Source organism: Bacteroides sp. OM05-12 (genome assembly GCF_003438995.1).
Lineage (GTDB): Bacteria > Bacteroidota > Bacteroidia > Bacteroidales > Bacteroidaceae > Bacteroides.
The window spans coordinates 461,370-515,448 of the sequence record NZ_QSUN01000001.1 but is presented as its reverse complement, the minus strand read 5'-3'; the positions used below and the strand labels follow the sequence as shown (position 1 = coordinate 515,448).

Below are 54,079 nucleotides of genomic sequence, written 5' to 3'. Positions count from 1 at the left end.
CAGATTAACTAAGTTATATGCATAATAGGAAAAGCCCTCAGGTTTTTACGTTGGTCCGTATTCATATCCAACAGGTAACGGAGATAAAAAGAAAGAGACGAACCATGGAAAACACGATTCGTCCCTTAGAGTACTCGAAGGGGGACTTGAACCCCCACAACCGCAATGGTCAAGGGATTTTAAGTCCCTCGTGTCTACCGATTCCACCATTCGAGCATCCTGTCAAAGAAGAGCGGAAAACGAGACTCGAACTCGCGACCCTAACCTTGGCAAGGTTATGCTCTACCAACTGAGCTATTTCCGCATTTTTAACGGGTGCAAAGATAGAAAGTTTTATTGTTTCTGCAAAATATTCAGAAGAAATTTACTCCATAATTTTCATTTAATTACTTACGGCAATATTCTCAACGCCATTTTCCATGAATAGAGTTACTTTATAGGGTTTTAACCGTTCTTTACTATCACCCTCTTTGGGTATACCTCCATTATTTAAATCATATTTGGTTTGACATACCGGACAAATCGCAGTACCAATTCCATCTGTTTGTAATTCAACAGAAACCTTCTTATTATATTCTTTATATTCATAAGGACAAGCTAAGTCAAAAGCACAATATCCATTAAAAGCAGAATTGCCTACAAGAATACCTCCGTATCCGAAATAAAAACCATACTTATTTCCTGATATTTTTTGTCCTGCAGTATTAATACCAGAAAAACCAGAGCTTGTTTTTTGCACTGTGAAAAATTGATTTGTTGTTGTAATTATCACATATGGTGATTGAGCCAAACTACAAATGAAGTTCACAGGTGCATTCGGAATGCTTGAATAGAATGTATCATTACATCCCGGCAAAAAAAATATGACTAAAAAGAAAAAAAAGAATTTATACATCTACATCGCTTTTTAAGAATTTACTTGCAACAATACATTTTCTATTACTTGTAATTCATCAAACGTAAAACTAAGATTATTTATTGTATGAATATTATCTTCCAACTGTTTCACAGAGCTGGCACCAACAATCACAGAAGTAACTCGTTCATCTTTCAGCACCCATGCCAAAGCCATCTGAGCGAGAGTCTGACCGCGACGAGCTGCAATCTCATTCAAAAGTCGAGCCACATTGATTTTATCATTTGTTACCTGTTCTACCTTTAAGAAACCCGAAGACTTTGCAGCACGAGAATTCTCCGGGATACCATGCAAATACTTGTTCGTCAATAGGCCTTGCGCCAACGGAGAAAAAGCAATAAAGCCAACTCCGTATTCTGAAGCGAGACCAAGTGTTTCATCTTCCACCTTACGTACGAACATACTATACTTATCTTGATTAATCAAACATGGCACTCCATTCCGTTTCAGCATTTCATAAGCAAATTTTGCCTTTTCAGGAGGATATTTAGACAATCCTACATATAGAGCTTTCCCCTGCTTTACTATATCGATCAATGCTTGCATTGTTTCCTCTACCGGCGTAACCCCATCATAACGATGACTGTAAAAAATATCAAAGTATTCCAACCCCGTACGACGCAAACTTTGATCAATGCTCGCCATGATACTTTTCCGGGAACTGCCATCTCCATAGGGACCTTCCCACATCAGATGCCCGGCTTTGGAAGAGATAATCATTTCATCCCGATATCCTGCAAAGTTATCTTTCAAGATTTTACCAAAGTTACGTTCCGCACTTCCCGGAGTCGGTCCATAGTTATTCGCTAAATCAAAATGCGTAATACCGTTATCAAATGCGCATTTAATCATATCCGTAGCCACAGTGAAGTCATCGACATCACCAAAGTTATGCCACAAACCCAGAGATATACGAGGTAGCATCAAACCACTTTTACCGCAATACTTATACTGCATCCGATCATAACGACTATTTGCAAGAACAGAATTTTCCATGATATTCTATTTTAAGAGATTACTCTCTGCATTTAACATCCCATCGAAACCAAAGCCATCCATAACCTGCTGCATTAACAGACTAATCTTATCATTGCAAAGATTACCGATACTTCCTTCATGTGTATGCCGTACTTTTTTCTCATGCATAAACTTTCCGGCTTCTATATCAAGTCCAACCTTCTTATAAGCATCACGGAAAGGCATACCTTCAGATGCTAGACGATTCACTTCCTCTACACTGAAAATCAAAAGATACTTATCATCATCCAAAATATGTTCATTTACTTTTATTTCGTTCATGATATACGTTGTCATCCGTAAACAGTCTTTCAGTTCCTGAAAAGCAGGAAGGAATATTTCTTTTATAATCTGGAGATCGCGAAAATAGCCCGAAGGCAAGTTATTGGCAATCATCATTATCTGCTGTGGAAGCGATTGTATCTTATTACATTTTGCACGAGTCAGTTCAAATACATCCGGATTCTTCTTATGTGGCATGATACTCGAACCGGTAGTACACTCATCCGGCAGTTTCACAAAGCCAAAATTCTGGCTATTAAATAAACACGCATCATAAGCCAATTTAGAAATAGTTCCGGCAATAGAGGCAAGTGCAAAAGCAACATTACGCTCCATCTTTCCACGTCCCATCTGTGCATATACTACATTATAATTCAAAGAATCGAATCCTAACAAACTTGTAGTCATAGTACGGTTTAACGGAAAAGAAGAGCCATAACCGGCAGCAGATCCCAAAGGATTACGATTGCACATCTTAAATGCAGCCTGCAAAAACATCATATCATCCACCAGGCTTTCCGCATAAGCACCAAACCACAAACCAAACGAAGAAGGCATAGCAATTTGCAAATGGGTATAACCCGGCATCAGCACCTCTTTATAACGCTCACTCTGCGAGATTAATATTTCGAAGAGCTGATTGACTGCTGCTGCTATTTCATATATTTGCGAACGGGTAAAAAGCTTCAAGTCCAACAATACCTGATCATTGCGGGAACGACCACTATGAATCTTCTTTCCCACATCCCCTAATTTACGGGTAAGCATCAACTCAACCTGTGAATGGACATCTTCTACGCCATCCTCTATCACAAATTCCCCCTTCTCTGCCGACGCATATATATTTTTAAGCTCGGCCAGTAAAAGATCAAGTTCTTCCGGTGTAAGCAGACTAATACTTTCCAACATGGTTATATGTGCCATTGAACCAAGCACATCATGTTTGGCAAGATATAAATCCATTTCACGGTCACGCCCGACAGTAAACTTCTCTATATCTTTATTTACCTGAATATTCTTTTCCCAAAGTTTTTGTGACATATTAAAATCTCCTTCGTTCTTATATATTAATAAGGAATATGCGCAAGCATTTCTGCCATTTTCTCTAGCCCCTCTTGTAAAGGCTTTTGGATCATACCTTTTATAAAAGGATTTATTTCAGCTTTAATTGTTAGTTTCATCTTGCATTCCGTATCGGATACAGGTACTACTTGAATCCAAAGGTTGAAAGGCAGGGGAGATTTCTCCGTTTCAAACTTCACACACTTATACGGTTCACGGTCTACAATACGCAGACAGACATTTCCTGCAGGAGCTATACTAAAGCTCAATGAATCCGAATCAAAACTCAAGTCGGACACTTTTCCTTCAGGTATCTTATCTTTCACACTTTCCAGATTTGATAAATCCGAAATCTTGTTATATACACATTCCTGGCTATAAGGTATTATCTTAACGCCACTTTCAAATTGAGTCATTCTTTTAAATATTAAAAACGCAAAAGAGCTAAGTTATGCCACACGATTTATGAAGCACACCCAGCTCAATAACAATATTTTCAGTTTAATAGTTATCTCGGTTTTATCTATGTCGTTACTTGCCGGCATCCCAATGTGCAGGATCTTGTCTCCATGTTTTCAACACCTCCACATCGTCTTCGTCAATATATCCTGTTTTCAATGCAACTTCAAGTACAGCTTCATAGTTTGTTAACGTGAGCAGATTCACCTTTGACTCTCTGAATGCCTGAACAGCAACGTCGAAACCATAAGTGAAAGAAGCAATCATTCCGATAACTTCACATCCGTCACGACGGATAGCTTCAACCGCCTTAAGACTACTACCGCCCGTAGAAACCAAATCCTCAACAACAACAACCTTCATACCCGGACGAAGTTCACCTTCAATCAGGTTTTCTAATCCATGGTCTTTCGGAGTAGAACGCACGTAAACAAACGGAAGATTCAACTCATCAGCAACCAAAGCTCCTTGTGGTATAGCTCCGGTAGCTACACCGGCAATAGCATCTACCTGTCCGAAGTTCTCCAAAATCAAACGCGCAATCTCAATCTTGACAAAATTACGTAAAGAAGGATACGAAAGAGTCTTGCGGTTATCGCAATAAAAAGGAGATTTCCAGCCGGAAGCCCATGTAAAAGGATTTGCCGGTTGAAGTTTAATAGCCTTAATCTTAAGTAATTTCTCTGCGAACAGTCTCTCTAAAGTTTTCATAACGTAACTAAGTATGATAAATATGATGCAAAAATACGGAAATGCATTGAATAAGTGAAACTCAATCCAAATATTTTTTAAATAAATAATGTTAGAAGCATAAAAAAATAATAACTCACTCAGGAAAATGCATAAACCTTACGCCGCAGCCAATGTCAGGACGCTTATGCGAACACCTCGCACCTCCATGATTTTAGATGCACAGGAAACAATTGTAGCTCCCGTCGTCAGTACATCGTCAACCAACAGGATATGTTTCCCCTGAAGTTCTGAAGAGGAAACCACAGCAAAAAGATTTTGAACATTCTCCCACCTGTCCCATACGCTTTTACGGGTTTGAGTCGAATTTGCCTCTACTCGCTTTATAGAATTGGTATTAACAGGAATGCCTGTAATCTTAGATATACCGGAAGCAATCCATTCGCTTTGATTATATCCTCTCTCCTTCTCCCGCTTTTTATGCAATGGCACAGGAACGATAATATCTATTTCATTAAAAAAGCCGGAAACCAATAAATCATTCGCCATATATCTTCCCATATACTCCCCTACTTCTTTCTGCCCGTGATATTTGAGTTCAAAAAGAATTTTATCGAAATCACTACCTTTTACATAATGAAAATAAGCCGAAGCCCGCTCTATCGGAAACTTCCCCCAGAAGCGTTTTTCCAGTTCATTATCCGCAACCAAATGATAATTCGTTTTAGGCATATTGAGCAGGCATTTTAAACAAAGACATTCCTCGCCTATGGACAAAGCATCTTCACAAACCACGCAGCATGGAGGAAAGAGCAATCGGATAAAATCCGTCAGCCAACTATTCTTCATCATCGGTACAGTTAATACAACGTTTTATCATCTCCATCTCGAATCCTCTGCCCAATGCAAAACGAATCAACTTCCCATTCAATTCATAACTGCTTTTTGCTTTTATACTTTTCTTCTTTGCTGCTATCAGCTCTTTTAAAACATCTATGTATTCCTGTTCGTCAATCTCATTCAACCAAACGTCAAAAACATCTTTGGATATCTTCTTTTGCCAAAGAGCTTGGGCAATTTTGTTCTTCCCCCACTTATTATACCGGAACTTATCACTGACAAAGCAACGACAGTAACGGTTTTCATCAATATATTTCTCTTTCAGCAGATACTGCAAAATAGACTCTTTTACTGCCGGAGATACTCCCCAACCGTCCAATTTATCGGCAACCTCCGACAAGCAGTGTTCTGACGACGAGCAATATGCCGCCGCTTTATATAAAGCTTCCTTTTCGCTCAGTTCTTTCATTTCACAGCTTTTACAATTCTATCCTTACCTGACAGATCTTTCAACACTTCTATTTGGTGATAACCCAAGTCGGACATCATTCTATACGTATCTTCGCCAAATGCCTGATTAATTTCAAAATAAACCTTTCCGTTATCTTTTAATGCTATTTTGCCAAGGGTTGCAATCGCACGATAAAACAATAACGGATCTTCATCCGGAACAAAAAGAGCAGAAGCCGGCTCCCAGTCCAAAACATTTGCTTCCATATCCGCTTTCTCTTTCTCTGTAATATAAGGAGGATTACTTACGATTATGTCCAAACTTTCACTTTCAACAGTTGCGTGCAAAGCATCTTTACATTCAAAATTCACCTTCGCTTGTAAAGTCCGGGCATTTGCTGTCGCTATCCTCAAAGCCCCTTCGGATATATCCCAAGCCTTGACCCTCGCTTTTGGCAAGTTCAAGGCCAACGATATAGCAATACAGCCACTACCGGTACCAATATCCAAAATCGTTAAAGCCTTATCACCATTTTCTTTGATAATCAAATCTACCAGTTCTGCCGTTTCGGGGCGGGGAATCAAAGTATCTTCATTCACTTGCAAAGTCAATCCGTAAAACTGTGTACTACCTATAATATACTGTATCGGCTCCTGCTTGCGCAATCTGACGAGAACATCCTCTAACAAAGTAAGCTCTTCTTCCGATAATTTAATATTTCTACCCAGATAAATATCCAGCATATTGAGATGAAAAACATCACAAAACAGTATCTTTGTGAAAGCTTTTATCTCCGTTTCAGGATAATATCCGGACAAGGAATGCTTGATGTGCTGAATAATCTTTTGCATAGCGCAAAGGTAGAAATAAAACTTTAGAAAAGGATAATGATGACAGAAGAAGAAAAATATATAAGCCGTTGTATCCAGTTGGCAAGAAATGGCGAAGGGCATGTTGCCCCCAATCCTATGGTAGGTGCAGTTATCGTATATAAAGGAAGAATCATCGGAGAAGGATATCATGCGCGGTATGGCGAAGCACATGCCGAAGTCAATGCTATCCGTTCGATCAAAGATAAATCTTTATTAAAAGACTCCACCATTTATGTAAGTCTGGAACCTTGTGCACATTATGGCAAGACACCTCCCTGTGCCAAACTCATCATAGAGAAACAAATTCCCCGTGTCGTCATCGGTTGTCAAGACCCTTTCTCCAAAGTAGCCGGGCGAGGAATACAAATGCTTCGAGAAGCCGGCGTGGAAGTAAAAGTCGGTGTAATGGAGCAAGCGTGCAAAGATCTAATAAAGAAGTTCATTTTGTTCAACACAAAGAAACGTCCTTATATCACTTTAAAATGGGCGGAATCAGCAGACGGTTATTTAGACATCAACCGCACCGATGGGAAACCGGTTATACTCTCTACCGCCCTAACTACTATGCTGGTACATAAAAAAAGAGCCGAAGCAGACGGCATTATAGTAGGAACAAGAACCGCACTATTGGACAATCCGTCATTGACCGTACGTAATTGGTATGGTAAGAATCCGACAAGAATTGTTATCGACAAAGATTTATCTCTCCCATCAAGCCTGCACCTTTTTCAAGATAATATCCCTACTCTCTGTTTTACTCAAAAGGAAGCATCAGGTAATAATGATGTAGAATATATCCAACTGGATTTCCAATCGGATATACTACCGCAAATGATGACCATACTCTATAAAAAAGACATACAAAGTATTCTGATAGAAGGGGGCAGTATATTATTAGAATCATTTATCAAAGATAATCTTTGGGATGAAGCATATGTTGAAAAATCTGCCGTATGCTTACAGGACGGAGTAAAAGCGCCCTATATAGACAGGAAAAGCATCTGCGAAAACGAGAGACATTTCGGTGTTACCATTTGCCATTATTGTCAATAATCAGTCCCAAGTATCGCTCAATCCATTCGCCCTTACATTTGAATCGTTTAACCATGCCCATCCTGTCGTTCAACCATGGGAAGCCTGTCGTTTGCCCTAGGTGAAACGACAGGCTTCCCCACACGAAACGATTCAAACACCTGCACTTTCATTACAAAACACGCCGTATTTATATCTCCAACTACGTGATTGGCAGACAAAATAAGAAGTTTTATCTATAATTTTATATAAAACTTATTCTGAATGTTCGATTTAGACAAAATTGTTCCTATTTTTGCAGCTTATAATAAAATAACAAGCATTTTTCAATGAAGATAAAGTTATTACCTATACTTGCAAGCCTTTTTATCGCATCGTTGACCATTACATCTTGCCTGGATAGCGACGACAAAGTTGAATATAGTAATGATGCCAATATTTACGGCTTTTCTATCAACAATATAAAGACAGTCCTTATTGAAGGCAATGATACAACGACTTTTACGATTAAGGGCTCTGACTATCGGTTTACGATAGATCAAACCGGAAAGCAAGTTTACAACACCGACTCATTGCCTTATCTTACAGATGTAAAAAAGGTATCCATAAATATGTCACTTACAAGTTCAGCCACGGCAACTTACCAAGTAAAAGACAAGAATGGGCAAGACTCACTCTGTTATTGGGCTTCCACTGACTCTTTAGACTTCACCCACCCGATTATGTTCACGGTATATGCACCGGACAGGCTTATTTCTAAAATATATGAAGTAAAAGTCAACGTGCACCAAGTAGATCCGGATTTATTGGTGTGGAGCGAAATCAAAGAAAGCGGCTTCCCTGTTACATCAGCAGCTACAAAACAAAAAGCAATATGGTTCAACAATAAAGCTTACGTATTTGTAGACAATGCTCAAGTACAGGTAACGACCTCAGAAAACGGTACTTCATGGAGCCCACTGACAGATCTTAACGGACTAACGTCAAAGGCGAACTATTCCTCTGTTATGGCCTTCAATAATAAACTGCTTATCTTAGCAGATGGTAAACTTTATTCTTCAAGCAACGGAGTAGACTGGCAGGACGAAACAGTGCAGGCAACAGGTCTTATCGCCCTTGTTCAAGATAAGCTAATTGGTACCTATAACGGTAAATTCATAGAAATCATACCATCATCCAATGATAGTTTTACTTCAATCGAGTTAGGAGATATACCGGAAAACTTCCCGGGAACGGATTATATATCCACAACAAAACCTCTTCCGACCAATCCTTCGATAGAACAAACAATCATGATAAGCGGTGAAGAAAATACTTCGGAAGACTTTACTCCGGTTTGGACATCCTATTCTGATACGAACAGATGGGACAGAATTATTAATTCAACAGGATATAATTGTCCGAAGTTGGAAAATATAGCCATGATCAATTACAATAGTCAACTATATGTTTTTGGAGGAAAAGGTAAAGATAACGAAGGAAACGTAGATGGTTTTAAATACCTTTATTCATCAAAAGACAACGGATTAGTATGGAAACCGATAACGGAAAAAGCTATGCTGCCAACAGCACTTGCAGGTAAAAACATGCCATTCTCTTATCTGGTAGACAATTCAGATTATATTTGGATTATGCCCAGTGGAAGCGATGCTATTTGGAAAGGAAGAATAAACCGCTTAGGGTTTAAGAATGAATAAAAGTAAAGGAGAAAAATAATTTTCAGGTTAAATTAGCGTTTTGTTAATGGAATATACTAACTTATAAAAGATGTAGGTATGACATTTATTAATAAAACGCTTATTATATTTGTGCTGTTGATTTGCTCCGTTTTACAACTTCGTGCCCAACAAGACACGGAATATAAAATGGAAATAGGAGGAATGCTCGGAGGTAGTTTCTATATGGGAGATGCAAACTTTACAACTCCTTTTAAAAACATGGGAATAGCAGCCGGAGCCGTTTGGAGGTATAATTTCAATCCCCACATGGCTTTAAAAGCAGACCTTGCGATGGGAAGGATTTCAGGGAGCACTAAAAGTGCGAAAACCGTTTTCCCCGACAACCAACAAGTTAGCTTCAAACGAAGTGTATTCGATTTAGGCGCACAGTTTGAATACAACTTTTGGGGATATAGCTGGGGAGAAAGATTCAGGGGCAACAGGCGCTTTACTCCTTATATTCTAGGAGGAATGGGATTCACCTATGCACCTGCGCCCGCAGAAGGAGTATTTACAGTGAACTTCCCAATTGGAGTGGGAGTTAAATATAAAATATCAAGACGATTGAACATCGGATGTGAATTTACGATGCGATTTAGTTTGTCTGATAAATTGGATGTAACAAACAAAGAAGGATTACAATTGAAGGATCCATACGGAATAAAAGGAAGCGGTTTCAAGAACAAGGATAGTTACTCCTTTACAACCATCTTCATAACCTATGATTTCTTCAGTAAATGCAGAGGATGCAATCCTGAAATGTAGAAAAATGAAATAATTTATAGTACGACATGCTATATAAAGAGCAATTGGATTTAAGCCGGATACCTGAGCATATAGCCATTATTATGGATGGCAACGGCAGATGGGCAAAACAACTCGGTCATGAAAGAAGCTACGGACACCAAGTCGGAGCCGAGACTGTTCATGTCATTGCGGAAGAAGCTGCCAGGTTGGGCGTTAAATATCTAACCTTATATACATTCTCTACAGAGAACTGGAGCAGACCGGCAGATGAAGTAACAGCTTTGATGAATCTCCTCATCGATTCCATCGAAGAGGAAACCTTCATGAAGAACAATATAAGCTTTCGTGTAATCGGTGAAATAGAGAAATTGCCGTTAAAAGTACAACAACGGTTAGACGAGTGTATTCTACGCACCTCTCACAATACCGGAATGTGTTTAATATTGGCTTTGAGTTATTCCTCTAAATGGGAAATAACGGAAGCTACCAAGCAAATAGCCCAAGAAGTAAAAGAAGGCAAAATCGGAATAGAAGACATTACAGATAGTTATATAGCTTCTCATCTGACCACGAATTTTATGCCTGATCCCGATTTACTAATCCGGACAGGAGGAGAAATTCGTTTAAGCAACTATCTGTTATGGCAATGCGCTTATTCAGAACTCTATTTTTGTAATACTTTCTGGCCCGACTTCCGAGCAGAAGAGTTTTATAAAGCTATTTATGACTATCAGAAAAGAGAACGCCGCTTTGGCAAAACAAGTGAACAAATATAAATTATATAAGATGTATTATCGTTTTTCTCCCATATTATTAGCGTTTGTCTGTTTATTCGGTTTCGTGTGTTCCGCGTTTGCCCAGGAGGCAACGACAGCAGACGAAACTCCTGTTATCCTTTACTCAGGCACTCCAAAGAAATATGAGATTGGAGGAATTGAAGTAACCGGAGTTAAGAACTATGAAGACTATGTTCTTATAGGATTATCCGGATTATCTGTTGGACAGACTATTACAGTACCGGGAGATGAAATTACTCAGGCAATAAAACGTTACTGGAGACACGGACTCTTCTCCAACGTAAGTATAACGGCAACCAAGATAGAAGGCAACAAAATCTATCTGAAAATAGCATTAACCCAACGTCCCCGTATCTCACAGATCAATTATCACGGGATAAAGAAATCCGAACGTGAAGATTTGGAAGCAAAATTGGGACTGGTTAAAGGAAACCAAATCACCCCGAATCTGATAGACCGTGCCAAAATATTAATTAAAAAACATTTTGACGATAAGGGCTTTAAGAATGCCGAGGTCAATATCGTACAGCGGGACGATGTATCTGCCGAGAATCAGGTTATTGTAGATATCTACATCGACAAAAAAGAAAAAGTTAAGGTTCATAAGATTACAATCGAGGGTAACCATGCCGTTACGGAAAAGAAACTGAAACGTGTAATGAAGAAGACCAACGAGAAAGGAAAACTCCTTAACCTCTTCCGTGCAAAGAAGTTCATTGATGAGAAATACGAAGAAGACAAGCAGCATATCATTGATAAATACAATGAATTGGGGTATCGTGATGCCCGTATCGTTGTGGACAGTGTTACCCCATTCTCAGAAAAAACCGTTGATATATATATAAAGGTAGAAGAAGGAGATAAATATTATCTAAGAAATGTGACTTGGGTAGGAAATACATTGTATCCTGCCGAAGAATTGAATTTCTGGTTACGTATGAAAAAAGGAGATGTCTACAACCAAAAACTTTTAAATCAACGTCTTTCAAGCGATGAAGATGCTATCGGAAACCAATACTACAACAATGGTTATGTATTCTACAATCTCGATCCGGTAGAAGTCAATATAGAGAATGACTCTATCGACCTTGAAATGAGAATAGTAGAAGGTCCTCAAGCGACAATTAACCGGGTGAAGATCACAGGAAACGACCGTTTATATGAAAATGTCGTACGTCGTGAACTCCGTACACGTCCGGGTGATTTATTCAGTAAAGACGCATTGGAACGTTCTTACCGTGAAATTGCTCAAATGGGACACTTTAACCCGGAAACAATCAATCCCAAAGTAGAACCGGACCCCAACAACGGAACTGTTGATATTAATTATATTTTGGAATCAAAAGCCAATGACCAGATTGAATTCTCTCTTGGATGGGGACAAACTGGTCTTATAGGAAAAATAGCATTAAAGTTCACGAACTTCTCAATGGCTAATTTGTTCCATAAGAGTGATAACTATAGAGGTATCTTACCGCAGGGAGACGGACAAACCCTCACCGTCAGCGGACAAACGAACGGTAGATATTACCAATCTTACAGCGTTTCGTTCTTTGATCCATGGTTTGGTGGAAAGCGTCCTAACTCATTCTCTGTGACCGGATTCTTCTCTTATCAGACAGATATTAGCGACCGTTATTATAATAGTGCTTATTATAATAATTACAACTATTTGTATAGCGGATATGGCGGTTATAATTATGGAAATTACAATAATTACGAAAACTTCCTAGACCCTGATAAATCAGTTAAAATGTATGGTTTATCTGTAGGTTGGGGTAAACGTTTAAGATGGCCGGATGATTACTTTACATTATCTGCAGAGCTGTCTTATCAGAGATATGCACTGAAGAATTGGAGATATTTCCCGGTAACAAACGGAAAATGTAACAATCTTAGCATTAACCTGACTTTAGCACGTAATTCAACGGATAACCCAATTTATCCGCGTCGTGGTTCTGATTTCTCATTGTCGGCACAGATAACTCCGCCATACTCATTATTTGATGGCAAAGATTATTCAAAATACGACTTGACCAATCAGAATGACGTAAACAAGATGCACAAATGGGTTGAATATCATAAATGGAAATTCAAATCCAAAACATATACGGCATTTACAGGAGGCAAAAAATGTCCGGTATTGATGACCCGTGTTGAATTCGGTATCGTAGGGCACTACAACAAATATAAACGTTCACCGTTTGAAACATTTGAAGTCGGCGGTGACGGTATGACAGGATATTCATCCGGATATGCTACTGAAACAATCGGTCTTCGCGGATACGAAAACGGTTCTCTAACCTATGGTAGTGGTAGCTATTCAGGACAAAGCTATGCTTATTCCCGTTTAGGATTAGAGCTTAGATATCCACTTATGCTCGAGACATCTACCAGTATTTATGTATTGGGATTTGTTGAAGGAGGTAATGCTTGGAACCAAGTCAAGAATTTCAATCCGTTTGACATGAAACGTTCTGCCGGTGTCGGTGTCCGGATCTTCTTGCCTATGGTGGGTATGATGGGTATTGACTGGGCATACGGTTTCGACAAAGTATGGGGAAGCAAGAGCAGTGGCGGAAGTCATTTCCACTTTATCCTCGGACAAGAGTTTTAACTATAACGGAAACTTAATATAAACAATTAAAACCTGACGTTATGAAAAAAGTGATTATTTTATCAATCGTATTTCTCGCTTGCGCTTTTACTGCAAGTGCACAGAAATTTGCCTTGGTTGACATGGAGTATATCTTAAAAAATATCCCTGCTTACGAACGTGCAAACGAGCAGTTGAACCAAGTATCCAAAAGATGGCAGAGTGAAGTGGATGCAATCGCTCAAGAAGCTCAAACACTTTACAAAAACTATCAATCAGAAGCTGTATTCCTTTCTGAAGAACAGAAAAGTAAGAAAGAAGAAGAAATAGTGGCAAAAGAAAAAGAAGCCGGAGAACTGAAACGTAAATATTTTGGCCCGGAAGGCGAGCTTTTCAAAAAGAGAGAAAGTTTGATGAAACCTATACAAGATGAGATATATAATGCCGTAAAAGATATTGCAGACAATAAAGGATATTCGGTTGTATGGGATAGAGCCTCAGCAACAAGTATGATTTATGCTTCACCTAAGATAGATATCAGCAATGATATCCTCTCAAAATTAGGATATTCAAATTAATTTCATACATTTGCACTTTATATTTAACTACGTAAAATTATTAACGAAAAATAGAATTATGCTTAAGAAGATTGCATTATTAGCTTTGCTTATCATTCCGATGAGTATTTTTGCTCAAACCTTAAAATTTGGTCACGTAAGATCATATGAAGTTATACAAATCATGCCTGAATACGAAAAGGCAATGGCAGACTTGCAAGATCTGCAAAAGAAGTATACGGACGAAATTAAAAGAGCAAACGATGAATTCAACCGTAAATACCAAGAATTCATTCAACAACAAGATTCTCTTCCAAGAAATATTGCAGAAAGAAGACAAAAAGAACTGCAAGACTTAATGGAAAGAGGTCAGCAATTCGAACAGGAAGTTCAAGAAAATATGCAAAAAGCACAACAGGATTTAACGGCCCCTATCTTTAAGAAAGTGGAAGATGCTATTATCGCTGTTGGACAAGAAGGACAATATACTTATATATTCGACCTAAGCAGAACATCTATTCCTTATGTAAATGACAAACAAAGTACTGATGTAACTACTGCTTTGAAAGCAAAGCTCGGTATTAAATAAGAACTTGATTTTATTATAAATAATAGGAAAAAGGATGATTCAAATCATCCTTTTTCTGTTTAACAAGATAACATCATGAACAAAAGGCTTCCCCAAACACCCGGTCCGATTGGAATCTTCGATTCCGGTTACGGTGGACTTACCATCCTCAACCAAATTCGTCAGCATTTGCCACAATATGATTATCTCTATTTGGGTGATAATGCACGAACCCCTTATGGAAGCCGTTCATTCGAAATTGTCTACGAGTTTACACTTCAAGCAGTGAGTAAACTGTTTGAGATGGGCTGTCATTTAGTAATACTTGCTTGCAATACAGCTTCTGCCAAAGCATTGAGAAGTATTCAAATGAACAACCTTCCCGTGATGGATGCAGAACGCAGAGTTCTCGGTGTAATCCGACCTACGGCAGAATGCATAGGTTCGATAACCAAGAGCCGACATATCGGAATATTAGCTACGGCAGGAACTATAAAATCAGATTCTTATCCACTTGAAATACATAAGCTTTTCCCGGATATAACAGTAAATGGAGAAGCCTGTCCTATGTGGGTACCATTGGTTGAGAACAATGAATACGCAGAAAATGGCGCCGACTACTTTGTTCAAAAACATATTAGCAAACTACTGGAAAAAGACAAAGACATTGACACAATCATATTAGGTTGTACGCATTACCCCCTATTATTACCTAAAATAAAACAATATACCCCTAAAGAAATCACAATCGTCTCGCAAGGAGAATACGTAGCAGAAAGTTTAAAAGATTATCTTAAAAGACATCCGGAAATCGAAACAAAATGTACTAAAAATGCAACATGCCACTTTCTCACCACAGAAGCAGAAAACAAATTCTCAGAATCGGCATCAACCTTCCTAAATCAAATAATAAAGGTAGAACGGGTTTCTATTGAAAATGAATAAAGTAGATTCATCTATTAAAAAAGAAATCGCCGATAAAAGGAGGTGAGGTGTCTATCTATTACCAAATTTAACACAACACTTTATTCCAAATCGTAAAATGATTGTAAGTGTAATCAAAATATAAAAAACAAACACCGCAATGATTAAAGTAATCATCGCAGTGCCCATATTTATCTATATTTGTTATACTTACTACATCAATACTTTATGTCCTTTAACCAAATAAATCCCGTGAGATAATCCGCCGACCTCATTTCTTCCCGTAACAGTGTGAATACTACGTACCTTAGTACCATCTATGCCATAAATATCAATTACTTCAGGGATAAGTGTTTCAATAATCAACTTATCATTTTCTCTATAAATAATCAATTCATTCACCAAAGTATTTCGTACATCCGATGCATCACTAATTCCGTCAATACCAAGTGATGTAATCAGGGTATTGTAACTTACAGCCGTTGTGAAATACGCCCGAAAAGGATCTGTTTTAGCATTGTTTCTTTTAGTAAATGCCGAACCTTCGGAATTCAATACATAAGCACCTGTAAGAGTAGCCTCTCTCATTTCTCCTATAAATTTATATGTATTACTTGCAACAGCAGATTGGTCTGTTACGGTCACAACTGCATCCGCTGCACTAAAAGCTATAGATTTATTAATCAGATTCTGTTTATTCTGCGGAATCGATATAATATAAGGAGTATTAGCCTGTATTTCTTTTGCATAGTCAAAATAAATAGCATCATTGTTTCCTGTTCCACAGAATTCTTTCAAGCATACATCTCCCGAGTTATCATCATCGGAGACCAAAGTCAACCAAGCATTGTCTGTAGCATTCCGTATAGAAGTAGCGTCGAATGGCAATACGATTGTTTCCCATCCTTTCTTACCGTCGCTCGTTCGCGATATCGTTCTGCTATAACTTATTTCATCAGCAACAAACTCCTTCGGACAATAGAAATATTGATTATCCGTCAGCACAATCTTAGCCGCAGAACTTCCCAAAATAAGATTCTTTCCTTGCAAATTAGCAGGTATAGATGCTGCCGTATCCAGGAAATACAAACAATTAGGATTATTATTCGTAACAATATTATCATAAGTCAGCCCTGATAAATCTACAGCAACAGCATCATCCGGTACTGTGATAGTGTTTTCCGGTTTGACAGCCCGTTTTGTTCCATCCGCCTTCCAAGTAGTCAAAGCAGGACGAGTTGTAAAACCGACCCTAGAACCTCCTATCTGTTCCGGGGCAAAAATGTAAACATCGTATTTCTTGCCTATTTCCATGTTGTCAAACAAGAACTCACAAGTTACCGTTTCCTCACTTCCTATACTCCTGAACATTGTCGCTTGGCCTGCATTCTGATTATTGCTCCACAATAAAGCCGTAACATTATCCGCAAAAACGCTTCCTTTATTCTCCAAGGTAACATTCAATTTTATTGTATTACCATACAATACATTAGTAAACCTTTCAGTATTCAATCCTTCAACTTCACAAGATGTCACAGATATTTCCGGAGACCCGCTCGCCTCCATAATTTCTACATTTCCTTCTGCCAGGACATCTCTACCTCTATAATCAGTCGTAATCCATACATAATAAGTACCTGCTACTGACGGGGTAAAGCTTAATGAAACATCTTGAGTCGCATTGCCCGGTATAGTTACACCCATAAGACTTGTATATCTATTGGGCTTTGTATTTTGTTGACTCACCCATAGATATAAAGGTCCATAAAACTCAGCCTGTCCACTATTGGTAATATTAGCCGTAACATTCTGAGAGTAACCTGCTAACCTTACTCCTGGGAAAGCAACTGAATTAGCAGCTAAATCAGGTGAGACTACCGATAACTTCAGTTCTGTTTCCGTCACACTTGCAAGGATGTAATTAAGGCCCGATGCCTGCGCCGGACTCCATTCTTCCGCATTTGCTTCTTTGCAAATAGGCACTAATTTATACTCTCCAACAGGAAAGTTCAGACTGAATTCCCACTTATAAGGAAACCAACCTGTTCCTGGTCCAAATTCCACAGCTTCCTCTGTCCTTAATAAAGGATAAACTGTTTCTCCATCTTGAATCCCTATTCCATAACAGAAACTATAAGTGTCTGATGCCTCATTATAAAAATTATGAGTAAATGAAATATCAACGAATTTATCATTTATGGAAGAACGGGTATAGACACCATCTCCTACAAGAGCCATATCGCTTACGGTTAATCTTGGTGCTTCATCGTCAGCAACACCCGTATTCCGTTGAATGCCGATAATTGCGCCTTGAGCAAAAGAATATCCATCCGAACTGGAACTTGAGCCTATACTTGTATTATTATCAGGATTCAAAACCGATAGTTCAAAATATCCGTCAGAAGTACCTCCCCAGCCCCAATTAATATGGAATAATCCATCACCGTCACAACCGTCGCACACAAAAGCATGGCCTCCACCACTTGACTGACCATGATAAAGCACAATACGTTTCTCTTTCAGTTCTTTATAAATCAAGTCCTTCCATTCAGACAAAGTATAATTCCCTCTATCCACATGCTTTGTTCGCGCATCATAGTCAAAATATTCTTTAAGAGCATCGGCAATATCTGCAGAAACAGCTCCTGAAGCCCTATCATAATCCATATGTATAGACACCCCACAATAATACATCAATTCAGCCACAGCATTAGTTTGCACATCGGTTTCACTACCGGAATAAGTATTATTCATATTATTCCAATCCAAAACGACAGATGGCAACGATGGTATATTAATTTCCTGAGTACGAGTAGTGTATCCCGGAAGAGAAGTCGTAGCACTTTTTGGCCATTCATAGTATTTCATAACCTGTGCCATAGCTGTCGCAGCACAACCTGTTGCAGCAGCTTCTCCCGTAGACTGTAATATAGGGCACTTATTGTTATAAGGCGAACCCTGATTCCATTTGGTTTTCACCAAAGGAGCAATTGCAGAAATCACCCCACTTGTAATGGCAGGATTAGCCTTCTGTTTTACATCTTTTTTATCCAAATATTCAATCGCATCCGCATAGCCTTGCATCCACGCACGGAAGTTATCCGGAAGATTATCCGGATCATAACTTCCACTATCCGTGTAACCTAAAACAGGAACTGTACGGTCATCCCCCGAAACAATGACAAATCCCTGATCATCATTTATATTAAAGATATAATAATAGGCATTCTCTGCTGCCTTGCTCAGTTTAGGAGCAGAATAAACCAACTTCATACCGGAAGGGCTTTTCCGCATCATTTTTTGCTTCATGAATGAAGAAGCCTTCTCCAGTGCCTCTTCTTTTGATATAGGTTCTGCAATCAAAAAGGCACTGATAAACAAACCTATATACAAGAAAAACAATCGTTTAATCATAATATTATCTATCAAATAATCAATCCATCAAGAATTTGAATATACAGTCCTATCGCTTCCTCTATTTCTTCTATCATAATGTACTCATCAGCCGTATGAGAACGGGAAGATTTTCCCGGACCAATCTTTACGGAAGGGAATGACATTAATGCCTGATCTGAAAGCGTAGGAGAGCCAAAAGGTATCTTACCCAACTCTATGGCACGACGCACAAACGGATGACTTTCCTCAACACGTGACGAATTAAGTCTGAATGAGCGTGCCTGTACTTCACATTTTACATGATTCCGAATTGTTTCGTACAACTCTTCATTTGTATAAAACTCATTACTTCGTACATCAACTACAAAAGTACATTTATCCGGTATGACATTATGTTGTGTACCTGCATTGATTTGGGTAACACTCATTTTAACGGGTCCCAACAAAGAAGACTCTTTCTCAAAACGATAATTGCGAAACCAATTTATATCATCTAAGACCTTATAAATAGCGTTTTCACCCACTTCACGTGCAGCATGCCCTGCCACTCCATAGGCCGTAGCATCAAGTACCATAAGCCCTTTCTCTGCTATTGCCGGATGCATCTCGGTCGGTTCACCCACAATACCCAAATGAATAGGCGGAAGCATGGGAAGAACACTCTCTATACCATCCTTTCCGGATACTTCTTCTTCGCAAGAAGCCAAATAAATCAAATTATAACTTTGTTCTTTTGCAGACAACTCCCGGAAAGCTTGAAACAGAGACACTACGCTACCACCGGCATCATTACTGCCAAGTCCATATAGTTTTCCATTCTCTTCCTTAGCCGTAAACGGATGTTTTCTCCAACCTGTTACGGGTTTAACGGTATCAATATGGGAATTTAATAAAATAGTCGGTTTATTTAAATCAAACATAGGACTTACACACCAAATATTATTTGCTTTCCTGTTGGCTGTAATGCCTATGGATTCAATATAATTCTGCAAGAAATCGGCCACAGCCTCTTCTTCCCTGCTCACGGAAGGAATGCCTATCAATGACTTCAACAAGCTGATAGCCTCAGGCACAAGATATGTTTCACTCATTGTTTCTCTTTTTTGAATTGACAAAGATACGCATATTTCGGGAGATTTATAATCAATAATTGCAAATTAAACCCTACCTTTGCCTTTACATATAAAATTTATAATATGGCTTATCATCATTTATCTGTTCTGGTTCACCGTCAGGCAGAAAAATATGGCGAACGTATTGCCTTAAAATACAGGGATTACGAGAAATCGCAATGGATTCCTATTACTTGGAACCAATTTTCGCACACTGTAAAAATAGCAGCTAATGCTATGGTGGAACTTGGTGTAACTGAAGAAGAAAACATAGGAATATTCTCCCAAAATAAGCCCGAATGTCTTTTTACGGACTTTGCCGCATTTGCAAACCGGGCTGTTACCATTCCATTATATGCAACAAGTTCACCGGCTCAAGTGCAATATATCGTAAATGACGCCGGTATCCGTTTTTTATTTGTCGGAGAACAATATCAATACGATGCGGCTTTCGGCATATTCGGCCTGTGCCACTCATTAACGCAGCTCATTATTTTTGATCGTTCCGTTCGGCTTGATCCACGGGATATGACTTCGATTTACTTTGATGACTTCCTGAAAAAAGGAGAAGAAGAACAGCATAAAGCATTAATTGCAGAAAGGACATCACGTGCTACGGAAGACGATTTAGCAAATATCCTTTATACATCCGGTACAACAGGAGAGCCCAAAGGTGTCATGCTGCATCATTCCTGCTACCTGGAAGCATTTAAAATACATGATATACGTTTAACAAAAATGTCAGATCAGGATGTTTCCATGAACTTCCTGCCAATGACGCACGTATTTGAGAAAGCGTGGGTATATCTTTGTGTTCATAAAGGGGTACAGGTCTGTATAAATCTCCGTCCTGCCGATATTCAAACGACCATTAAAGAAATCCGCCCAACCCTAATGTGCAGTGTTCCCCGTTTCTGGGAAAAAGTATATGCAGGAGTACAGGAGAAAATAGCGGAAACAACCGGACTGAAAAAGAAACTAATGCTGGATGCAATCCGAATCGGTAGAATTCATAATATAGACTATTTGCGTGTAGGTAAAACTCCTCCGTTAAGTATTCAAATCCGTTATAAATTCTACGAAAAGACCATATACAATCTTCTGAAAAAGACGATCGGGATCGAAAATGGCAACTTCTTCCCAACAGCAGGTGCGGCTGTGCCGGATGAGATTTGTGAATTTGTTCATTCCGTTGGCATTGATATGCTTGTGGGATACGGTCTGACCGAATCTACAGCAACCGTTTCTTGTACTTCACAAACAGGTTATACCATTGGTTCCGTAGGACAGCCTATGCCCAATGTTGAAGTGAAAATCGGAGAAAACAATGAAATTCTTCTTCGTGGGAAAACAATTACAAAAGGATATTATAAGAAAGCAGAAGCCACTGCCGAAGCGATTGATGAAGACGGTTGGTTCCACACCGGTGATGCCGGATATATGAAAGATGGAGAATTATATCTAACCGAACGTATCAAAGATTTATTCAAAACATCTAATGGAAAATATATTGCGCCACAAGCCATTGAGACTAAGTTGGTTATTGACCGTTATATAGACCAAATTGCAATCATCGCCGATCAACGTAAGTTTGTATCCGCGCTGATAGTACCGGTTTATCCTTTTGTTGAAGACTATGCCCAGAAAAAAGGAATTGCATATTCCTCTTTAGAGGAGTTATTGCAGCATCCTAAAATAATAGGATTATTCAAAGCGCGTATCGATACATTGCAACAAGCATTTGCACACTACGAACAGATCAAACGTTTCACATTACTTCCTCATCCATTCAGTTTGGAAAAAGGAGAACTGACCAATACTTTGAAAGTAAAGCGTAATGTTTTAAATGCAAACTATGCAAAAGAAATAGAGAGAATGTACGAAGAGTAATAGACAAGAATTTAGTCTACTTTATAAGTTTAAAGATGCCCTAGAAATCGGGGTTATTATTATGCTATTCAACATACGGTCGATTGTCTGCAAACTCCTATCGTTTGCAAACAATCGACCGTATCTTTGTTTGTAATCGTCCTTATGTTTTTTTCAATCAACCCGATGATTGTAAAAAACATCAAGGTGTTTGAAAAAAACATCGAGGTGTTTGTTGATGAAAACAGTATAAAAAACAAATTGCTTCCATTTAACCTTCAGTCTTTCAGCTTGCAAATTTATATTTGATTATCAGCGCATTATCCTGAACTTTCTTCAGAGAAAAGATTCAGCCGATGATGAGCGATAATAAGCATTGAGTAAACTTGCTGAAGGATTCCATCTTTCAGGATAACTCATTCAGTATCAATATAAAACAAGTAGACTGAAGGATGAAAGTTATAGGTTATTGTTGCTCTGAGAATATACGAAGAAAGAGATATTTAAGCTATCTTTTATAAACACCAAGTAAGACAAAAAAGCCGGACTATATTCACATATAATCCGACCTAAGGGTAAAAGTATTAACAATCAAAACAAGCTCCAAGCAACGGTGAGTCCTGCCATAACAATGGCAACCATACTCATCAACTTAATAAGTATATTAAGACTCGGGCCGGAGGTATCTTTAAACGGGTCACCTACGGTATCCCCTACAACAGTAGCTTTGTGAACCTTGCTACCTTTACCTCCGAAATTTCCTTCTTCCACATATTTTTTGGCATTATCCCAAGCACCTCCGGCATTAGCCATGAAGATAGCCAGTACAAAACCTGAACTCAAACCTCCTATCAATAATCCCAAAACTCCCGGTACACCAAATATCAATCCCGTAAAGATCGGGGCAACTATTGCCAATAAAGACGGTATCACCATTTCCCGTTGCGCACCTTTTGTAGAAATAGCTACACAACGTTCATAATCCGGCTCCCTTTCACCGGTCAGGATTCCCTTTATTTCGTGAAACTGGCGACGCACTTCATCTACCATGTGCGCAGCAGCACGACCTACCGCATTCATGGTCAGTCCGCAGAATAGGAATGCCATCATACTACCCATGAACATACCCGAAAGCACTTTAGGATTCATTAAAGTAACATCATAATAGTTCATGAAATCAACGAAAGAAGCTTTGGCTGTCTCTATAACGTCTCCATTCGGGAGAATCATTTCAGATATGTCTATACGGGTAAGTCCGATACGTATCTCTTCGATGTAAGAAGCAAGCAATGCCAAACCTGTCAACGCCGCCGAACCAATGGCAAAACCTTTTCCGGTAGCAGCTGTTGTATTACCTAAAGAATCAAGCGCATCCGTGCGTTTACGTACTTCCTCTCCCAATCCACTCATTTCTGCATTACCTCCGGCATTATCGGCAATCGGACCATAAGCATCGGTAGCCAAAGTTATTCCTAAGGTAGAAAGCATCCCGACAGCAGCGATACCGATACCATACAAGCCCATGCCCACATTGGCAAAGTCGAAGCCCGAAGCCAACATATAAGAGGCAATGATACCTACTACAACTGCCAAAACCGGAATAGCAGTTGACAACATGCCCAAACCTATACCCGAAATAATCACAGTAGCCGGACCAGTCTTACCGCTCTCGGCAAGTTTCTTTGTCGGTTTATAAGATTGCGATGTATAATACTCTGTGGAACGACCTATCACGATACCAACCAACAAACCAACAACAACCGCACAGGATATATATACCCAATTATCCAACTGTAATATCCAAAGAATAAAGAATGTAGCAATCACAATCAAGACTGAACTCAAGTTTGTTCCGAAAGCCAAAGAGTTAAGTAAATCCTTCATTTTCGCATTTTCTTTCGTACGTACCGAGAAAATACCTATAATAGACAAGATGATACCTACCGCAGCAATCAACATCGGAGCGATAACCGCCTTAAATTGCATGGCAACGTCGGAAGTATGAATAAACGCCGCAGCACCCAAGGCCGCTGTAGCTAAAATAGAGCCGCAATACGATTCATATAAGTCGGCTCCCATACCGGCAACATCACCCACATTATCACCCACATTATCGGCAATAGTCGCCGGATTGCGAGGATCATCTTCCGGAATTCCGGCTTCTACTTTACCCACAAGATCTGCACCGACATCGGCAGCCTTTGTATAAATACCGCCACCCACACGGGCAAACAATGCTTGTGTACTAGCTCCCATACCGAAAGTAAGCATCGTTGTCGTTATCATACAAAGTTTATGAGTAGGAGTCAATACATCTTCGGGGATAGCCCAATTCAATAGCAAATACCAGAAAGATATGTCAAGCAGACCAAGTCCTACAACCACTAAGCCCATCACCGCACCACTGCGAAAAGCGATACGAAGTCCGGCATTCAGCGAATCACGTGCCGCATTAGCAGTACGTGCCGAAGCGTAAGTTGCCGTCTTCATCCCTAGGAATCCGGAAAGCCCGGAGAAGAAACCTCCGGTAAGGAAAGCGATGGGAACCCAACCGTTTTGCACTCCAAAACCGTAAGCCATGATAGAAAACAGAATAACCAATCCCAGAAAAACAAAACCGACAATCTTATACTGTTGTCTCAGATAAGACATAGCCCCCTTACGCACTGCCGCCGCTATCTTTATCATTTGAGGAGTTCCTTCACTCTCTTTCATCATCTGTTTATGAAAATAGTAGGCGAAACAAAGCGCCAGAACGGAGGCTACGGGTACAAGCCAGAACAGAATACTTTCCATAGTGTTATATTTATTAAGGATTACAATGTGCTAAAGATATTCATTCTACATGAAAAAGACAAGAAAAAAGAAAAGAATGTGCCAAAAGCTATATTTATTTTAAGGCAGAATTGCTATTTTTGCATCGAAATACAAGAAAATAAAATAGTATTCACGATTTATCCTTTCTTAGTTAAACGACCAATTTAAACCAAGCGTAAAGGAATAGATTCGATGAATACGTCTGCATAGGCGTATTCCTAAAATTTGTTCAATTGCGCAACGGTGCTTGGTCGTACCTTCTAAGAGTTGAACTAAATTGAAGGGATACGCTTTTATTATTAGAAACCAATAAACATGACAGCCTATGTAACAAAACACATCGATAAAATAATGCTTCGCCTGCATTTCTCTCTTAGATAAACGACCAATTTAATCCTAACAGCGCAGAGAAAGATTAATGGGTGAATGGTTACCGTTTCTAATTTATTGTGATACGGCACTTTTCGCTTTCCTATTTCTCTCCAGAGAATGCAAAGGAAGTGCACAACTTTTTAGTCAATCACAATAAATTAAAACATTTTCTAATGAAAACACGTATTCCGGCATTTGATGCAGTTAAATCATTTGCCATTTTCCTTGTTGTATGGGGACATTCCATTCAATACTTAATGCCACATGATTTTTTCCACAACCCTATGTTTGAACTTATCTACGCCTTCCACATGCCACTGTTCATGATGGTTTCCGGTTTCTTCGCATTCTCTTCGACAAAGTCTACATTCATCAAAATGATTAAGCATAAGTTCATACAGTTGATTCTGCCCTGTATCTCATGGGGAATTCTCTCTATACTTCTGCACACGGTCAAAATAGTGTTCAAAGGAAAGGCCTTGAATATAAACACATTGGCAGCTAGTATCTATCATACATTAAACGGAAACTACTGGTTTCTAAAATCCTTATTCTGCTGTTATCTCATTTTCAATATTCTGTTTAGGTTATCCCACAGAAACACAATCTTTCTTGTTATCGCTTGTTTGCTCACAACTATTAGTACCGGAAAATACAGCATCTCTTTCATGTTCCCATTCTTTTGCATAGGAATCTTACTTAATCATTATTCGGATTGGTTACAATCACACTTGAAACCGATCGCTTATATAAGTGCTGTCCTATTTATCGGTATGTATCTGTTTTGGGACGGTAATTATACCGTTTATCAAAGTCCTTCTTTTACATTCAACTATTTTCTGAAAGGAGATGCCTTATCAGTGGCAGTTATCACTACTTTCCGGTTTCTGATTGGGTTGGCAGGAAGTCTGTGCTCTATCAGTCTATTCATGTTGTGGGGAAGAAGAGAACGACAGCATAGGCTTTGGAATATCCTATGCCGTTACGGAAGATATACGTTAGGTATCTATATCTTGCAATCACTTATTTTGGAAGGACAACTTTCGAAAATCGGTTTAAGGAATATGAATATGGCTTTATATGATTTCGTTGCCACTCCGGTCATCGCATTGATTACAATTATTCTATGTATTCTTTTAATTCGTTGCATCGAGAGATACCGGTTACCCTCTTTGTGGCTGCTGGGGAAGGAGAAATAGCCTCTAAATTTCTCCAACCGCAGCTTAAAACATTTTACGTACCCGTTCGATACCTGCTACCAAGGCATCCACTTCTTCTTTCGTATTATACAAAGCGAAAGAAGCCCTGACCGTACCTTCTATACCTAACCGTTGCATCAGTGGTTGGGCACAATGGTGTCCGGTACGAACGGCTATACCCAAACGGTCAAGCAAAGTACCCATATCCAAATGGTGAATATTACCTACAAGGAAGGAGATGACAGCGTCTTTATTTTCCGCCTCGCCAAAGATACGCATATCGGGGATTCGTTTCAACTGTTGCATGGCATAGACGGTCAGTTCTCTTTCATGAGCATTAATATGATCCATTTCGATTGCCGAAACATAGTCGAGTGCACGGGCAAGGGCAGTGGTACCGATATAATCAGGTGTACCGGCCTCGAATTTAAAAGGTAGTTCGTTGAAGACGGTCTTCTCGAAGCTGACCGTCTGAATCATCTCACCTCCTCCCTGATAGGGTGGCAACTTATCAAGCCATTCTTCTTTTCCGTAAAGCACTCCGACACCTGTCGGTCCATATATCTTATGACCGGAGAAAGCATAGAAGTCGGCATCCAAATCACGGACATCGACCTTCATGTGAGGCACGGATTGCGCTCCGTCCACCATAACAGGGACACCATGTGCGTGTGCCACAGCTATCATTTCTTTGACGGGATTGACCGTGCCGAGCACATTGGATACGTGGGTTACAGCAACAATCTTTGTCCGGTCGGAGAACAGCTTCGCATACTCATCCTGCAAAAGCTCCCCCTTGTCATTCATCGGGATTACCTTGATGCTGATGCCTTTGCGGGCGGCAAGCATCTGCCAGGGTACGATATTGCTGTGATGTTCCATGACGGAAACGATTACTTCGTCACCTTCACTCATAAACTCCTCTCCGAAAGAAGTCACTAATAGGTTGATGCTCTCCGTCGTGCCTCGTGTGAAGATGATCTCATTGGAACTCTTTGCGTTAAGGAACTTACGGACAGTCTCACGGGAAGCTTCATGCAGCTCCGTTGCCTGTTGAGAGAGGAAATGAACGCCACGATGGACATTGGCATTTACCGAATAATACTCTTCCGTGATGGCATCTACCACACAACGGGGTTTCTGGGTAGTAGCTCCGTTATCCAAATAAATCAGAGGCTTTCCGTACACCTCACGTTGGAGTATGGGGAAGTCTTCACGTATCTTTTGTATATCGTACATAATCTAAAGGTCTTATTTACAGATGGCACATCCCTGACATTTATTCAGCTCCCCACGGAAACGTTTCTCCACCAACAGATGCAGACGGTCTTTCAAGGCATCCAGACGGATATTGTCGATTACTTCATTCACGAAGGCGAACATCAGCAGCAGGCGTGCTTCTTTTTCGGCAATGCCACGAGCACGCATATAGAACAGTGCATTTTCATCCAACTGACCAACGGTTGCACCATGCGAACATTTCACGTCGTCGGCATAGATTTCCAACTGAGGTTGGGTGTACATACGGGCTTCGCGGGTGGCACACAGGTTGCGGTTCGTCTGCTGTGAATTGGTATGTTGTGCGTCAGGACGAACTAATACTAATCCGGCAAATGCTCCGGTGGATTGGTCATCGAGCACATACTTGAACAGTTCATTACTGTTGCAGTCGGGCACAGCATGGTCAATGAACGTGTTGTTGTCCACATGTTGGTTCTTATCGGTTATCGCCATTCCGCAGAGGTTGATTTCAGCATGCGGTCCGGCAAGGGTGACTTCGGTCGTGTTGCGTGTCGTACCGTTGTGAAGGGTCATGCCGTTAAGAAGTACATTACTGTTAGCTTCTTGCTTCACATACATATTGCTGATGCGTATGGATGAAGTATGGGTTTCCTCCAATTCGTACAAGTCGAATACACTATCTTGTCCGGCAAATACTTCAATGACTTGTGTGGCAAGGAAGTTCACATTATCCATTGCATGGTCGCAAATAAGCAGGCGTGCCTGTGCAGCCTCCTCAAGAATGATAAGCACACGACGGTTCACCATGAAATCGACGTCGGCACGAAGGACATTCACTAACTGTATGGGCTTGTCCACCACCACTCCTTTAGGAACGTAGAGCAACACGCCATCTTGTGCAAAAGTTGTATTGAAAGCGGTCACGCCGTCTTTAGAGGTATCGGCGAGCTTACCGTAATACTTCTTCACCAACTCGGGATACTGTGCCGCCATTTCTTTCAGGCTACCCATCAGGACACCTTCCGGAAGATGCGACTTTGGCAGTATGTCATTGTAAAAGGTATCGTTGACCACAAAGTAGAGTTGCGTGCTCATGTTGGGCACGTCGCACTTGAATACTTCATAGGGATTAACGGGTATCTTCAACCGATTCAGGTTCAAACCGTAATCGGGCTCAAATAATCGGCTTATATCCGTATATTTATATTTCTCCTGCTTACGGGTGGGAAAGCCTAACCGTTCAAAGTCGGCAAAAGCACGGGCACGGGGAGCGTTCATAGCCTCGGCACTGTGGCGGCATATCATGTCCTCGCATTGCGAGAAGAGGTCGATGTATTGCTGTTCAGGTTTATTCATTGTTCTATCATCTTTTAGAGAGAACTCAGGTTCGCGGATGACGCTGATCGGGCTGATGAAGACGGATTCTTAATCTTCATCCCAATCGTCGTTATCGTCATACTGCGGACGATGATGTTCTTTGATATTATTGGCAAACACTTTACGCTTAAATTCAGGTCTGGCACCGAAGTTCAACAGAAGTCCGACTTCTATCTCTGTAGCCTTCAGATAATTCTGCAATTGCATTTCATGTGCTTCGGATAACTCTTTTACGGCTTTCAGCTCCAATATGACTCTACCCTCCACAATGATATCTGCTATATATTTACCTACAACATCTCCTTTGTAGATAACATCAATGGGATAGAGTGCGTTGCATAACAAGCCTCTACGTCCCAACTCCTTGTACAACGCATTCTGATAAACTTGCTCAAGGAAGCCGAAACCAAGTTCATTGTACACGTCATAAAAAGCTGCCAGTACCTGCTCTGTTATTGCTCTATGTAAAAGGGTTACCATTCTATCTGTTTTAATACTTTCTTTCTAACTAAGACCGATGGTTCGCGGATAACACTGATTGAGCTGATCAGAACGGATTTAAGATAATTAATCCGTCTTCACGTTATCCGCGAACCTTGCTCTTAAAGAGTTCTACTTCATTCTCCCACTTCTTCCTTAATCCAATCATAGCCTCGCTTCTCCAACTCGAGTGCCAACTCCGGACCTGCAGTCTTTACGATGCGGCCTTTGTAGAGCACATGAACGATGTCCGGCTTGATATAGTCCAGCAGGCGTTGGTAGTGGGTGATGACGATCGTGCTGGTTTCGGGCGTCTTGAGCTTGTTCACCCCTTCGGCTACGATGCGCAGGGCGTCAATGTCAAGACCGGAATCGGTCTCGTCGAGGATACTGAGACGGGGCTCGAGCATCGCCATCTGGAAGATCTCGTTGCGCTTCTTCTCACCGCCGCTGAAACCTTCGTTCACACTTCGGTTCGCCAACTTGTTGTCCAGCTCTACGACGGCGCGCTTCTCACGCATCAGTTTCAGGAACTCCGATGCCGACAGGGCGGGCAGACCTTTGTATTTCCGCTGCTCGTTGACGGCGGCACGCATGAAGTTCACCATGCTCACACCGGGTATCTCCACCGGGTACTGGAAGCTCAGGAAAATGCCTTCGTGGCTACGATCTTCGGGGCTGAGTTCCAAGAGGTTCTTGCCGTAGAAAGTCACACTGCCCTTTGTCACTTCGAATGCGGGGTTACCCACGAGGACGGACGAGAGCGTACTCTTGCCCGAGCCGTTCGGCCCCATGATGGCGTGCACCTCGCCCGGCTTCACGGTGAGGTCGATGCCTTTCAGTATCTCTTTGCCGTTGATGGCGGCATGTAAGTCTTTGATCTCTAACATTGCTATATCTGTTCTTTATTATTGTTTCTATTCATATAGGCGTGAACACATAGGCGTGCACCACCGCACCTGCATAGACGTGCATATACCGCACCCTATGCGCGGGCATATAGCGTACCCTATGCACGGGCATATAGCGTACCCTATGCGCGTGCGCCACCGCACCTGCATAGGCGTGCACCACCGCACGGGCATAGGCTTCATCCTACGCTCCCCTCCAGGGAGATGGTCAGCAGTTTCTGAGCTTCTACGGCAAATTCCATCGGGAGCTTGTTGAGTACCTCTTTGGCATAACCGTTCACGATCAGACCGACGGCGTCTTCCGTCGAGATACCCCGCTGGTTGCAGTAGAATATCTGGTCTTCGTTTATCTTGGAAGTGGTCGCTTCATGCTCCACTACGGCCGTTTCGTTATGAATGTCCATATACGGGAAAGTATGCGCACCGCATTTGTCGCCGAGCAACAGGGAGTCACATTGACTGTAATTACGTGCACCGGTAGCTTTCTCCGCCACACGAACCAATCCCCGGTAGGCATTCTGCGAATGTCCGGCAGAGATACCTTTACTGACGATGGTACTGCGGGTGTTCTTACCCAGATGAATCATCTTCGTACCCGTGTCCGCCTGCTGATGATTGTTGGTCACGGCTACGGAGTAGAACTCTGCCGTAGAGTTGTCACCGGTAAGGATGCAGCTCGGATACTTCCACGTAATGGCACTTCCCGTCTCCACCTGCGTCCACGAGAGCTTGGAGTCCGTGCCCTTGCAGTTGCCGCGCTTGGTGACGAAGTTGTACACACCTCCACGTCCTTCGGCATCACCCGGATACCAATTCTGAACTGTGGAGTATTTCACCTCCGCACGGTCATGAACAACGATTTCCACGATGGCGGCGTGCAGTTGGTTCTCATCACGCATCGGTGCGGTGCAACCTTCCAAGTAGGATACATAGCTGTCATCATCCGCCACGATAAGCGTGCGTTCAAACTGCCCCGTGTTGGCTGCGTTGATACGGAAGTAAGTGGATAGCTCCATCGGGCAACGCACCCCTTTGGGTATATAGACGAACGAGCCGTCGGAGAACACTGCCGAGTTAAGGGCGGCAAAGAAGTTGTCACGATAGCCTACCACGCTACCGAGGTATTTCTTCACCAAGTCGGGATGCTCCCTCACCGCTTCGCTGAACGAGCAGAAGATGATACCTTTCTCCATCAGCGTCTCTTTGAAAGTAGTCTTCACGGAGACGGAGTCCATCACCGCGTCTACCGCCATGCCACTGAGTGCCATCTGCTCTTCGAGTGGGATGCCGAGCTTGTTGAACGTCTTAATCAGTTCGGGATCTACCTCATCCATCGACTTCGGCCCTTCTTTCTTCTTGGTAGGGTCTGCATAATATGAGATAGCCTGATAATCTATTTCGGGTATATCGAGATGCGCCCATGTAGGCATTTCCAGCGTAAGCCAATGGCGGTAAGCCTTGAGACGGAACTCCAGCAACCATTCCGGCTCCTCCTTCTTGGCGGAGATTAGGCGGACGATGTCTTCATTCAACCCCGTAGGTATGATGTCCGTATGTACATCGGTGGTGAAGCCGTACTTGTACTTCTCCTCTGCCAGCTTCCGGACAAACTCATTCGAGGTCTTTCCCTTCTTCTCGTCCTCGCCTTCCTTCTTCGGTTTCTTATTATTGGGTTCTTCCTGTTGCATATCTTAGTTTATATATTGTTGTGTAACCTCTTTCACTGCGGGAAAGAACATCCCCACAAAGTTCTTCATCGGATAATATAACACGGACTGCTCCTTGTTTGTTCTACTGATAAGCCGGTTGTCCGAATCAACAAACTCCAGCACGTTGATGAACAATCCTATCAGGATAACATACTTCAACGCTCCCAGCACCAAACCCAGCAGACGGTTGACCGCCCCGAGCGAAACGGCCTCCAATGCTTTGGAGAATAATGCCGCCACCAGCGTAAATGCCAATGGCACCGCCATCCATATCACGACAAAGGAGATAATCTGCGCCACCGTCATCGAGTCCGTCACCGTAGGGCAAATCTTCTCTGCCAACGACATATACAATGCCTTTGCCGCAATCAGCCCCACTACCAGTCCCGCAATCATAGCCAACTGCTTGATGAATCCCTTGAACAGTCCCATGATTGCGCCTGCACCGATAATGATTACTATGATTATGTCTATGGTTGTCATTCCGCATGTATCTTAATGTGTCTGCAAATATAGCGGTTTTTAGCAATATGCGATTCATTTGCGGGCATATATTATCTAAACACAAAGCGCAAGCCACCCCACCACTCACCCGTTGTCAAGGTCTTCGCAAACCCTCTGCTATGGATAAAAGTGGTGTGTGCTTGCGCCGGAGCATACAGCTTGCACAATCGTTCTTATGAAGTAACGCCGTATGCAGCCTTGCCTACGCTTAGGCTAAGGATTAATCTCCCCAGAAGTTCTTGCCGGTATGCGGGGCGGGGTCATCGTTTATCGTAGGGGCGTCAATAGCGTTCTGGCTGACAGCTATCACGTCCTGTATCTCCATTTCTATCACTTCTATCGCTGGAGCGATGTATTCTATTGTTTTCATATCAGTTGTTGTTATTAATGTTATTACTCTTGTTCCTGTCCCCCCGCTTGAGCGGGGGTTAGGGGGGGTGTGAATCTTCTTTCGCCAAGCGATGGCAGGGGAAATTTCACACACCCCTCATTCCCCGCTCAAGCGGGGAGGCTTGATTACCTTACCACTTCCTTCACCCCGTTCACGATATAGATGCCTCTTTCAAGCCCGTCCAACCGTTGCTCGTACTCGCTTGCGGGAACCGTGCGTAGCAGACGCCCGTCTATACTGTAAACATAGCTTACGGCAGGCACTTCCGTAGACGAAGCACCAACGGAAGCCTCACGTATCCCCGTAGCCCCGTCATCGCCGCCTTTGATTACCAATCGCGGCGCACTCATAGCGGCAGAGGTATTCCCTTTGATATAGGCACGGAAAGGATGCACCCCGCCGCCATCCGCGTAGAGCTCGAAGCTGCTGCCGGTGATGGTGCTGCCCGTCTTCTCGTTGTAGAGCAGGTAGAGGTTATCGGCCTGATAGTCGCTCAGCGTGCCGTACATCGAGTATTGGCTGCCCTCGAGGGGCTGCTGCGTGTCGGGCGTCTTGTCGATGGTGGCATTGGCTGAGCTGACGAAGCGCACGGATGCACCTTGCAGGCTTGCGCCGATGAAATCACCGCCGGGCAGGGCTACGAGGTAGGGTTTGTAGGCCTCCACTGTGGCGGCGTTGGTGAGGACAACTTCGCCCGTGTTGGGGCTTTCGGCAAGGGTCTTGAGCAGGTATGCGCCATCCTTGCCGGTGGCGGCGGGGGTGAGGTTTTGATAGGCGGCACTATACATCTTCTGCGCGGTGGCGGCGAAGGGCAGGCAGAGGGTGTTCCATCCGCCTTGCTTGGTGGCATACGTCCATGTGCGGGTGTAGGTCATCGTGTAGTCGCCCATCGAGAACGCCTGCGGGCAATAGAAGGGGCAATAGTCACTACCGTACTTATCCTTCAGCGCAATGTCGCCCGTTGCCTTGCCGCCCACGATGACGTTCTTCCAATCGGTGGGGAGGGTGGAGACGTCCGTGCCTGTGGGCATGTATTTCAGGCAGTTGGGGTTGACAGCGTAGAATGCGTCCGTTGTAATGCTCGGCACGTTGCCTAATATCGCGTAAGTCAGGTTGGAGCATTGATAGAAAGCGTAGTAGAGGCTGCTCACGTTCTTGTACGTGCCCAGATTGGCGATGCGCTCCAGCGCGGTGCAGCCGGAGAAGGCATATTGGAAGGTGATGCTTTTGGTGGCATCGGCGGGCACGGGCAGGGTGATGTCCTTCAATGCCTCGCAACCTCTGAAGGTTTCGCTGAAGTTGCTCGCCTTGGTGTACTTGTCGAGATTGGCGATGCTTGTCAGTGCCTTGCAGCCCTTGAAGGCATTGTAGAAGGTAATGTCGGCATCGACAGTGCTGCCTTCCGGACAGAGGGTGACGCTTGGCAATAACTTGCAGCTCTCGAAGGTGCTGCTGAAGCTGCTTGCGTTCTTGAACTTGTCGAGGTTCACCACGCTCGTCAGCTTGAAGCATTGATAGAAGGTTTGCAAGAAGGTGACTTTAGCGGCAGTGCTGCCCTCCGGAAGGGTGACGCTCTCCAATACCGGGCAGTAGTAGAAGGTTCGTGAGAAGCTGCGCACGTTCTTGAACTTGTCGAGGTTCACCACGCTCGTCAACTTGCTACAGCCCTCGAAGGCGTTGCCGAAGTTGACACCGGCAGCGGCACTGCTGCCCGATGGGCTGAGGGTGACGCTCGTCAATATCGAGTTGGAGAAGGCATTGCTGAAACTGTTCACGTTGGTGAACTTGTCGATGTTCACGATGCTCGTCAGCTTGCTACAGTTCAGGAAAGCGGCGGAGAAGTCAACCTCATCGGCACTGCTGCCCGATGGACTGAGAGTGACGCTCTCTAATGACGAGCAGTCGGAGAAGGTACTGTTGAAACTGCTCACCTTGGTGAACTTGCTGAGGTTCGTCACGCTCTGCAATGCCGAGCAGCCCATGAAGACTTGCGAGAAGGTGGCTCCGCCCGGCGCCCCTCCTGCCGGCAGCTTGACCGTCGTCAGCGCGGTGCAGTTTTTGAACAGACCTATGAGTTGGTAGACCTCCGCGGCGCTCCACACAGCGGCGCTGAGGTCTGCCGTCAGCAGCGTGGCGTTCGTGTCGACAGTAGTGCCCGTGCCCAACGCCCCTTTCAGATAGCCTACCTGAGAGGATGTCCATGTGCCCGTGGCGGTGATGTCGGTGGCGTCCTTCAGCGCGTCTCCGGTGCCGGCGGCAGAGGCGAAGTTCAGCGTGTAGGAGGTTGTTCCTCCCTTCTTGTAGGTCACGATCGGGGTGGTGGTTGCCGCTTGGGCGGCTGTTGCCATCAGCAGCAATAGAGCTGTCAAAAGAATGGCGGTCTTTAGTAAATGTCTCATAATAATTATTTTAAGTTAATACAAAATGTTATTTATACTCATTGTTTCCTAGAAATTGTGAGGGGTTCTTCTCTCTTATTCCCCTCTCCTTATCGAAGAGAAGGGTTGTGCCACCCTATACTGTAATGGGGTACCGATACACTAGTGTAATGGTATACCGATACACGGGTGTAGTGGGGTACCGATACACAGGTGTACCTATACACAGGTCGGACGGACGTCGCTCAGAATAATGCGAGGCTCTTTCAAGGGTTTGCCGGACGTGCCCGTAGCTTGCGTGGAGATCTTCACGATGTAACGCTTGCCGACCTCCAATTGGCGGGTGTAATCATTCGGATTCTCTGTGAGTAGATTGGGAGTAGTGTTTCCACGTAGTTTCCCCGGTTTTACTTTCTTTGCCATACGTTTCATGGTATTAAAAGGTGAATACTAAAAACTTGTTTCCGACCGCACGTACACAAACAAGGCGTGAGCCACTGTCAGCTTATCCATCAGCCGGGTCTTCGCATTACCCATATCGCAGATAAGCAACAGTGCTCACGCCACATTCATATACAGAGGTCGTCCGCAGTTCCGTAAAAACCGGAAGAGGGGGACTCACTATAAACAAAGGACATGGGCGTTTGTTGCTATCATCTCTGCGACATCATTCAAAGTTGCGAAGTTCGGCTGATGCGAGATGATATTCCTAAACGCTTTCCGTTTCCATACGTCATCGCCTCCACCGCAGCGGAGGCAATCGCAAAGATAGGAAAATGCACCGGCTTATCAAACGATTGCGTAACATTTTCATGACAAAGGTATGGCAGTATTCACTGTAATGCAAGGATGACCGATGGACAATTCGATGGACAATCTCTATTCAGGGGGGATACGGCAAATGGAGTAAAACAAGTAGTTATCGCACTTCACAATAACATGTAAAACAGCAATTTAAATAGGTTTATGCTGCAAAATACTGACTACTGCTTTGGGGATATTCCCGATATTAAAGGTATATAAAATAAAAGAAGGTGTATAAAAACCTTATACACCTTCTTGCTGATTAACTCTATTTTAAAGAATCGTTATAGCGTTTGTTTTACTTCCACTTCCTGATAAGATTCGATGATATCACCTTCCTTAATATCATTGTAGTTCTGCAAACTGATACCACATTCAAAGTTGGTAGCTACCTCTTTCACATCATCTTTGAAACGCTTCAAAGCATTGATTTCACCTGTAAAGATAACGATACCGTCACGAATCAAACGAGCCTTATCGGAACGTTTCACCTTACCTTCTTTCACCATAGCTCCGGCAACCGTACCCACCTTAGTAATGTGGAATACTTCACGAACCTCGATGGTAGCAGTGACTTCTTCCTTCATTTCAGGAGCAAGCATACCTTCCATTGCGGCCTTCACCTCTTCAATTGCGTCATAGATGATAGAATACAAGCGTATATCCACACCTTCCTGCTCTGCAAATCTACGTGCCGATGCAGACGGACGAACCTGGAAGCCAATAATAATCGCATCGGAAGCAGCAGCCAGTGTTACATCCGATTCGGATATCTGACCGACAGCCTTGTGAATGACATTTACCTGGATCTGTTCTGTAGACAACTTAATCAATGAGTCACTCAATGCCTCGATAGAACCGTCTACGTCACCTTTCACAATTACATTCAATTCCTGGAAGTTACCCAATGCAATACGGCGACCCACTTCATCCAATGTAAGTAATTTCTGAGTACGCAAACCTTGTTCGCGTTGCAACTGCTCACGTTTGTTGGCAATCTCACGTGCTTCCTGTTCTGTTTCTATAACATGGAATGTATCACCGGCGGTAGGTGCACCGTTCAAACCTAGAATCAATACCGGTTCGGATGGTCCAGCTTCTTTAATACGCTGGTTACGTTCATTGAACATAGCCTTGATCTTACCGTAGTTTGTTCCGGCAAGTACAATATCTCCCATCTTCAAAGTACCGTTCGATACCAATACCGTAGCCACATATCCACGTCCCTTATCCAAAGTAGACTCGATGATAGAACCCGTAGCACGGCGTTCCGGATTAGCTTTCAGTTCAAGCAAGTCCGCTTCAAGCAAAACTTTCTCCATCAACTCAGCTACACCAATACCTTTTTTTGCTGAAATATCTTGTGACTGGTATTTACCTCCCCATTCCTCAACAAGGAAATTCATACCTGCCAATTCTTCTTTAATCTTGTCAGGATTAGCTGTCGGTTTATCTACCTTATTTATAGCAAATACGATAGGGACACCCGCAGCCATCGCATGGTTGATCGCCTCTTTTGTCTGTGGCATCACATTATCATCGGCAGCAACTATAATAATCGCAATATCCGTTACTTTCGCACCACGAGCACGCATAGCGGTAAATGCCTCGTGACCCGGAGTATCAAGGAAAGTAATATGACGTCCGTTTTCCATCTTCACATTATAAGCTCCGATATGCTGAGTAATACCTCCGGCTTCACCGGCAATTACATTTGCTTTACGGATATAGTCAAGCAACGATGTCTTACCGTGGTCAACGTGTCCCATTACGGTTACAATCGGTGCACGCGGCTGCAAATCTTCCGGAGCATCTTCATCCTCCGTTATCGCTTCAGCTACGTCCGCACTTACATACTCAGTCTTGAAGCCAAATTCATCAGCAACCAAGTTGATTGTTTCCGCATCCAAACGCTGATTGATAGATACCATGATACCGACACTCATACAAGTACCGATAACCTGATTGACAGAGATGTTCATCATGCTGGCCAACTCGTTTGCCGTAACAAACTCCGTCAGCTTCAACACTTTGCTTTCCGCCATTTCCTGATCTTCCAACTCCTGTTGACGGTTGAAAGCTGTTTCACGTTTCTCTTTACGATATTTGGATGCTTTATTCTTTCCTTTAGTCGTCAGACGAGCCAAAGTTTCTTTTACCTGCTTAGCTACATCTTCATCACTTACCTCAACTTTCGGTAATGGTTTCTTAAAGCGGTTATTGCCTTGATTGTTATGCTGTTTATTCCCTCCGCCTTGATTATTGTTTTTCTTCTCACTGTTCGGAGTAGGGCGGGAAATATTAGAAGTCGTTATATTATTTATATCAACTTTTTCCTTATTGATACGACTACGTTTCTTTTTCTTTTTAGCTTCATCATCCGGACCGACCGCTTTCGACGTTTTCTCGTCAACTTTACGTATTTCCTTGATAATGGCGTCTTTCATCTGTTTCTTTTGTTCCTGACGCTGCTTATCTTTTTCCTCTCTTTCCTTACGCTTTTCTTCTTTGCTTTTTTTCTTAGGACGAGTCGACTGATTCAATGCATCCAAATCTATTTGTCCGATTACATTTATTTTCGAAACAAACTCGGTTGGACGGATTTTAAATACTTCATCAGATTCATTTGCATCGGCTTGCTTTACTTCTTCCACAGTTTCCGGTTTTTCTTCTTTATCTATATTCTTTTCTATCTCTTCTTTTATTTCCACAACCGATGCAGGTGCAACTTCTTCTTTCTTCTCTTCCACAGGGATTTCGACAGGAGTTTCAACAACTTTCGGAATCTCAACTTCCGGTAACTCGACCTTAGGCGCTTCCACTTTTTCGGGAGTTTCCACTTTTGGAGCAATAACCTCTTCCTTCACCACCACCGGTTCAGGTTTTTCCACTACCGGAATGATAACAGGCTCTTCTACTACTTGTTTTTCTTCTTTTAACGGAGCAGGTTCGGGTTTCAGCTCTACAGGTCTTTCTACCACTTTTTCCTCTACTTTTTTCTCTTCTGCCTTCGGAGCAACCGGTTTTTCCGGTTTTTTATTCAGATTGTTCAAATCTATTTTCCCCACAGGCTTGAACTTCGGACGTGCGTCTTCCGGGACAACGGTCTTTATCAGATCTTCTGTTTTTCCCTTATCCGCCTTTTTCTTTTCATCATACCCTTCAATAGCGATAGTCGCTTTATTCCTATCTTTATTTTGACGTTCCTGAATGAACTTATCCGATTCAATACGCAAATTCTTATCCTTGCTAAACTCTTTCACGAGTAAAGCATATTGTTCTTCGGTTATTTTCGTATTCGGGTTAGCCTCAATGGCATGACCCTTCTTTTGCAGGAACTCAACTACCGTCGCTATTCCTACATTCAAATCTCTTGTAACTTTGTTTAGCCTAATCGTCATACTTTCTTTTTAAATGAATAATGAAGAATAAAAATGATAAAGAACTACGTCCGTTTCCTCTATTCTTCAAATTCTGCTTTCAAAATACGCAACACTTCATCTACCGTGTTTTCTTCCAAATCCGCTTTTTCAATCAACATCTCACGCGGAGCGTTCAGCACAGCCTTAGCCGTATCAATGCCAATAGCTTTAATCGCATTGATTACCCATTCGTCGATTTCATCTTTGAATTCATCCAAATAGATATCTTCATCCTCCGTACCAGCTTCCAATTCGCGGAATACATCAATAGTATATTCGGTAAGCATACTTGCCAGTTTGATATTCATACCGCTCTTACCGATAGCCAAAGACACTTCTTCCGGTTTCAAGAACACTTCCGCCTTACGTTCTTCTTCATTCAAACGGATAGACGAAACTTTCGCCGGACTCAACGCACGCTGAATAAACAGCTGTGTATTAGATGTGTAATTTATCACATCAATGTTTTCATTACGAAGTTCGCGGACAATACCGTGGATACGAGAACCTTTCACACCAACACATGCACCTACCGGATCAATTCTCTCATCATAAGACTCCACTGCTATCTTCGCACGTTCACCCGGAATACGGGCAATCTTTTTAATCGTAATCAAACCGTCATTAATTTCCGGTACTTCCATTTCAAACAATCGTTGCAAGAAAACCGGAGATATACGTGACAAGATAATTTTCGGATTATTATTCAGATTATCCACACGTGCAACTACTGCCCGTGCAGTTTCTCCCTTGCGATAAAAGTCACTGGGAATCTGTTCGGTCTTCGGAAGAAGCAACTCATTACCTTCATCATCCAGCAACAATATTTCCTTTTTCCAAATCTGATATACTTCAGCATTTATAATTGTTCCGACTTTATCTATATATTTATTATAGAGGCTATCCTTTTCCAATTCCAAAATCTTCGAAGCCAACGTCTGGCGAAGGTTCAAAATAGCACGACGTCCGAATTTAGAGAAAATAACTTCATCAGTCACCTCTTCACCTTCTTCATAAGAAGCATCGATTTTTTGCGCTTCGCTCAATGCTATCTGCATATTCGGGTTAGTCAGTTCGTCATCTGCCACTACCGTACGGTTACGCCATATTTCAAAGTCTCCTTTATCCGGGTTCACAATCACGTCATAATTTTCATCCGTGCCAAACATTTTGGCAATCACGCTACGGAATGACTCTTCCAACACACTGACCATGGTGGTCCTGTCGATATTTTTTAATTCCTTAAATTCCGAAAACGTATCAACCAAACTGATTGTCTCTTCTTTCTTGGCCATAATTATTTAAAACTAATTAAGTATTTAGTGTATTTTATATCATCGTACGCAAAAGGTACATCCTCTTCTATCGTTTTAGGGCGTTTCGCTCCTTCCAGGCGAACCTTTTTCTGCAATGCCACCACGAATTGATTTTCGTCGGCGTCTTTAAGAATTCCGGTAAATTTCTCTCCCTTCTTTGTAAGCACTTCCACCTCACAACCAATATGGATACGATACTGTTGCAATACTTTAAAAGGTTGTCCGATACCGGCCGAACCGACTTCTAATTCAAAATCTTCTTGCTCACGGTCGAGCTTTGATTCGATAAAACGGCTTAACTCCACACAATCTTCAATCCAGACACCTTCGGCATGATCTATCTCAACTGTAATCTTATCGTCAGGACTGACGTTTACATCTACCAAAAAGTAATCTTTTCCTTGAAGCCACTCTTCAACAATGTTAGTAACTGTTCCTTTTTCTATCATTTATTCACTATTAAGAACAAAAAAAGGGCTTAATCGCCCCTCACCTCTCATCCATTTCGAGCGCAAATATACAAATAATACTTTCGCTAACAAAATATTAATAACTTTTTTATTAGATTTGCAGCTATAAATCAACTTTCTAACGAAAATATTATGCCGAAAAACCATTTGAATACCAACAAGCAGTTCATGATAGGTAACGGAATACTCGCTTTCGCTGTCATTTTTGTAGTTGTCATCTTCGTTTACATGAGTTTGCGCCTGAAATCGGAAAAAGAAAATGAAAGACACTTTACCGAAATCTACAATATAGAATTGGTCAAAGGTTTTATCGGAGACTCTATCTCCATCTATATAAACGACAGTCTGTTGATGAATAACAAAATAGCTTCCGACTCCGCAAGATTGACCGTCAAGCGTTTTGCCGATGAAAGTGCTTTATTGGTTGTCGATAATTTTACGGAACAAGTATCGACTTTCAATCTGAGTGAGAAAGGAGGCAATATTCTCCTTCGTAAAGAAAACGGGATGATACTTCAGGAAGGAGAAACGAAATAATTGCAATAGGTTAAAAGCAAATTGCAGACAAGGTATTTATTACTTTCCCTATGTTTTATTTGCCTGCCCCTATCCAAGTCCACCTATGCCAAATATATTCTAACGGTCCTTGTTTATATCTACCTAACCACCACTTACTGAATTTCACTTGTAAAAGGAATGTAAGAAATCCGATTAACAAACTGACCGTATATCCACAATAAGGAGCAAGGTACAGACCAAGTGGAAAATAAATGATTGCTCCTATGACGGACTGGGTTATATAGTTGGTAAGGCTCATCTTTCCATAAAAACGTAGATTATTGACAGCTTGGCTGAATTTCCGGCTTTGGTAAAGTAAAATAAAAGACGAAACCAAGACGAATGTAAATGCTAATTTTTGCCACATATCAAATGCTGTTCCAACAGTTTGCTGTATAATCATGTCATTTGTCATAATAAGCTCTTTCAATGTATATAGAGGGGCAAACGCAATAGCGGATATTATCAAGGTTTTTACCCAAAAACGAAGGTTCTTTTCTGTAGAAACAAAAAGTTGTTGCCTACCTATGTAGAAGCCTAAAAGAAACAATCCGGCAGTTTGAAAAAAACGTCCGGCATTCACAGCCCATAATAAACTGGCTTTTTGTCCCAACGTAATATTGCCCAAAATGAAATCCCAAAAGTTTCCGGTTTTCGTGTATTCCGCCACTTCCGCATACATTTCACCGACTTTAAGGTCGGGCAATTGATGCGCCGGATTTATCAAATTGGCAATATAGTGATACCATTCGACAGGTTGTAACAAAAAAACAATGGCAGTTATAAGAATAGCCTTATCACTCCAATTTCGAGTAAAGAACAACACAAGTCCGACTATCACAAACAACAATAAAACATCTCCTGCAGGGAAAAAGGCTGCATTTAATGTAGCAAAGCCAATTAACAATACCAATCGCCATAGAAAGCGATAGCCAAAATCCTTACCTAGTTTCCTTTGATTGTTACATTGAATATAGAATGTAAATCCGAATAGAAGTGCAAAGATCGCATAGGCTTTTCCGGCAAAAAGAGTAAAGATTCCGTTAAATACTCCCAAATCTAATACATTAAGCCAATTGGGAGAATTTGCCGGATAGACCGGAAAAATGAAATGCTCCAAGTTGTGAACCAAAATAATAGCCATTACAGCAAAGCCACGTAAAGCATCCACAACCTCAATACGAGTTTCTTTGTTTATTAGTTGTCCCATGAATTATTTGTTTTGTAATATCTTAACTCGTTTATTCATCTGTTTTTCAAAGTAATAATAGGAATGCAGGCTATAAAACAACCGTGCAGAAAAGAACCGGGATAGAGATGTACCATGTGGTATTCCGCATAAGACAGCAGTACAAAAAGGTGTGTCATATAAAAACTGTAACCAATCTCTCCCCCTAAAGTCTTTCTATATTTTACCTATACATTTAGAAACCAAACTGAATGCTGCAAAGATAAGAAAAGTGTGTTCATAAAACACATCAAATGGTGTATATTTAACCGGTAGATAAAAAACGAGAAGGAACTTTCATAGATAGCTAAATTGTATTTATAACATACGGTCGATTGATGATAAACGATAGGAGTTTGTAATCAATCGACCGTATGCTTGTTTGCAATCGTCCGTATGATTTTTTTAAACATCAAGACAGTTTTATAAATCGCCTAAGGGAGCGTTGGCTAACACACAAGGGGGCGTTGACTAACGCTCAAGGGAGCGACAGCTTACGCCTAAGGGAGCGTAAGTCATCACTCCCTTAGGCGTTATCGGCTTATTTATTCTGCTATTTCGCTATTATTTATTTTTATTTGACTTGCCTTCACCTTATCACCATTTACCCCTTTACGCTTGATTTATAACCAATTAAAGTGAAGGCACTTTTTTCAAAGAATAATTTAGCCGGGAAAGTCATCAATTTCAAACGAACAGTCTATATGAAGCAATATAATCAATCGTTCGTTCCTTATTTTACCATAATTGAGACCGGCAAGCAGTTTATCCGAGCTGAAATAAGACAGTAAAGTTTTTACAAATAGAGCCTCATGATCTGCATAATTGTCCGACGGATATTTCCCGTCACATACTCTTTTTCCATTGCTTTTTCCAAAGAAACCGGAGCCGGAAGTAAGGGAAATACTGCCTGAAAACCATAATCATTCAATAAATCAACATCTTCCACACTTCCACCGATAGCTATTACCGGAATGCCTTGGCGACGTGCCACATCCAATACACCGGCAGGAGTTTTGCCCATCATTGTCTGCCTATCCAATTTTCCCTCTCCGGTAATAATCAAATCAGCACCACAAACAACCTGTTCAAAGTTTAGAGCATCCAAAATCATACGCACACCGGATTTCAGTTCCGCATCCAGAAATGCGAGAAAAGCTCCGCCCATCCCTCCGGCAGCTCCTGCACCGGGAGTTTGGTCTACATTTTCACCCGTCTGTTCTTTGATAATATCAGAGAAATGCTTCATTCCCGCATCCAACGCCCGAACCATCTCCGCATCTGCACCCTTTTGAGGAGCAAAGACGCAGGCTGCGCCATGTTCTCCGGAGAAAGGATTATTGACGTCACAAGCTACAATAAAATGCGCATTCTTCACTTGGGGTAACACATTTGTGCTATCAATCTTATCAATATCTTTTAAGGTCGCCCCCACCGCAGCAAGTTCTTCATCTTCTCTATTAAGAAAACGATACCCCAATGCCTGCAACATTCCCGTTCCGGCATCATTCGTAGCACTACCACCTATGCCTATAAGGAATTTAGTACATCCTCTTCCCAAGGCATCCTTAATCAATTCTCCCGTACCGAAAGTAGTTGTAATCATAGGATTACGCTCTGAAGAAGAAAGTAATGTCAGTCCGCTTGCCGATGCCATTTCCATCACAGCAGTCTGCCCGTCTCCCAATATACCATAGTCGGCAATGACCGGCCTCATCAGAGGGTCATGCACAGTACAGGAAACAATAGAGCCGTTCATCGCCGCTACCAACGCATCCACCGTACCTTCTCCCCCGTCTGCAACAGGCACTTCAACCACTTCACATCCGGGCAACACTTCCCGAATAGCAGAGGCCACACTCCCTGCCACTTCCACAGAAGAGAGCGAACCTTTAAAAGAATCTGCCGCAACAACTATTTTTCGTAAAGGCTTCATATTTCAGTTCTATATTTTCTAAGTTCTTCCCGCAAAGCTAACGCCTTACCATCTGTCAGTTTGTTCAATAATGCCCAAAAGCGTTCTCCATGATTCATCTCTTTCGTGTGGGATAATTCATGCAGTAAAACATAATCTACCAGATGAGAAGGTAAAAGTAAAAGGTAATAAGAAAGATTGATATGTTTCTTTGCCGAACAACTACCCCAACGCCCTTTACTGGAATTGATACGAACCTGCTCAAACGGCAAACCGAATTTATCCGACAATTCTTGCAATCGTAGTGGCAACACACTCTTCGCATTTCTACGTAAAGCCTCTTCTATCACCTTATACAACCATGTTTGCAACTGCTCATCATCAAAGTCTGCCGACAGCGGACAAACAATTTGTAAGACTCCTAACCGGGAATGTGCCAAAAACTTCGGATGTGTTCCGCTCACCAATGAGAGCTTAAAAAATGGTGTATCTATCTTATAAGAAAGGTCTATCCGTTTCCTTTCCACCTTTTTCTTATCCCCTTCCAAACGGACACGATACTTTTCAACCACCGACAGAATCTCTCTCTTACTTACACCGGGAGGCACAGTAATACAAATGCCTTCCGTACGTGTACGTAAGATAATATGCCGTGCACGCGGATTAACCTTTATAATCAACCGTCCCAGCTGTTCGTCTATCCATTCTTTTTCCTGCATCATACCAATCAGTCGGATTACAAATGCAAAGATATAAATATAACCGTTCGGTAGCAGCGAACCACCTGTTTTAAAAACGAACAATTTGTCCGATAATGAACAGATAGATTTAACAAATAATCGCTAAATATCAACAGATTATCTTTTCGGCATATCTCTTGTACTTTATTTTTTCAGTGAAGTGCAACTTTTTAACGGTTGGCTGCGTCTAATTAATAAAGAACAATCAAATAATACGCTTATGAACACTACTTTTAAAAATCTGGCTTATACAGCCCTTGCCGTCACTCTTTTAATGCCAACAATTACTGCTTGTGCACAAAAAGGTATTAAAGCCAGCAAAAATTACATTACCAAAGACGTAAAAGTATCCGAATTCAATGCAATCGAACTTTTAGGAAGTCCGGACATTGTTTATACACAAAACAATGACGGCAAAACAAGTGTGGAGATATATGGTTCCGACAACTTGGTAGATTTACTTGAAGTGAGCGTTCAAAAGAATACGCTTGTGGTAAAGTTCAAACCAAATTCTTCTTATTACGGAGAAAGCCGGTTAGAGGTAAGAGCCACCAGCCCGTCTCTTAACAGAGCAACATTAAAAGGTTCAGGAGATGTAAAGCTAAACAGCGACATCACCTCCGATAATCTTGAAATCAACCTGCAAGGATCGGGAGATATTAAAAGTAATGGAAATATATTTTGCAAAAGAACATTAAAAACGATGTTACAAGGTTCAGGAGACATTGATCTTTATAAAAACGTCCAATGCTCGGTTGCAACGGTCACACTGCAAGGTTCAGGGGACATAAAGATACAAAACATGACAGCCTCCTCCGGCAGCATCAAACTACAGGGATCAGGAGATATTGATGTAAAAGAATACTGCAAATCCGGAGAGCTGACTGTAGGATTACAAGGATCAGGAGATGTAAAGATTAAAAATATCGAAAGCACATCAACAAATGCCGAGTTAAGCGGTTCAGGAGATATGGAATTATCGGGCGATACACAAACGGCAGTTTTAACACTTAACAATTCAGGAAATATTAGAGCCGACAAGATGAAAGCCCAAACCGTAAAAGCGACTGTAAAAGGTTCGGGAGATATAACTTGCTATGCAACGGAAGAACTTGTCGGAAATGTTTTGGGAAGTGGAAGTATCCGATATAAAGGAGAACCAAAAGTCCAAAGCACCTCAAAGATTAAACCTTTATAAAATAAATACTCTCTCTAATTAAGAAAAGGCAGCCATCCGTGACGGACAGCTGCCTTTTGCTCACACTAAAACTTTGTTATCTAAAACTCTACCTCATTACCTTATAGACAACTCCATTTACTTTAACAACATATATTCCTTGACCTAAAGCAACATGATATTGATTCATTGCCTGAACTTTATCTACCAAAACACCGGCAACTGTATATACCTCAACGGCTGCTTCTCCTTCAAATTCAACTTGGATGCCGTCTTCAACAGAGAACATACGAACACCTGCTACCGCTTCATCAATCCCGTCAGCTCCGCTAACCGTCAATGTATATGTAGCAGTTGCAGCAGCAAATTTACTAGTTGCAGCAGCAGAAGCAGTGATTGTTGTTGTTCCTGCACCTACAATCATAACCAAACCGGTAGCATCAACAGTAGCAACAGCTACGTCAGAACTTGTATAAGTAGCTTCTGCATCCGTATTGCTTGTCAGCTCGTTAGTAAATGCCTCATCACCTACGTTCTTTGATATAGTTGTAGTTGCATATTCAAAAGTAGGAGTAGCCAAACTTACAGTCAAAGTATAAGAAACTTCTATTGAATTAAATTCTTCAGTTGCTGTTGTAGTAGCTTTAATAGTAGTTTCACCTGCACCTACAATTGTTACTAATCCTTCTGCATTTACAGTAGCAACACCTTCGTCAGAACTGCTATAAGTAATTTCTACGTTATCTGTATTGGTTATTGCATTTGTAAAGGCTTCATCACCACAAACCTTTGTTACAGTTTCTTCTGCAAAAGAAACAACAGGATCTCTCGCTTCTATAGAACCAATCACTAATATTTTAGAGAAAGTTTTCCATGTATCTGCAGCTTTATATTTATCTACAGAACCTTCCGGCACATATAAAGTACAACCAGCAGGAGCTCCATTAATAGATTCTACAATCATATTCCCATCTTCATCATAAACCCAAGTGTTATTCTCATAATCATATTTATACTGTATACCAAACATTCCATATACACCTTCATTTATACTAGCCGGATCCGCAATATCACAAGTAAAAGAGATTAGAGCATCATTACCTTCAAGAGCATTCTCTGCAATCCATACCATTGTCGGTGATAAAGTAATTTTTTTCAATTCTTCATTTCGAGAGATTCCTGAACCATCTATCTTCGCCAACGTTGTATTTGCAAAATCTATTTCTTTCAATTTTGTACCACTAAATGCAAGATAATCAACTTGTATAATGTCTCTAGGAAATACAATATTTGTTATAGTTGCATTATTATAAAATGCTTGGCTAGGAATATGATTAGGCTCATACTCCGTATTTTCATCCCCATAAGAATAAGTACCGTCAGCACCTGTATATGTGACAATACTTGTTTCTGCAATATCCAACTTCTCTAAAACAGGTAACTGATCACGCATGAATTTAAAATCCACAGCATTGATTTCTCCCTTAACAGTAAGTTCTTTTAATGCAGTACGATCTGCTTCGTCAATTTTCGTAGCAAGTGTTCCGGCAGCACCGGTTGCCAAATCTACAGTCTTTGTTTGTCCAAAAGTAAAGGCGGAAATAAATAACATTCCGACCAATAGTAAATTCTTTTTCATAATACTAAATTTTAAGATTGAATAATTATATCTTCCGTAAACCGGTTTGCAGATTCCGGTTTACAGAGTGAGTTAATTCTTTTTATTTTACCATGATTTTCTTTACTGTAGTAAGTCCGTCTTTAGACAGATGTACAAAGTAAACTCCTCTAGCCCAGCCTGAGACAGGAATAGTTATTTGTCCTACAGTCATAAAATCATTCCATATCATTGTTCCGGATATGTTATAAACTGCAACCTGAGTATTTTCAGATGCTACAATGTTTAACATGTCACTGACCGGATTCGGGAATGCAAGAGTTTGCATTTCATCAAACTTGATACTCTCATTAGAAACCGGCCTTTCACCAGCTAAAATCGATTTTCCCGGATTCTGATTATAGCCGAATTCATTGACTGTGAAATAAGAGCCATCTTCTGAAACTGTTATTTCAAACCATCCATATAAAGTTTTACCTAAATACTCAAACGAAAGTCCGGCATAAGCAGTCTTACCACGCCAATCGGTAAATTTACGAGTTGCAATATCTAATTGATCAGGATAATCTCCGGGAACCACCCAATTAGAGTTGGGTCCAATCTCTGTTCCTTCCATTAAAGGTTCTATATTCCTTGTGTCTTTTATACATACCATCGGTTTCATATAGGTCTCCAGTTTCAAGTGCTTTGTTGCATATTCCCAAGCACCATAACCGGTAGCATAAGTTAAAACATCAGGAATGGTAAAGTTTGTCCATGCTCCGTAAGAACCTCCGGCTCCCACTCCCACCGTACCAACAACAATCTTATATGGATCTAAGAATCTAAACTCTATTGAAGTAGACAAATTTGAAATATCGTCTTTTGTAAATACTTCAGGTTTAACGGTCAATGAGGCCATCGTTATATCTTTGGCGTTATGGCTCTCAGCCTTTCCTTCAAAAGATAAAACAGCTTGCTGGTCGGAAATAACTTTTAAGTGTGGAGTCAATCCCTTAGGTGCCTTGAATGTATAATCAGTACCCTCTGCCAATTCTCCAGTTTTACCAAACGTATTATCACCCATTATTGCAATATTAATTGTCTGGGTAATAGCTCCGTTATTCGTTTCCGGGTCTTCAGTCACCGTGGTTGTACCAAATACAAGTTCTGCTTTTAACTGCTCAGCACCTTTTTGACCGGCTACGATATCAGCGCCTGGTTCTTCATTAAAGGCATAATCCAATAAAGTAAACGATTTTCCATCAGCAGCTACCGAAATTTTCATCCAACCATATAATACATCACCGGAAGTTATTCCTTGGAATTGAATACCGACAAATGCTAATTGACCTTTCCAGCTTTCATATCCTTTAGAAACTAAAGTTCCTAAATTAGGATAAGTAGTTATACCAGTTGTCCATTTAGAAGATTTACCTATTTTATCTCCATATTTCACAACACCCAAATTGGTTCTACCAGTTCCGGCCATCTGTTTTCCATATGATTCAATATATAAGTTGCCATAATAACTACCTGAATTAGAGTTCCACATTAAACCGAAATCTGAATTCTCAAACCTGTCATCAAGTTGTATAAATTCCCAACCATAAGATGAAGAAATAGTAACATCAGCACAATCGACATATTTTATTCCGTAAGGTGCTCTACACTCCAATGTTAAAGGCAGTTTACAAGAATAAAGTTCCCCGCTTTCAAGCATACTATTTTTAAAAGTAACAGTAAACTTAATATCCTTATCATGAGTAGCAGCTTTACCTTCAAAAGTCATAACCAATTTCGTATCATCCACTCTTACAACTTTAGGAGTTAAACCAGCCGGAAGATTTTCAGTAGTAAAGTCTGTCTCATATGCAAATGTTTTATTAGCAAGCTTTCCATTGATTAATGTAAATTCAAATTTACCATCAAAAGAACCGTCATTAGCAGATGCTTCCAATATATCACCACGACTAGAAAGAGAAATACGCTTCATGTTTTCATCACTAAAGAATACTTTATTGCGTGTATCTTCTGACCACAATGTCACACGTGCCGGATGATCCAATGCATCTAACATTCTTTCTACCTGTCCTTTAGTATACATTGAAGTACGTTCATAAGAGTAATTCATGTAGTTTGTCCAATTCGTCAATTCACCTTCACAGTTCAAATCGTCCGGTCCCATTAAAGGTCTGTCGGCTTTAGGCGTATCATCCACCCAATCTCCCGGATTAGGTTCTCCCTTAGCATTCGGATTACAACCATCCGGCCAGCGACCACCATTATCATCAAATGTATGTGCCAAATTAAAAAAGTGACCAAACTCATGTGTCAATACTCGACGGAAATTTTCATCTGTATTTGTTCCTATATATGCTCCATTATAAACAACACGAGCAATATTCTCTTCCATCATTTCAACATCCGGATACCAAGACACACCGGAATTATTAGTTTCACCATCAGCATAAAGATCATTCATAATATACACGTTCATATATTTATGATTATCCCAAGCATATAATGCCATGCGAGGCGCATAATAATTTCCAAACCCACTTTCCAGACGATGATAAGTGATACCGGTAGTAGCTTCTCCATTAGGACCGATTTCCGCCAATTTGAATGTTATCTTCATATCAGCTTGCAGCTTATCAAAATCAGGATTATCATCTCCTGTATTGGCTGTTATTCCTTGAAAATCCTCATTTGTTTTTCTCAATGCATCTTTGATAATCTCATCATTAAGTGTAAGCCCATTAAATTTCTCTCCAAAAACATGGAATACAACGGGAATTACATAAGAATCCGGACGTTCGGATGCCTTCCTTGTTTTATGAGGACGATTATACCTTTCCAAAGCTTCCGGATGAGCTTCAAAGAATTCATGGATCTGTTCGTGTGCACGACAAGGTAACGGTGCTCCCGGCACATACCCCGGTACATTTTGTGCTAATGCACCCAAAGTACTCGACAAGCACATGAATGCAATTAAACAAGCTTTTCTGTTTTTCATTACTAAAAATTTTGGTTATTTATTAAGTTATTGTTCTGGTGGTAAATATCCTTTGAATACTAATTCAAAAGTTGATTTACCTTTTTCTATTTTATAATTTAAAAAGTATGCAGTGACAGTCTTATAACCATTCCATTCCTTTTGAGAAAGTGCCTTTAATAGTTCATTCGTCATTTCATCCATCAACATTCGGTCTTGAACTTCTCCTTTCGTCTTACCTAAAACTAGCTCTCCTCTTAACTCAAATGTATTAAAAGCATAAGAACGATGCTCTATGACTTTCATATTCTTAAGTTTAGCAAGTTTTTGAATTTCACGATAAAGTTCCTTATGATTCTTTGCGGAAATATTATCTGCATAATCCTCAGAAATAGTACGGTCTGTAAACTCTTCCTCTTTCTTTTTCAACTCATCCATAAAATCCACAAATTCTTGTCCTAAGACTTTATCTTCCCTGAGTCGTTTTACAAGTGCTTTATAATTCTCCGCATTACCGGTCTGAATGGTCTTAAATAATTCCTGCATGATTTCAAGATGCTGTTCATACATAAAACGATACATCACGTATGAATAAGTATAAATCTGCGATCCTAGTTCATAACCAGAGTTTAACAATGAGTCCAAAGAAATACGTTCAGTTCTTTCAGACGGCAAGCGCTTCAACATGACCTTTCTTGTTGGCACTCCATCCGCTCGAGTACTTCCTGCCTGGAACTCGGCACCTCCTTCCTCTACCCAAGTTAAACCACTTCCTTCGTACAAAGGGCCTTCCCCCCATTCTCCCGGGCATAGATAACGTCCCTGTAAATAATGGGTAAATTCATGTCGGAATAACTCCTCCAGTGTGTAAATACTTTCACTGGGAGTACGTTCCCAAGTAAAGAATTTACCCCAGCTTTCAATGTAAATTCCTCCATTATCCGTATCTACTTCATTAAGAAACCAATTATATTGGTATTCTTCCGGAGAGTTAAAAATAGAAGCCACAAGCTGATCGTCCTTACGTCCAAATCCGTCAATCGGAGTATCCCGCATTACAAGTCTCAAAAACTGATCTTTTACTTCTTTTGTAGCCCAATATAATAGCTGTACCTTCTTAGGATCAACCTTATCACCTGTATTAAATACCAATGTGCTATCTTCAAAATAATACCAATTAGGAAGTAAAGCAGCTTCTACATCTTTACGCACTTGCTTCATATCCATCGCTTTCAGTTCATCCTCAAAGTAATAATCCATATTCTTTATAGCCTCAATCCAAGGACGTGAACAATAAGGATAAGTCTCCAAAGTGTTTTTCAGGAAAGCAAGTTGCTGTTTATCGCCCAACATTCTTCCCGTATGATCACCCACCCAACGAACCGCATGCACGAATAATTTGCTGTTTTTACCCGTCAGATTATTTTTATACAAAGCTAATTTTGACAGTTCTTCTACATAAGTATCTATATGACCATAAAACTGACTTTTATCCGGATGCCGATAATCTTTATATCTATCCGTACATAAAGCATAATCTATGCCATCTCCCAAGCGAAGCATTGCCGAAATTTTAGAAGAATCATTTGCATACACAGTCCTATTATCATTAAAACGACGAACTAAGGAGGATATCTTCTCAATTACTCCAACACTTGTAATACCACTTCCCATCAAAGCTCCCACCGAATAAATCACCTTATCCTGTACAGAGTTACCGGAATCACCCCAACTAAAAGCCGGATTATCTATGATTGATTCTAAAGCAGGAATTAATTTTTCTTTATACTCCCAACTGGCAATCGTGTCTAATGCACTACTAAAGAAAGCACGATAAAATCCGGCACGAAGTATTTCCGTGTATTTACATATGCCCTTATCATCATCTTTATTAAAAGCTCTGCCTGCATTTTCCAACTCTGAGATTAAAGCATCCATCAATTCATTATTCAGATAAAAGGCTTTCGTTCCCTGGTTCATTTTAAACAAATCAGAAATATTATAAGCACTTTTCATCTCACGAATCGTCTCCATCGCTTTCTCTACTCCCATCTCACTTAATTGTAACATGGTAAAAGTAGGACCTACAATATTTCCCGATTCATCTGCTGCATATACCGGACTGTCAATGGAAGGTATATAATCCGAATCTACCTTTGCTGTATCATTTACAAGGCTATCCACCGTACAAATATCACTAGCATGGCACAAAAAGAGATTACCGACTAATAGGAAAGCCGTAAATAAAGTATATCTCAAATATTTATTACTTATTCTTTCCATAATCTTTATATAACATTAGAAGATGCGCAGAAGACCAGCTGAAATGAGGTGCTTTTAATTGCTCACCTGTATGTGTTCCATAATTTTCATGTATTGCTCCATTACCTTTTAAACCCTGCAACCTGTCAAAAACTTGGCGGGTATATTTATCTGCTTCTTCTACATAACCGTATTTTCTTAATCCGGAAATAGCAAAATAAGTCTGATCTAACCATATCGGTCCTCTCCAATAACCTTTAGGCATAAATTTAGGATTATCCGCAGCTACAGTCGGGAAAGGAATATA

The 54,079-nt window shown here is 41.2% G+C and carries 42 protein-coding genes, 2 tRNA genes and 1 pseudogene (1 of these 45 running past the window's edge); 12 read left to right on the top strand and 33 right to left on the bottom strand.

The window, feature by feature from the left end; genetic code table 11:
• Window positions 1-131: 131 nt before the first annotated feature.
• The 10 genes from DXB63_RS01920 to prmC all read right to left on the bottom strand — a co-directional run bounded on the left by DXB63_RS01920 (window position 132) and on the right by prmC (window position 6,568).
• A tRNA-Leu gene (locus tag DXB63_RS01920) sits at window positions 132-216 on the bottom strand.
• A gap of 15 nt (window positions 217-231) precedes the next feature.
• A tRNA-Gly gene (locus DXB63_RS01915) sits at window positions 232-304 on the bottom strand.
• Between the two features lie 78 nt (window positions 305-382).
• Window positions 383-895, bottom strand: coding sequence for a hypothetical protein (locus DXB63_RS01910; RefSeq protein ID WP_122124670.1), 513 nt, complete (start codon window positions 893-895; stop codon window positions 383-385).
• A 12-nt stretch (window positions 896-907) separates the two neighbouring features.
• Entirely contained in the window at window positions 908-1,912 is a 1,005-nt protein-coding gene (locus DXB63_RS01905) for an aldo/keto reductase (protein ID WP_122124669.1), read from the bottom strand.
• A 6-nt stretch (window positions 1,913-1,918) separates the two neighbouring features.
• Window positions 1,919-3,256 carry an argininosuccinate lyase gene (gene argH, locus DXB63_RS01900; protein WP_122124668.1) on the bottom strand — a complete coding sequence of 446 codons (1,338 nt, stop codon included), beginning with the start codon at window positions 3,254-3,256 and terminating at the stop codon, window positions 1,919-1,921.
• Window positions 3,257-3,282: 26 nt separating this feature from the next.
• Window positions 3,283-3,693: an SRPBCC family protein gene (locus tag DXB63_RS01895; RefSeq protein ID WP_122124667.1), complete on the bottom strand. Its 411-nt coding sequence runs from the start codon at window positions 3,691-3,693 to the stop codon at window positions 3,283-3,285.
• A gap of 115 nt (window positions 3,694-3,808) precedes the next feature.
• Window positions 3,809-4,447: an orotate phosphoribosyltransferase gene (gene pyrE, locus DXB63_RS01890; protein WP_122124666.1), complete on the bottom strand. Its 639-nt coding sequence runs from the start codon at window positions 4,445-4,447 to the stop codon at window positions 3,809-3,811.
• Window positions 4,448-4,585: 138 nt separating this feature from the next.
• Entirely contained in the window at window positions 4,586-5,278 is a 693-nt protein-coding gene (locus DXB63_RS01885) for a ComF family protein (protein WP_369869570.1), read from the bottom strand.
• Complete coding sequence (locus tag DXB63_RS01880; RefSeq protein ID WP_122124665.1) at window positions 5,265-5,735, bottom strand: regulatory protein RecX; 471 nt, start codon at window positions 5,733-5,735, stop codon at window positions 5,265-5,267. The genes DXB63_RS01885 and DXB63_RS01880 overlap by 14 nt, the downstream gene beginning before the upstream one ends.
• Window positions 5,732-6,568 carry a peptide chain release factor N(5)-glutamine methyltransferase gene (prmC, locus tag DXB63_RS01875; protein ID WP_122124664.1) on the bottom strand — a complete coding sequence of 279 codons (837 nt, stop codon included), beginning with the start codon at window positions 6,566-6,568 and terminating at the stop codon, window positions 5,732-5,734. The genes DXB63_RS01880 and prmC overlap by 4 nt, the downstream gene beginning before the upstream one ends.
• A 39-nt stretch (window positions 6,569-6,607) precedes the next feature.
• Here prmC and ribD point away from each other — a divergent pair, with 39 nt between their 5' ends.
• The 8 genes from ribD to murI all read left to right on the top strand — a co-directional run bounded on the left by ribD (window position 6,608) and on the right by murI (window position 15,549).
• Window positions 6,608-7,642: a bifunctional diaminohydroxyphosphoribosylaminopyrimidine deaminase/5-amino-6-(5-phosphoribosylamino)uracil reductase RibD gene (gene ribD, locus DXB63_RS01870; protein WP_122124663.1), complete on the top strand. Its 1,035-nt coding sequence runs from the start codon at window positions 6,608-6,610 to the stop codon at window positions 7,640-7,642.
• 308 nt (window positions 7,643-7,950) lie between these two features.
• A complete protein-coding gene (locus tag DXB63_RS01865; protein ID WP_122124662.1) occupies window positions 7,951-9,318 on the top strand; it encodes a DUF6242 domain-containing protein in 1,368 nt (455 codons plus the stop codon).
• A 78-nt stretch (window positions 9,319-9,396) separates the two neighbouring features.
• Window positions 9,397-10,104 carry a DUF6089 family protein gene (locus DXB63_RS01860; RefSeq protein ID WP_122124661.1) on the top strand — a complete coding sequence of 236 codons (708 nt, stop codon included), beginning with the start codon at window positions 9,397-9,399 and terminating at the stop codon, window positions 10,102-10,104.
• A gap of 26 nt (window positions 10,105-10,130) precedes the next feature.
• Window positions 10,131-10,862: an isoprenyl transferase gene (locus tag DXB63_RS01855; protein WP_122124660.1), complete on the top strand. Its 732-nt coding sequence runs from the start codon at window positions 10,131-10,133 to the stop codon at window positions 10,860-10,862.
• 10 nt (window positions 10,863-10,872) lie between these two features.
• The gene (bamA, locus tag DXB63_RS01850) at window positions 10,873-13,500 is read left to right on the top strand and encodes an outer membrane protein assembly factor BamA (protein WP_122124696.1); all 2,628 of its coding nucleotides are present in this window, start codon (window positions 10,873-10,875) and stop codon (window positions 13,498-13,500) included.
• A gap of 41 nt (window positions 13,501-13,541) precedes the next feature.
• Complete coding sequence (locus tag DXB63_RS01845; RefSeq protein ID WP_122124659.1) at window positions 13,542-14,057, top strand: OmpH family outer membrane protein; 516 nt, start codon at window positions 13,542-13,544, stop codon at window positions 14,055-14,057.
• A gap of 58 nt (window positions 14,058-14,115) precedes the next feature.
• The gene (locus tag DXB63_RS01840) at window positions 14,116-14,625 is read left to right on the top strand and encodes an OmpH family outer membrane protein (protein ID WP_122124658.1); all 510 of its coding nucleotides are present in this window, start codon (window positions 14,116-14,118) and stop codon (window positions 14,623-14,625) included.
• Between the two features lie 75 nt (window positions 14,626-14,700).
• Window positions 14,701-15,549, top strand: a complete 849-nt coding sequence (murI, locus tag DXB63_RS01835) for a glutamate racemase (RefSeq protein WP_122124657.1) — start codon at window positions 14,701-14,703, stop codon at window positions 15,547-15,549.
• A 192-nt stretch (window positions 15,550-15,741) separates the two neighbouring features.
• On the opposite strand, the gene DXB63_RS01830 is transcribed toward murI, so the two are convergent.
• Entirely contained in the window at window positions 15,742-18,942 is a 3,201-nt protein-coding gene (locus DXB63_RS01830; protein ID WP_122124656.1) for a C10 family peptidase, read from the bottom strand.
• Between the two features lie 11 nt (window positions 18,943-18,953).
• Window positions 18,954-20,015, bottom strand: coding sequence for a M20 family metallo-hydrolase (locus DXB63_RS01825; protein WP_122124655.1), 1,062 nt, complete (start codon window positions 20,013-20,015; stop codon window positions 18,954-18,956).
• A 105-nt stretch (window positions 20,016-20,120) separates the two neighbouring features.
• Between DXB63_RS01825 and DXB63_RS01820 the strand changes: the two genes are divergently transcribed.
• Window positions 20,121-21,926, top strand: coding sequence for a long-chain fatty acid--CoA ligase (locus tag DXB63_RS01820; protein ID WP_122124654.1), 1,806 nt, complete (start codon window positions 20,121-20,123; stop codon window positions 21,924-21,926).
• Window positions 21,927-22,496: 570 nt separating this feature from the next.
• Here DXB63_RS01820 and DXB63_RS01815 read toward each other — a convergent pair.
• A complete protein-coding gene (locus tag DXB63_RS01815; protein WP_122124653.1) occupies window positions 22,497-24,701 on the bottom strand; it encodes a sodium-translocating pyrophosphatase in 2,205 nt (734 codons plus the stop codon).
• Window positions 24,702-25,267: 566 nt separating this feature from the next.
• Here DXB63_RS01815 and DXB63_RS01810 point away from each other — a divergent pair.
• Window positions 25,268-26,293 carry an acyltransferase family protein gene (locus tag DXB63_RS01810; protein ID WP_122124652.1) on the top strand — a complete coding sequence of 342 codons (1,026 nt, stop codon included), beginning with the start codon at window positions 25,268-25,270 and terminating at the stop codon, window positions 26,291-26,293.
• Window positions 26,294-26,317: 24 nt separating this feature from the next.
• On the opposite strand, the gene DXB63_RS01805 is transcribed toward DXB63_RS01810, so the two are convergent.
• The 12 genes from DXB63_RS01805 to rimP form a co-directional block, all read right to left on the bottom strand.
• Complete coding sequence (locus DXB63_RS01805) at window positions 26,318-27,532, bottom strand: aminotransferase class V-fold PLP-dependent enzyme (RefSeq protein ID WP_122124651.1); 1,215 nt, start codon at window positions 27,530-27,532, stop codon at window positions 26,318-26,320.
• 12 nt (window positions 27,533-27,544) lie between these two features.
• Window positions 27,545-28,891, bottom strand: a complete 1,347-nt coding sequence (sufD, locus tag DXB63_RS01800) for a Fe-S cluster assembly protein SufD (protein WP_122124650.1) — start codon at window positions 28,889-28,891, stop codon at window positions 27,545-27,547.
• Window positions 28,892-28,960: 69 nt separating this feature from the next.
• Window positions 28,961-29,392 carry a GxxExxY protein gene (locus DXB63_RS01795; RefSeq protein WP_122124649.1) on the bottom strand — a complete coding sequence of 144 codons (432 nt, stop codon included), beginning with the start codon at window positions 29,390-29,392 and terminating at the stop codon, window positions 28,961-28,963.
• Between the two features lie 137 nt (window positions 29,393-29,529).
• Window positions 29,530-30,282 (bottom strand): Fe-S cluster assembly ATPase SufC, encoded by a 753-nt coding sequence (gene sufC / locus DXB63_RS01790; protein ID WP_122124648.1) that lies wholly within the window; start codon window positions 30,280-30,282, stop codon window positions 29,530-29,532.
• Window positions 30,283-30,482: 200 nt separating this feature from the next.
• Window positions 30,483-31,991: a Fe-S cluster assembly protein SufB gene (gene sufB, locus DXB63_RS01785; protein ID WP_122124647.1), complete on the bottom strand. Its 1,509-nt coding sequence runs from the start codon at window positions 31,989-31,991 to the stop codon at window positions 30,483-30,485.
• Between the two features lie 3 nt (window positions 31,992-31,994).
• Window positions 31,995-32,495 carry a CvpA family protein gene (locus tag DXB63_RS01780; protein WP_122124646.1) on the bottom strand — a complete coding sequence of 167 codons (501 nt, stop codon included), beginning with the start codon at window positions 32,493-32,495 and terminating at the stop codon, window positions 31,995-31,997.
• Between the two features lie 241 nt (window positions 32,496-32,736).
• Window positions 32,737-32,886, bottom strand: a complete 150-nt coding sequence (locus DXB63_RS17850; RefSeq protein WP_158563611.1) for a hypothetical protein — start codon at window positions 32,884-32,886, stop codon at window positions 32,737-32,739.
• Between the two features lie 146 nt (window positions 32,887-33,032).
• Entirely contained in the window at window positions 33,033-35,306 is a 2,274-nt protein-coding gene (locus DXB63_RS01775; RefSeq protein ID WP_122124645.1) for a leucine-rich repeat domain-containing protein, read from the bottom strand.
• 198 nt (window positions 35,307-35,504) lie between these two features.
• On the bottom strand, window positions 35,505-35,708 hold the full coding sequence (locus DXB63_RS01770) for a hypothetical protein (protein ID WP_147332242.1): 204 nt from the start codon (window positions 35,706-35,708) through the stop codon (window positions 35,505-35,507).
• A 665-nt stretch (window positions 35,709-36,373) separates the two neighbouring features.
• Window positions 36,374-39,490 carry a translation initiation factor IF-2 gene (gene infB, locus DXB63_RS01765; protein WP_122124643.1) on the bottom strand — a complete coding sequence of 1,039 codons (3,117 nt, stop codon included), beginning with the start codon at window positions 39,488-39,490 and terminating at the stop codon, window positions 36,374-36,376.
• A gap of 59 nt (window positions 39,491-39,549) precedes the next feature.
• Window positions 39,550-40,806, bottom strand: coding sequence for a transcription termination factor NusA (gene nusA, locus DXB63_RS01760; RefSeq protein ID WP_122124642.1), 1,257 nt, complete (start codon window positions 40,804-40,806; stop codon window positions 39,550-39,552).
• A gap of 2 nt (window positions 40,807-40,808) precedes the next feature.
• Window positions 40,809-41,276: a ribosome assembly cofactor RimP gene (gene rimP, locus DXB63_RS01755; RefSeq protein WP_122124641.1), complete on the bottom strand. Its 468-nt coding sequence runs from the start codon at window positions 41,274-41,276 to the stop codon at window positions 40,809-40,811.
• 153 nt (window positions 41,277-41,429) lie between these two features.
• Between rimP and DXB63_RS01750 the strand changes: the two genes are divergently transcribed.
• Window positions 41,430-41,834 (top strand): hypothetical protein, encoded by a 405-nt coding sequence (locus DXB63_RS01750; RefSeq protein WP_122124640.1) that lies wholly within the window; start codon window positions 41,430-41,432, stop codon window positions 41,832-41,834.
• 55 nt (window positions 41,835-41,889) lie between these two features.
• Here DXB63_RS01750 and DXB63_RS01745 read toward each other — a convergent pair whose 3' ends face one another.
• From DXB63_RS01745 to DXB63_RS01730, 4 genes and pseudogenes are all read right to left on the bottom strand, one after another.
• Entirely contained in the window at window positions 41,890-43,065 is a 1,176-nt protein-coding gene (locus tag DXB63_RS01745; RefSeq protein WP_122124639.1) for a DUF418 domain-containing protein, read from the bottom strand.
• A gap of 3 nt (window positions 43,066-43,068) precedes the next feature.
• Window positions 43,069-43,253 (bottom strand): annotated as a pseudogene (locus DXB63_RS18170) (acyltransferase); the annotation flags it as partial.
• A 626-nt stretch (window positions 43,254-43,879) separates the two neighbouring features.
• On the bottom strand, window positions 43,880-45,019 hold the full coding sequence (locus DXB63_RS01735; protein WP_122124638.1) for a glycerate kinase: 1,140 nt from the start codon (window positions 45,017-45,019) through the stop codon (window positions 43,880-43,882).
• Complete coding sequence (locus DXB63_RS01730; protein WP_122124695.1) at window positions 45,016-45,720, bottom strand: YgjP-like metallopeptidase domain-containing protein; 705 nt, start codon at window positions 45,718-45,720, stop codon at window positions 45,016-45,018. The genes DXB63_RS01735 and DXB63_RS01730 overlap by 4 nt, the downstream gene beginning before the upstream one ends.
• 238 nt (window positions 45,721-45,958) lie before the next feature.
• Between DXB63_RS01730 and DXB63_RS01725 the strand changes: the two genes are divergently transcribed.
• Window positions 45,959-46,936, top strand: coding sequence for a head GIN domain-containing protein (locus tag DXB63_RS01725; RefSeq protein WP_122348109.1), 978 nt, complete (start codon window positions 45,959-45,961; stop codon window positions 46,934-46,936).
• 88 nt (window positions 46,937-47,024) lie between these two features.
• Here the strand turns inward: DXB63_RS01725 and DXB63_RS01720 are convergent, their stop codons facing one another.
• The 4 genes from DXB63_RS01720 to DXB63_RS01705 form a co-directional block, all read right to left on the bottom strand.
• Window positions 47,025-48,554 carry an Ig-like domain-containing protein gene (locus tag DXB63_RS01720; RefSeq protein ID WP_122124636.1) on the bottom strand — a complete coding sequence of 510 codons (1,530 nt, stop codon included), beginning with the start codon at window positions 48,552-48,554 and terminating at the stop codon, window positions 47,025-47,027.
• Window positions 48,555-48,636: 82 nt separating this feature from the next.
• Complete coding sequence (locus DXB63_RS01715) at window positions 48,637-51,531, bottom strand: zinc-dependent metalloprotease (protein ID WP_122124635.1); 2,895 nt, start codon at window positions 51,529-51,531, stop codon at window positions 48,637-48,639.
• A gap of 27 nt (window positions 51,532-51,558) precedes the next feature.
• Window positions 51,559-53,793, bottom strand: a complete 2,235-nt coding sequence (locus DXB63_RS01710; RefSeq protein WP_122124634.1) for a collagenase — start codon at window positions 53,791-53,793, stop codon at window positions 51,559-51,561.
• Window positions 53,777-54,079: the 3' portion of a trehalase family glycosidase gene (locus DXB63_RS01705; protein WP_122124633.1), read on the bottom strand. The gene runs 1,617 nt beyond the window's last position; 303 of the gene's 1,920 nt are visible here — the last part of the coding sequence; its start codon lies beyond the right edge, outside the window — the gene reads right to left on this strand; it ends in the stop codon at window positions 53,777-53,779. Before DXB63_RS01705 ends, DXB63_RS01710 begins: the two co-directional genes overlap by 17 nt.

Bases quoted from the DNA above. Each gene is read 5' to 3' on its own strand.
- DXB63_RS01720 (WP_122124636.1), bottom strand. From the start codon at position 48,554: ATGAAAAAGAATTTACTATTGGTCGGAATGTTATTTATTTCCGCCTTT.
- DXB63_RS01880 (WP_122124665.1), bottom strand. From the start codon at position 5,735: ATGAAAGAACTGAGCGAAAAGGAAGCTTTATATAAAGCGGCGGCATAT.
- infB (WP_122124643.1), bottom strand. From the start codon at position 39,490: ATGACGATTAGGCTAAACAAAGTTACAAGAGATTTGAATGTAGGAATA.
- DXB63_RS01910 (WP_122124670.1), bottom strand. From the start codon at position 895: ATGTATAAATTCTTTTTTTTCTTTTTAGTCATATTTTTTTTGCCGGGA.
- DXB63_RS01845 (WP_122124659.1), top strand. From the start codon at position 13,542: ATGAAAAAAGTGATTATTTTATCAATCGTATTTCTCGCTTGCGCTTTT.
- DXB63_RS01855 (WP_122124660.1), top strand. From the start codon at position 10,131: ATGCTATATAAAGAGCAATTGGATTTAAGCCGGATACCTGAGCATATA.
- nusA (WP_122124642.1), bottom strand. From the start codon at position 40,806: ATGGCCAAGAAAGAAGAGACAATCAGTTTGGTTGATACGTTTTCGGAA.
- sufC (WP_122124648.1), bottom strand. From the start codon at position 30,282: ATGTTAGAGATCAAAGACTTACATGCCGCCATCAACGGCAAAGAGATA.
- ribD (WP_122124663.1), top strand. From the start codon at position 6,608: ATGACAGAAGAAGAAAAATATATAAGCCGTTGTATCCAGTTGGCAAGA.
- rimP (WP_122124641.1), bottom strand. From the start codon at position 41,276: ATGATAGAAAAAGGAACAGTTACTAACATTGTTGAAGAGTGGCTTCAA.
- argH (WP_122124668.1), bottom strand. From the start codon at position 3,256: ATGTCACAAAAACTTTGGGAAAAGAATATTCAGGTAAATAAAGATATA.
- DXB63_RS01820 (WP_122124654.1), top strand. From the start codon at position 20,121: ATGGCTTATCATCATTTATCTGTTCTGGTTCACCGTCAGGCAGAAAAA.
- DXB63_RS01865 (WP_122124662.1), top strand. From the start codon at position 7,951: ATGAAGATAAAGTTATTACCTATACTTGCAAGCCTTTTTATCGCATCG.
- DXB63_RS17850 (WP_158563611.1), bottom strand. From the start codon at position 32,886: ATGAAAACAATAGAATACATCGCTCCAGCGATAGAAGTGATAGAAATG.
- bamA (WP_122124696.1), top strand. From the start codon at position 10,873: ATGTATTATCGTTTTTCTCCCATATTATTAGCGTTTGTCTGTTTATTC.
- DXB63_RS01715 (WP_122124635.1), bottom strand. From the start codon at position 51,531: ATGAAAAACAGAAAAGCTTGTTTAATTGCATTCATGTGCTTGTCGAGT.
- prmC (WP_122124664.1), bottom strand. From the start codon at position 6,568: ATGCAAAAGATTATTCAGCACATCAAGCATTCCTTGTCCGGATATTAT.
- DXB63_RS01840 (WP_122124658.1), top strand. From the start codon at position 14,116: ATGCTTAAGAAGATTGCATTATTAGCTTTGCTTATCATTCCGATGAGT.
- DXB63_RS01750 (WP_122124640.1), top strand. From the start codon at position 41,430: ATGCCGAAAAACCATTTGAATACCAACAAGCAGTTCATGATAGGTAAC.
- DXB63_RS01860 (WP_122124661.1), top strand. From the start codon at position 9,397: ATGACATTTATTAATAAAACGCTTATTATATTTGTGCTGTTGATTTGC.
- DXB63_RS01780 (WP_122124646.1), bottom strand. From the start codon at position 32,495: ATGACAACCATAGACATAATCATAGTAATCATTATCGGTGCAGGCGCA.
- DXB63_RS01805 (WP_122124651.1), bottom strand. From the start codon at position 27,532: ATGTACGATATACAAAAGATACGTGAAGACTTCCCCATACTCCAACGT.
- DXB63_RS01895 (WP_122124667.1), bottom strand. From the start codon at position 3,693: ATGACTCAATTTGAAAGTGGCGTTAAGATAATACCTTATAGCCAGGAA.
- DXB63_RS01885 (WP_369869570.1), bottom strand. From the start codon at position 5,278: ATGATGAAGAATAGTTGGCTGACGGATTTTATCCGATTGCTCTTTCCT.
- DXB63_RS01730 (WP_122124695.1), bottom strand. From the start codon at position 45,720: ATGATGCAGGAAAAAGAATGGATAGACGAACAGCTGGGACGGTTGATT.
- DXB63_RS01830 (WP_122124656.1), bottom strand. From the start codon at position 18,942: ATGATTAAACGATTGTTTTTCTTGTATATAGGTTTGTTTATCAGTGCC.
- DXB63_RS01770 (WP_147332242.1), bottom strand. From the start codon at position 35,708: ATGGCAAAGAAAGTAAAACCGGGGAAACTACGTGGAAACACTACTCCC.
- DXB63_RS01735 (WP_122124638.1), bottom strand. From the start codon at position 45,019: ATGAAGCCTTTACGAAAAATAGTTGTTGCGGCAGATTCTTTTAAAGGT.
- sufD (WP_122124650.1), bottom strand. From the start codon at position 28,891: ATGAATAAACCTGAACAGCAATACATCGACCTCTTCTCGCAATGCGAG.
- DXB63_RS01775 (WP_122124645.1), bottom strand. From the start codon at position 35,306: ATGAGACATTTACTAAAGACCGCCATTCTTTTGACAGCTCTATTGCTG.
- murI (WP_122124657.1), top strand. From the start codon at position 14,701: ATGAACAAAAGGCTTCCCCAAACACCCGGTCCGATTGGAATCTTCGAT.
- sufB (WP_122124647.1), bottom strand. From the start codon at position 31,991: ATGCAACAGGAAGAACCCAATAATAAGAAACCGAAGAAGGAAGGCGAG.
- DXB63_RS01810 (WP_122124652.1), top strand. From the start codon at position 25,268: ATGAAAACACGTATTCCGGCATTTGATGCAGTTAAATCATTTGCCATT.
- DXB63_RS01905 (WP_122124669.1), bottom strand. From the start codon at position 1,912: ATGGAAAATTCTGTTCTTGCAAATAGTCGTTATGATCGGATGCAGTAT.
- DXB63_RS01745 (WP_122124639.1), bottom strand. From the start codon at position 43,065: ATGGGACAACTAATAAACAAAGAAACTCGTATTGAGGTTGTGGATGCT.
- DXB63_RS01795 (WP_122124649.1), bottom strand. From the start codon at position 29,392: ATGGTAACCCTTTTACATAGAGCAATAACAGAGCAGGTACTGGCAGCT.
- DXB63_RS01710 (WP_122124634.1), bottom strand. From the start codon at position 53,793: ATGGAAAGAATAAGTAATAAATATTTGAGATATACTTTATTTACGGCT.
- DXB63_RS01815 (WP_122124653.1), bottom strand. From the start codon at position 24,701: ATGGAAAGTATTCTGTTCTGGCTTGTACCCGTAGCCTCCGTTCTGGCG.
- pyrE (WP_122124666.1), bottom strand. From the start codon at position 4,447: ATGAAAACTTTAGAGAGACTGTTCGCAGAGAAATTACTTAAGATTAAG.
- DXB63_RS01725 (WP_122348109.1), top strand. From the start codon at position 45,959: ATGAACACTACTTTTAAAAATCTGGCTTATACAGCCCTTGCCGTCACT.
- DXB63_RS01825 (WP_122124655.1), bottom strand. From the start codon at position 20,015: ATGAGTGAAACATATCTTGTGCCTGAGGCTATCAGCTTGTTGAAGTCA.